Here is a 56,221-nt window from a genome sequence, read left to right on the forward strand (position 1 = left end):
AACCTGCCAGAGCGCTTCGGCCTCGAGTTCACCGACAAGGACGGCCAGAAGAAGCGCCCGATCATGATCCACCGTGCGCTGTTCGGGTCGATCGAGCGCTTCTTCGCGATCCTGCTCGAGCACTACGCGGGCGCATTCCCGGTGTGGCTCGCGCCGGTGCAGGTCGTGGGCATCCCCGTCGCCGAAGACTTCGCGCCCTACCTCGGCGCGATCATCGAGCAGTTGAAGGGCGCCGGCGTCCGCGCCGAACTCGACGTGAGCGACGACCGCATGCAGAAGAAGATCCGCACGCACACCACCCAGAAGGTGCCGTTCCAGCTCATCGCCGGCGAGAACGACCGCTCGGGTGAGACGGTCAGCTTCCGCTTCCGCGACGGCACTCAAGAGAACGGCGTCGCGATCCCCGAGGCGATCGAGCGCATCACGCGGGTCATCGAGGAGCGTCGCCAGGTCGTCACGCGCGACGATCTGTTCGCATGAGCGCGTACCAGCCCGACGAGTTCGACGGCGTGCCGACGGATGCCGCGGCCGACCTCGCCGGCGTTCCCGACGCGTTTCAACGCCTGTGGACGCCGCACCGGCTCGTGTACATCCAGAACGGGCAGCAGCCCGACGAACACAGCTGCCCGTTCTGCCGCGCCCCCGAGATGAGCGACGAGCAGTCGCTCATCGTCGCGCGCGGCACGCACGCCTACGTGCTGCTGAACCTCTTCCCGTACAACAGCGGGCACCTGCTGGTCTGCCCCTACCGCCACGTCGCGACGTACGACGATGCGACGCCCGAAGAGGTCGCCGAGATCGGCGAACTCACGCAGATCGCGATGCGGGTCGTGAAGCAGGTCTCGAAGTGCGACGGGTTCAACATCGGCATGAACCAGGGTCGCATCGCGGGCGCGGGCATCGCCGAGCACCTGCACCAGCACATCGTTCCGCGCTGGGCGCTCGATTCGAACTTCTTCCCGATCATCGCCGGCACGAAGGCGCTGCCGCGCCTGCTCGGCGAGGTGCGTCAGGAGATCGCCGAGGCCTGGCCTACTCGGTGATCGAGTAGGCCCGCCAGGGCCGTATCGAGATCCGGTGACGGGGTCTCGATACGCTCCTGCGTCGCTACTCGACCACCGGAGCTCAGCGCACCTGGCGCACGGTGAACTGCATGCGCGGGTTCGCGTAGGCCTCCTGCGCCTCGACGAGCTGCAGCTCGCGATCGCCCGACTCCTGTGTGAGCGAGAGCAGGTCGAAGACGCTCGAGGTCGTGCGCGCGAGCGCGTCGGCCGCGCTGCCGGTGCGGCGGTAGTGCGCCGTGAACAGCGCCGCCGTGACGTCGCCCGAGCCGTTCGCCTTCATCGGCAGCTTCGGGGTCTGCACGATCCAGGCGCCGGCGTCGTCGACGGCGAGCATCTCGATCGTGCCCGCTTCGCGGTCGGGGCGCTCGACACTCGTCACGAGCACCGTGCTCGGCCCGGTCGCGCGCACCAGGTCGACCGACGCGAGCGTCGACTCGAGCGTGTCGGGCTCGGTCTCGGTGAGGAAGCCGAGTTCGAACTGGTTGGGCGTGATGATGTCGGCCGCCGGCACCACGCGGTCGCGCAGCAGGATCGGGATGGCGGGGGCCACGAAACATCCGGATTTCGCATTGCCCATGACCGGGTCGCAGGCGTAGACGGCCGCTGGATTCACGGCCTTGACCCGCGCGACCGCGTCGAGGATGACGTCGGCGATGCCCTCGCCGCCCTGATAGCCCGAGAGCACGACGTCGATCTGCGGCAGCACTCCGCGCTCTTCGATGCCCGTGATGACGTCGCGAACATCGTCGGGGCTGATCAGCGGCCCGCGCCAGGCGCCGTAGCCGGTGTGGTTCGAGAAGTTGACGGTGTACACCGGCAGCACTTCGACGCCGATGCGCTGCAGGGGGAAGACGGCGGCGGAATTGCCGACGTGACCGTAGGCGACCGCGGACTGGATCGAGAGAATCTTCACCGATCGATCATCGCACCTCTGCCGCGCGCGCTCCGCCGAGCACCCGTGACGCCTCCCGCACGGCGCGCACGGACGCCCCGAGATCGGCGGCCAGCTTCTGCAGATCGGCGTCGGTGAGATCGTGCACGGTCAGGCGCAGGCGATCGGATGTCGCGCTGTCGCCCAACGCGAACTCGTCGCCGGGCCGCGCCAGCCAGCCGCGTCGCATGAGCTGCTCGGTCACGCCGCGGGCGGGCACGCCGAGCGGAACCCAGAGGTTCAGTCCGTCGCCCGGGCGGATCGTGATGCCCTCGGCCGCGAGCAGATCGGCGAAAGCCGCGTTTCGGGCCGCGTAGTGCGCGCCGGCGGCCCGAATACCCGCGGCCACATCGGCATCGGTCGCGAGCGCGTGCACGAGCCGCTGCAGCAGATGGCTCACCCACGTCGTGCCGGGGGTCAGTCGCATCGCGAGCCGGTCGGCGGTCTCGGGGTCGGAGGCGGTGACGGCGAGGCACATGTCGGGGCCGAGGAACTTCGAGACCGAGCGCACGAGCGCCCAGCGCCGGTGTTCGGGGCCGATGAGCGAGTGGTACGGCAGTTGCGAGAGCAGCGAGTAGTGGTCGTCTTCGATGACGAGCACGTACGGATGCTCGCGGAGCACCTCGCGGAGCTCCGCCGCGCGCCGCTCGGTGAGGCTCGCCCCCGTCGGGTTCTGGGCGCGCGGTGTGCAGATGACGGCGCGGACACCCTGTTCGAGCGCGGCCCGGAGCCCGGCGACCGTCATGCCCTCGTCGTCGATCGGCACGGGCACGGGGCGGTACCCCGCGACGCGCACGGTGTGGATGCTCGTGAGGAAGCACGGGTCTTCGAGCGCGACGGCGTCGTCGCGGGTCAGCGCCTGCGCGAGCAACCGCTCGACGGCGTCGGCGGCACCGCTCGTGACCGTGATGCGGATCGGGGTCTCTGCAGGCAGGTCGGCGCTCATCCAGTCGTGCGCCCACCGTGCGAGCCCTGGGTCGATGACCGGCTCGCCGTAGAGCACGGGGCGCCGGGCGATGCTCGCGAGGGCGGGCGAGGGGTCGGGGATGCGCGACGGGTCGGGGTTGCCCGTGCCGATGTCGCGGAGCGCGGTGTCGGCGGCGAACCCCTCTTGTGCGACGGTCGAGGCGCCGGCCACCCTTGTGCCGCCGCGGCCGAGCGTGATGACGACGCCGGCGTTCGTGAGTTGCCGATAAGCCGAGACGGCGGTGTTGCGATTGACGCCGAGATGCTCGGCGAGCGCCCGCACCGGAGGCAGTGCGTCACCGGGCCGAAGCGCGCCGCGCTCGATGAGCGTGCGCAGGCTGTCGGCGATCTCGGCCGCCGAGCGGCCCTCGATGCGACTCTCGATGCCGATGATGTCGATGATGTCGAACCGCCCTTCCTCGTATCTGCGTCCATGCTATCTTTTGGCCTAGGACAATAGTCCTGTTTGGTCTGTACTGATGCGCGACACGTGCGCGCTCGTCCGAGAGGAACCCCCTGTGACCGTATCCGAAACGGGTTCGAGCCGCGTCAAGCGCGGCCTCGCCGAGATGCTGAAGGGCGGCGTCATCATGGACGTCGTCACCCCCGAGCAGGCGCGCATCGCCGAGGACGCCGGCGCCGTCGCCGTCATGGCGCTCGAGCGCGTGCCCGCCGACATCCGTTCGCAGGGCGGCGTCGCCCGTATGAGCGACCCCGACCTCATCGACGCGATCATCGCCGAGGTCTCGATCCCCGTCATGGCGAAGGCCCGCATCGGCCACTTCGTCGAGGCGCAGGTGCTGCAGGCGCTCGATGTCGACTACATCGACGAGTCCGAGGTGCTCTCGCCCGCCGATTACGTGAACCACATCGACAAGTGGCAGTTCAACACGCCCTTCGTGTGCGGTGCCACGAACCTCGGTGAGGCCCTGCGCCGCATCAACGAGGGCGCGGCGATGATCCGCTCGAAGGGCGAGGCCGGCACGGGCGACGTCTCCGAGGCGACGAAGCACATCCGCAAGATCTCCTCCGAGATCAACACGCTCAAGTCGATGACGAAAGACGAACTCTACGTCGCCGCGAAAGAGCTGCAGGCGCCGTACGAGCTCGTGCTCGAGGTCGCAGAGACCGGCAAGCTGCCGGTCGTGCTCTTCGTGGCCGGTGGTGTGGCGACCCCCGCGGATGCCGCGATGATGATGCAGCTCGGCGCCGACGGCGTGTTCGTGGGCTCGGGCATCTTCAAGTCGGGCAATCCCGAGGCGCGTGCCGCCGCGGTCGTGAAGGCGACGACGTTCTACGACGACCCCTCGGTCGTCGCGCAGGTCTCGCGCGGGCTCGGCGAGGCAATGGTCGGCATCAACGTCGCCGACCTCGCTGCTCCGCACCGCCTCGCCGAGCGCGGCTGGTGACCGAGCAGCTGCGAAGCGGTTCTCTCCATGCGGGGCCGGCCTCGGCCGGCCCCCGCGTCGGGGTGCTCGCACTCCAGGGCGACTTCCGCGAGCACGCGCACGTGCTCGCGACGCTCGGCGCCGAGGTGTCGCTCGTGCGCCTCCCCGAGGAGCTCGAGGCGGTCGACGGCCTCGTGATCCCCGGCGGCGAGTCGAGCGTCATGGACAAGCTCGCCCGCACCTTCGGGCTGCAGGCGCCGCTGAAGGCCGCGATCGCGGCGGGCATGCCCGTCTACGGCACCTGCGCCGGGCTCATCATGCTCGCCGATACCGTGCTCGACGCGATCGCGGGGCAGCAGTCGCTCGGCGGCCTCGACGTCGTCGTGCGCCGCAACGCCTTCGGATCGCAGAACCAGTCGTTCGAGACCGATCTCGATGTGCCCGCACTCGGCGAGGTGCCGGTGCACGCGGTCTTCATCCGCGGTCCAGTGGTCGAGTCGGTGGGGCCGGATGCCTCGGTGCTGGCGTCACTCGCCGACGGGCGCGTGGTGGCCGTCGAACAGGGCAACCTGCTCGGCACGAGCTTCCACCCCGAGATCACGGGGGAGCATCGCTTCCACGAGTACTTCCTCGGCAAGGTGCGCGCACGGGTCTGACGCCCGCGATTCAGTGGGAGCACCGATACGGAAACGGCAGCGGCGACCTACATTCGCCGACATGACCAGACGACTGCCGAGCTCCGGCGGCGACGACCGCGTCGTCGACGAGACCGGATGCGACACCGGCGACATCCTCCTCATCCACCGCATCTTCCGCTGGGGCTACCGCGAGCTGCCCGATCTCGTGCGATCGGTGCCCGCGGGCGACCTCGACCGGGCCGCCGCCGTCGGCGACGCCGTCGCGCTCATCGACCAGGGGCTGCACATCCACCACGAGGGCGAAGACCTTCTGCTGTGGGATCGCCTCGAGCGTCGCGAGCCGGGCTGCGCCGTGCACGTCGACGTGATGAAGGCGCAGCACGCCCGGGTCGCCGAGCTGCTCGACATCGCCGACGCGCTGCTCGCCGACTGGCGCACGACCGCCGACCCGGCGGCGGGCGAGCGGCTCGCCGCCGCGCTCGACGATGTCGGCACGACGCTCGGTGTGCACCTCGGCCGCGAAGAGGCCGATATCGTGCCCATCGCGGCGCGCGTGCTGAGTCAGGCCGAGTGGGACGAGATCGGCGAGCACGGGCGTGCATCGTTGCCGAAGGAGGCGATGCCGTTGCAGCTCGGCCTCATGATCGATGCCGTGCCCGCCGGCGAACGCGACGCCTGGCTGCGAGGCAACCTGCCGGCGCCGATCCGGTTGCTCTGGGTCCTGCTCATGCGCCGCAAGTACACCGCGTGGCAGCGCTCGCTGTTCCCCGAGGGCATGCCGGCGCTCGTCTGACCCGCGCCGGCCCGTGTCGGCGGTGCGCGCTACGCTCGCGACGTGAGCGAATGGATCGCCCTGCTGCGCGGGGTCAACGTCGGCGGCATCACGGTGAAATCGGCCGAGCTGCGCGAACTCTTCGAAGGCCTCGGCTTCGGGGCGGTGCGCACCGTGCTCGCGAGCGGCAACGTCGCATTCGAGACGGTGGATGCCGCGGCTCCCGCTGCTCTGAAAGCGCAGATCGAGGCGGCGCTGGCCGACCGCTTCGGCTACGACGCCTGGATCGTGCTCGTGGCGCGCGAACAACTCGAGCGCATCGTCGCGGCCTTCCCGTTCGACGCCGAGCTCGACGGGTGGCACCCGTACGTGCTGTTCGGATCCGATGCCGCGAGTCTCGCCGAGCTCGTGGGGGCCGCGGGCGAACTCGACCCTGCCGACGACGTGATCCAGGCGGGAGACCAGGTCGTCTACTGGCACAACCGGCGCGAACGCGGTGTCGACAGCGCCTTCTCGAAGTTGACGGCGAAGGCGCGGTTCAAGCCCACGACGACGAATCGCAACCTCAGAACCCTCCGCAAGATCCTCGGCTGAGACACCGCGGTCGGGGCTCGTGTTCAGGGTCGACACCGAGCAGAGACGCGGGGCGACACGGGGGCGGTGCGCCGTGGCATCCGCTTCGCTGGCTTCTCATGACCACTCGACTTCCCAGTACCGGCGCGCCCGCTTCGATCGAAGCACCCGCCACGACCTGTCGCAGCGACGAGATCGTGCTCATCCACCGCATCTTCCGCCGGCTCTTCGGTGAGGCGCCCGACCTCGTGCGCGAGGTCGTGCCCGGCGACACGCGGCGCGTGGCGTTCCTCGCGCGCCACCTGCACGGCCTCACCGCACTGCTGCACACGCACCACCACGCCGACGACGACTTCTTCTGGGATCGCATGACCGAGCGGGCTCCGGCCTGCGGACTCCACGTCGCCCTGATGCGGAAGCAGCACGCGTCGCTCTCCGACCAGCTCGACGAGATCGACGTGTGCATCGACGAATGGGCGGCTTCAGGCGCCGACACCACCGACGGGCGGCGTCTCGCCGACGCCCTCGACGAGGTCGACCGCGCCCTCGCCGAACACCTCGCCGACGAAGAGCGCGAGGCGCTGCCGGTGCTCGACGCCGTGCTGACCGAAGCCGAGTGGGACGAGCTCTCGGCGCACGCGCAGAGCGAGAAGCCGCCGCTGCCCCTCTTTCTGCTGCTCGGGCTCATGATGGAGGCCGTTCCGGAGGGCGAGCGTGACGCATGGATGGCGCGGGAACTGCCTGCGCCGATGCGGGCGGCGTACCGCCTCTTCGGTCGGCGCGGCTACGAGCGGGCGCTGCGCCGGCTGCACCCGGCGTCGAGCGCGGGAGGCGAGCGCACGGACGGCGCGGGCCGCTGACCCCGGTTGCAAGCTGACTTAGAATGGTGGCGCGCGAGCCGTGACCCGGCCGCGCGAGGATTCGAATCAGGAGACGCATGTCCGGGCATTCCAAGTGGGCGACGACCAAGCACAAGAAGGCGATCATCGATTCGCGCCGTGCGAAGTCGTTCGCGAAGCTCATCAAGAACATCGAGGTCGCCGCGAAGATGGGCGGCGCCGATCTGTCGGGCAACCCGACGCTCGTCGACGCCGTGCAGAAGGCGAAGAAGACCTCCGTTCCCAACGACAACATCGACCGCGCCATCAAGCGCGGTGCGGGGCTCACCGGTGAGTCGATCGACTACGCGACGATCATGTACGAGGGCTACGGCCCCAACGGCGTGGCCCTGCTCGTCGAGTGCCTCACCGACAACAAGAACCGCGCAGCCGCCGAGGTGCGCACGCTCATGAGCCGCAACGGCGGCACCATGGCCGACCCCGGCAGCGTCGCGTACAACTTCGCACGCAAGGGCGTCATCGTCGTCGCCAAGACCGACGGCCTCAGCGAAGACGACGTGCTCGGCGCCGTGCTCGACGCGGGCGCCGAAGAGGTCACCGACGAGGGCGAGACCTTCGAGGTCATCACCGAGGCGTCCGACATGGTCGCCGCACGCACCGCGCTGCAGGAGGCCGGCATCGACTACGACTCGGCCGATGCCGCATTCGTGCCGTCGCTCAAGATCGAGATCGACGCCGACACCGCGCGCAAGGTGTTCCGCCTCATCGACGCGCTCGAAGACAGCGACGACGTGCAGAACATCTACAGCAACTTCGACCTCACCCCCGAGGTGCAGGCCGAGCTCGAAGCGGACTAGCCGATCGCCGTGCGAGTGCTCGGCATCGACCCCGGTCTCACACGCTGCGGCGTGGGCGTGGTCGATGTCGAGCCCAACCGCACGGCGCGCCTCGTCGACGTCGTCGTGCTGCGATCGCCGGCCGACCTCGACACCCCGCGCCGGCTCGTGCGCATCGCCGAGGGACTCGAGGCGATCATCGAGGAGCACCGGCCGCAGGCGGTCGCCCTCGAGCGCGTGTTCGCCCGCAGCGACGTCTCGACGATCATGGGCACCGCGCAGATCTCGGGCGTGGCGATGCTGATCGCCGCGCGCCGGTCGCTGCCCGTCGCGCTGCACACGCCGAGCGAGGTCAAGGCCGCCATCACGGGGTACGGCCGCGCCGACAAGAAGCAGGTGGGGGCGATGGTCGCGCGCATCCTGGGCCTCGACGAGGTGCCGAAACCGGCGGATGCCGCCGACGCCCTCGCCCTGGCGATCTGCCACGCCTGGCGCACCGGGGGCGTCGCGGGGGCCGCCGTCGCCGCCAGTGCGGGCGATGCCGCGAGCGCGGATTCGGCGCTCACCCCTGCGCAACGGGCATGGCTCGCCGCCGAGCGCTCCGCGTCGGTGTCGGGGGCCGCCCGTAGGCTGAAGGGGTGATCTCCTCTCTTCGCGGCCGTGTGCTCGCAGCCGCCGGCGGTTCGGTCGTCATCGACGTCGGCGGCGTGGGTTTCCACGTCAACACGACGCCGGCGCTGGCCCTCTCGATGCGCGAGGGGCACGAGGCATCCGTGCACACCACCCTCGTCGTGCGCGAAGACTCGCTGACCCTCTTCGGCTTCGCCACGCGTGACGAACTCGACGTCTTCGACCTGCTCATCGGCGTCACGGGCGTCGGGCCGAAGTCGGCCCTCGGCGTGCTGTCGGTGCTCTCGCCCGGCCAGATCGCCGAGGCGGTGCAGCGCGAAGACGACGCCGCCTTCCGCAAGGTGAGCGGCATCGGCCCGAAGACCGCGAAGCTCATCACGGTCTCGCTCGCCGGCAAGCTCATCGCGCCCGCCGTGTCGGCTCCGCAGTCGCCGGTCGTCGCCGGTGGTGCAGCCGACAGCGTACTCGCCGCCCTCACCGGGCTCGGCTGGTCGGAGCGCGTCGCGGCCGAAGCCGTCGATGAGACGATCGCCGAGGCATCCGACCTCGAGGCGGCATCGGTGCCGACCCTGCTGCGGCTGACCCTTGCGAGGCTCGGCCCGGCGAAGCAGACGGGGCGCGCCCGATGAGCGACGACCTCGACCTGACCGACCCCGTGCTCGCCTCAGAGGCCGAGCTCGCCTTCGAGGGGGCGCTGCGACCGAAGAGCCTCGGCGAGTTCGTCGGTCAGACCCGGGTGCGCGGGCAATTGCAGTTGCTGCTCACCGCGGCGACGCTGCAGCAGCGCACGCCCGACCACATCCTGCTCGCGGGCCCGCCGGGCCTCGGCAAGACGACGCTCGCCATGATCGTCGCCCACGAGAGCGGGCGGCCGCTGCGGATGTCGAGCGGCCCGGCGATTCAGCACGCGGGCGACCTCGCCGCGATCCTCAGTTCGCTCGTGCCGGGCGAGGTGCTGTTCATCGACGAGATCCACCGCATGGCACGGTCGGCCGAAGAGATGCTCTACCTCGCCATGGAGGACTTCCGCATCGACATCATGGTCGGCAAGGGCGCGGGGGCGACCTCGGTGCCGCTCGACCTCTCGCCGTTCACGCTCGTCGGGGCGACGACGCGTTCCGGGCTGCTGCCCAACCCCCTTCGCGACCGCTTCGGGTTCACCGCCCACCTCGAGTTCTACGACGAGGCCGAACTCGAACAGGTGCTCGCGCGGGCGGGCTCGATGTTGGGCCTCGACGTCGACCACGACGCCCTCGCCGAGATCGCCGGCCGCTGTCGGGGCACCCCCCGCATCGCCAACCGGCTGCTGCGCCGGGTGCGCGACTACGCGCTCGTGCACGGCGAACGCGCCGATCTCGGCTCGGTGCGCGCGGCCCTCGAGCTCTACGACGTCGACCCGCTCGGCCTCGACCGTCTCGACCGCGCCGTCATGCAGATGATCCTCACGCGCTTCGGCGGCGGCCCGGTCGGGCTCAACACGCTCGCCGTCTCGGTCGGCGAAGAAGCCGAGACGATCGAGGCGGTCGTCGAGCCGTTCCTCGTGCGCATCGGGCTCATCACCCGAACGCCGAGGGGCCGCATGGCGACTCCGACGGCGTGGCGCCACTTCGGCCTGGCCGCCGATGCACCCGATTCGGCAACGGCCCTTCCGATCGATGACCTATAATCCTTGAAGCTGACCCCTCAGCCCCGACACTTCGTGCGCGCGTCGCACTCCGGAAGGTACTTCACCCCTCATGACGTTCGATCCGTTCACCATCATCATGCTCGCCGTCCTGGCGGTGCTCATCTTCTTCATGTTCCGCAACTCCCGTAAGCGGAAGGCGGAGGCCGAGCAGCTTCAGTCGAAAGTGCAGCCGGGCGCCAAGGTGATGACCAACTTCGGCGTCTTCGGCACGATTCTCTCGATCGATGAAGAAGAGAACCAGGTGCTGCTCGAGACCTCGCCCGGCACCATCCTCACCGTGCACCGTCAGACGATCGCGCGCGTGGTCGAGCCCAATGCCGGGCCCGCCGAAGACGCTGCGCCGGTCGACGGCGAGCCCGAGTTCGGTGAGCGTCTCGACACCGCGCCCGACGCGACCGGCGATGCCGCCGACGAGAAGCCCGACACCAAGAAGTCGGACGACTAAGACTCACACCGACGCTGGGCCCGCGCGCTGACGCGCGGGCTCTCTGCAGAGAAAGCGGAACACGTGGCTGCACCATCGAAGCGGTCATCCCGGCCGACCTCCGTGCGCAAGGCATGGAGATCACTCACCTGGCTGGGTGTCATCATCGCGCTGTTGTTCGGCATCAACGCCGCCGGCGTCATCTGGGGCGGAGGGTCGTGGTCCCCGAAGCTCGGCCTCGACCTCGAGGGCGGCACGCAGATCATCCTCGCGCCGAAGGTCGAGACCGGCGCCAACGTCTCGCAAGAGCAGCTCGACCAGGCCGTGTCGATCATCCGCCAGCGTGTCGACGCCTCGGGCGTCGCCGAAGCCGAGATCAACACCGAGGGCGAGAACGTCGTCGTCCGCATCCCCGGTGAGCTCGACGACGAGACCCGGGCGCGCATCGAGCAGTCGGCCAAGCTCGAGCTCCGCGCCGTGCTGCTCGCCGATGCCGCCACCAACACCGCGATCGACCCGAGTGCGAGCGCCGCGCCGACCGAGGAGCCGGCCGAAGAGCTCGAGTCGACGCCGACCGCCGTGCCGACCGACGGCAGCGACCCGTCGTGGATCACTCCGGCGCTGCAAAAGCAGTTCGACGACTTCGACTGCTCGAAGATCGACGAGGCCGGCACGAACGTCGCGCCCGCCGACGAGCCGCTCGTCACGTGCGACCGCACCCGCACCGCGAAGTACCTGCTCGGCCCGGTCGAGGCGAGCGGCGAGAACATCGTCGACGCCACCAACGGCATGGTGCAGACCCAGACCGGAGCGTCGACCGGCCAGTGGGCCGTCAACATCGTGTTCGACGGCGAGGGCACCAAAGACTTCGCCGCGGTCAGCACCCGTCTGTACGGGCTGCAGGGTCAGACGCCCCGCGACCAGTTCGCCTTCGTGCTCGACGGCGAGGTGCTCACCGCACCGTCGATGAACGGCGCGATCACCGACGGCCGCCCGCAGATCACCGGCAGCTTCGACCAGGCCTCCTCGAAGGCGCTCGCCGACCAACTGAAGTTCGGCGCACTGCCGATCAGCTTCACGGTGCAGTCGTCCGAGACGATCTCGCCGACGCTCGGCAGCTCGCAGCTGCAGTCGGGCCTCATCGCGGGCCTCATCGGTCTGATCCTCGTGGTCATCTACACGCTCTTCCAGTACCGGGCGCTCGGCTCGGTCACGATCGCGTCGCTCGTGATCGTCGGTCTGATCACCTACCTGATGATCACGATCCTGTCGTGGCGCGAGGGCTATCGCCTCTCGCTCGCGGGCATCGCGGGCCTCATCGTGTCGATCGGTTTCACCGCCGACTCGTTCATCATCTACTTCGAACGTGTTCGAGACGAACTCCGCGACGGCAGACCGCTCGTCGGCGCCGTCGAGACCGGATGGAAGCGCGCGTTCCGCACGGTGCTCGCGTCGAAGGCCACCAACCTGCTCGCGGCGGTCGTGCTGTTCATCCTCGCCGTCGGCAGCGTCAAGGGCTTCGCCTACACGCTCGGTCTCACGACCATCATCGACGTCGTCGTGGTGATCCTGTTCACGCACCCGATGCTGCAGCTGCTCGCGCAGACCCGCTTCTTCTCGAGCGGCAACCCGTGGTCGGGGCTCGACCCCGACGCGCTCGGCGCCGTCTACCGCGGCCGTGCCGAGTTCCGCAAGCCGGTCGGGCAGCCGGCCAAGAAGACCGCGGGCGCCGCCAGAGAAGCGCAGCGCCGCCAGACCATCGCCGAACGGAAGGCCGCCGCATCGGTGGGCGCCTCCGATTCGTCCGACGAAGGGAAGGAGTCCTGATGGCGAACCGTCTCACGACCTTCGGTAACGACCTCTACACCGGCAAGCGCTCCTTCAACTTCGTCGGAGGGCGCAAGAAGTGGTACACGATCGCCGGCATCCTGCTGCTGCTGTCGGTCATCGTGCCGCTGCTCACGGGTGTCAACTTCAGCATCGAGTTCCGCGGCGGGTCGCAGTTCCAGATCGCACAGGTCGACAACGCCACCACTGAGCCCGCGGTCGAAGCCGTGCAGTCGGTCGTACCCGATGCCGAAGTTCACGTCACGATCGTCGGCGGCACCGGCGTGCGCGTGCAGACCGACCAGCTCACCCAGGCCGACTCGCACGAGGTCACCGGCGCACTCGCCGAGGCGTACGACGTGCCCGAGTCCGAGGTGACCTCTTCGTTCATCGGCCCCAGTTGGGGTGCAGATGTCACGAGGCAGGCGCTCGTCGGTCTCGTCGCGTTCCTCCTGCTCGCCGGCATCATCATGGCCCTCTACTTCCGCACCTGGAAGATGTCCCTCGCGGCGATCCTCGCCCTCATCGGCGACCTCGTCGTCACGACGGGCGTCTACGCCGCGGTCGGGTTCGAGATCAGCCCGGCGGCGACGATCGGTATCCTCACGATCCTCGCGTACTCGCTGTACGACACCGTCGTGGTGTTCGACAAGATCCGCGAGAACACCGCCGAAGACGGCCAGGAGTCCCGGCGCACCTTCGCCGAATCGGTCAACCTCGCGGTGAACCAGACCCTCGTGCGCTCGATCAACACGAGCGTCGTGGCCGCGCTGCCCGTCGCGGCGATCCTCTTCATCGGTGCGGGCGTGCTCGGCGCCGACACGCTGCGCGACATCTCGCTCGCACTGCTGATCGGCATCCTCGTCGGCACGTGGTCGACGGTGTTCGTCGCCGCGCCGCTGTACTCGCAGCTGCGCGAGGGCGAGCCCGACATCCGCCGTCACGACCAGAAGGTGCTGAAGGAGCGTGAGCGCGCGGCATCCGTTTCGACGGGCGCGGAGGCGTTGCCCTCCGCATGATGTTCGCGCGCGGCGTGGGCCGTGTGGCGCGTCGAAGCCTCCGGAGCGGCGATAATTGAGTTCCGGAGGTGATCGATGACCGAAACGGGTGCGAACTCGACGGCATCGCTGCGCCGTCTGGTTCCGCGCATCTTCTCGAAGGCGCAGCCGTCGGGCGCGGTCGACACGCTCATGCGAACGGTGCGGATGCACCACCCGAAGGCCGACCTGACGCTCATCGAACGCGCGTACACGGTTGCTGAGCGCGCCCACGAGGGACAGAAGCGCAAGAGCGGCGAGCCGTACATCACCCACCCGATCGCCGTCGCGCAGATCCTCGCCGACCTCGGCATCGGGTCGAAGACGGTCGCGGCGGCGCTGCTGCACGACACCGTCGAAGACACCGCATACACGCTCGATCAGGTGCGCGCAGATTTCGGCGATGAGATCGCGATGCTCGTCGACGGCGTCACGAAGCTCGACAAGGTCAAGTACGGCGACTCGACGCAGGCCGAGACCGTTCGCAAGATGATCGTCGCGATGTCGAAGGACATCCGGGTGCTGATCATCAAACTCGCCGACCGCTTGCACAATGCGCGCACGTGGGGCTTCGTGCCCGCGGCATCCGCTTCTCGCAAGGCGACCGAGACGCTCGAGATCTATGCGCCGCTCGCGCATCGCCTCGGCATCCAGACCATCAAGTGGGAGCTCGAGGACCTCTCGTTCGCCGTGCTCTACCCGAAGCTCTACGCCGAGATCGAGAGCCTCGTCAAGCAGCGCACGCCGCAGCGCGAAGAGTTCGTGCAGAACGTCATCGACCTCATCACCGACGACCTGAAGGCCGCGAAGATCCGCGGCAAGGTGGTGGGCCGCCCCAAGCAGTACTACTCGATCTATCAGAAGATGATCGTGCGCGGCCGCGACTTCGATGAGATCTACGACCTCGTCGGCATTCGGGTGCTCGTGAACTCGGTGCGCGACTGCTACGCGGTGCTCGGCGCGATCCATGCCCGGTGGACCCCGCTGCCCGGCCGCTTCAAGGACTACATCGCGACGCCGAAGTTCAACCTGTATCAGTCGCTGCACACGACCGTCATCGGGCCGAAGGGCCGCGCCGTCGAGATCCAGATCCGCACGCACGACATGCACCAGCGCGCCGAGTACGGTGTCGCCGCGCACTGGAAGTACAAGGAACGCATGGCGGGCGGACGCACCGCCGACAAGTCCGGTCAGAACGAGACCGACATGGCGTGGCTCGCCCACATCTCCGACTGGCAGGCCGAGACCGCCGACCCGGGGGAGTTCCTCGATTCGCTGCGGTTCGAGATCGGTGCCAAAGAGGTCTACGTCTTCACGCCGAAGGGTCGGGTGATCGGCCTGCCGGCGGGCGCGACTCCCGTCGACTTCGCGTATGCCGTGCACACCGAGGTCGGCCACCGCACGATGGGTGCGAAGGTGAACGGCCGACTCGTCCCCCTCGAGAGCGAACTCTCGAGCGGCGACGTCGTCGAGGTGTTCACATCGAAGAACCCCGACTCGGGGCCGAGCAAAGACTGGCTCGGTTTCGTCAAGAGCCCGCGTGCGCGCAACAAGATCCGGCAGTGGTTCACGAAAGAGCGGCGTGACGAGGCGATCGAACAGGGCCGCGACTCGATCGCCCGGGCGATGCGCAAGCAGAACCTGCCACTGCAGAAGCTCATGAGCCAGGAGTCGTTCGCCGAGGTCGCAGCACAGTTGCGCTACGACGACGTCTCCTCGTTGTACGCCGCGGTCGGCGAGGGCCATGTCTCCACCCAGTCGGTGCTCGAGAAGGTCGTCGCGCTCGTTCGCGATGTCGATGAGGGCGACGAACCCGAGCTTCCGATCCCGGTGCGGTCGCGGCCGCTTCCGAGGCATTCCGATTCGGGTGTGCTCGTGCGCGGAGCGCCCGACATCCTCGTCAAGCTGGCCCGCTGCTGCACCCCCGTGCCCGGCGACGAGATCGTCGGCTTCGTGACGCGTGGCGCGGGCGTCTCGGTGCATCAGGCGAGCTGCCACAACGTGCAGAGCCTCATGCAAGAGCCCGAGCGCATGATCGACGTCGAGTGGGCGCCGAGTTCGAAGAGCGTGTTCCTCGTGCAGATCCAGATCGAGGCGCTCGACCGGGCGGGGCTGCTCTCCGACGTCACGAGGGTGCTCTCCGAGCACCACGTCAACATCCTCTCGGCCAACGTCTCGACGTCGACCGACCGGCTCGCGCTCAGCCGCTTCGTCTTCGAGATGGGGGATACGACGCACCTCGATCGTGTGCTCAACGCCGTGCGCCGCATCGACGCCGTGTACGACGTCTACCGCGTCAGCGACGGCTGAGGTGCGGGCCCGCACCACGGCTGCCGGCCTGAACCTCGCTCGTCGGCAGCGAGGGCTCGCTCGACGCGGCTGAGACGATCGAGCGCCAAGGCGCGATGCGGCAGGCGCACCGCATCGGCGAATCGCACGCGCAGCTCGGCGGCGAGGCCCGGATGCATGGAGCAGAGCGCGGTCACGATGCGCTGCAGCCCGGCGTCGCGATCGGCTTCGCGATCGGCGGAGTCGCGATCGGCGCCATGCGGTGCTCCGTGCGCGGGCGGCTCCCGCAGCAGGTCGAATCCCGTGCGCCCGACCGAGGTGCAGCGGGCGCCGGGATACTCGACGATGTCGGCGTCATCGATCACCACTTCGCGCACGACGAGCTGCGGGGCCGAGAACGCCGCCACGCGTGCGGCGCGGGAGACGCAGAACTGCGCGAGCGGCGGCGGCGCGGGGATCGCGCCGTGCACCCACGCCGCCGAGTGACGCTCGATGACGAGTAAGCGAGGTGCCCGCATCGCGAGGGCCGTCGCTCGCAACGACGGCAGGTCGGGTTCGTCGACCGGGGCCCACGCCTCGTCGATCGACATGAGCTCACCGTCGATGCGAGCGGCGCAGAGCTCGGCGAGGGAGAGGTCTGCGGTGCCGAGCACACTCGGAAGTCGGGCCATGAGGCCATGCTGCGGCATCCGACCGGCTCGTGACGCGCGCGGCCATGATCTGTGGACAACTTCGATGCGCGTGGTCCTCTGGAGGACCACGCGCATCGCAGGTCTCAGGTCAGCCGCCGACGGCCTTCAGCCAGGCGCGGCGTGCGTCGAGTGCTTCGCGAGCGGATGCCGCGGCCTTCGCATCGCCTGAAGCCTCGGCCGCGACGAGCTCGGCTTCGAGCTTGTCGATCGCGTCGTGCAGCTGCCCGAGCATGCCCTCGGAGCGGGCCTTCTTCTCGGGGTCTTCGCGCTGCCAGCGCTCCTCCTCGAGCGACTTCACGTGGTTCTCGATCTTGCGCAGGCGGTCTTCGACGACGCGCACCTGATCGCGGGGCACCTTGCCGATCTCGTCCCATTTGCGCTGGATCTTGTTGAGCTCGGCGCGCGCCTGCTTCGGGTTCTGCTCGCTGAGCAGCGGTTCGGCCTCGGTGAGCAGCGCGAGCTTCTCGTCGAGGTTCGCGCGGTAGCCCTCGTCTTCTTGCGCGTCGATCTCGGCCTTCGCGCTGAAGAGCACGTCGCCCGCGGCCTTGAACTTCGCCCACAGCGAGTCGTCGAGCTTCTTGCCGGCACGGCCGGCGAGCTTCCACTCGTCGAGCAGGTTGCGGTAGTCGCCGACGGCGTCGGCCCCGCGCGGTGCGAGCGCCTCGGCCCGCTCGATGAGCGCCTGCTTGCGCGAGCGCACGTCGCGGTGCGCGGCGTCGAGTTCGGCGAAGAACGCCTTGCGGTGCGTCTCGATGGTCGAGCGTGCCGCACGGAACCGCTTCCACAGCTCGTTCGCCTCACTCTTGGGCAGGCGGGGCCCGTCTTGCTGGTGGCGCTGCCAGCGCGCGAAGAGCTCGTCGAGCTCGGCGGTCGCCTGCTTCCACTGCGTCTTGGCAGGGTCGCCTGCGGCGAGCTTCTCTGCCGCTTCGACGATCGCAGTGCGCTCGACGACGGCCTCGGCGACGGCGGCCTTCGTCTCGGCCTGCTGCTGCTCGGTCAGCTCTTTCGTCGTGCCCGACAGCGCTTCGACACGAGCGGCCAACGACTCGAGGTCGCCGACGGCGTTCGCGTTCGCGACGGAGGACTGCAGGGTGGCGACGGCCTTCGCGACATCGGCTGCCGGGGCGCCGCGGCGCACGCGCTGCTCGAGCAGGCCGACCTGGCCTGCGAGGTCGGCGTACTTGCGCTCGAAGTAGGCGAGGGCCTCTTCAGCAGAGCCGTCGGGGTACTGCCCGACCTCTCGCTCGCCGTCGCTCGTGCGTACGAAGACGGTGCCCGTCTCGTCGACGCGGCCCCACGGTTGCTGCTCTGATTCGGTCACGGCCTCACCCTGTCGTATGTCGGATGCCACCCGAAGGCGACGTTGACGGCATCAAGCCTATTGCACCGCGAACCGGCGGTGCGGGCGCCCACTCGCGCCGGTACTCACTCGACGGTGAATGCCGTGATCGTGGTCGGCACGGCCGGTGCGCCATCGCCCGCGCCGTCGCTCGTGCCGGCATCGATGACCCCGGCGCGCAGCGCGTCGAGACCGCTCGTCACCTTTCCGATCACGGTGTAGCCGCCGGTGTCGCCGGGCAGGGTCGTGTCTTCGTAGACGATGAAGAACTGGCTGCCCTGGCTGTACTGCGATGCGGCACGGGCCATCGCGATCGTGCCGGCGGGGTAGACGCCGTCGGCGGGGGCGTTCTCGACCGGGCCGTAGGTGTAGCCCGGGCCGCCGGTGCCGTCGCCGCTCGGGTCGCCGCACTGCAGCACCCAGATGCCCTCGGTCGTGAGGCGGTGGCAGCTCGTGCCCGTGTAGAAGCCCTGCTGGATCAGACTGATCTCGCTCGAGACGGCCTGCGGTGCGGCGGCGCCGTCGAGCTCGACGCCGAGGGGGATGTCATTGAGCGTGAGGGTGCCGGTCCACGTGCGGTCTTCGGCGATGTCGGCCGACGGCACGTCACCCTGGTTCTCGCCCTCGGCCGGGGTGGGGCTCGGCGTCGCGGCCGGAGTCTCGGTGGCAACGGGTTCTGCGCCCGGGCCTCCGCTGAAGTAGAAGATCTGCGCGCCCGTCGCGAGGGCGAGCACGACGACGAGGCCGAGCACGGCGATGACGTTGTCGCGACTGCGCCGGCGCCGCTTGCGGGCGTGCACTTCTTGGCGGGCCTGGTAGGTGCGCAGGCGTGCTCGTTCTTCACGCGCCTGTCGGTCGTTCGATGCCACGCATGCTCCTTCTCGGGACTCCTGCGTGCCGACTCTACGCAAGCGCGGGGTCGCAGACCAATCGCCGCACCGATTCGCGGCACCGATCGGCGGCGGCGATCCGCGTCGGCGACGCGGGGTCCGGCAGGCGGCGGTGGTGTCGGATGTCGCGGCTACGCTGGTGCGCATGGTGGATTCCGGCCCGGGGCTGCGTTCAGGCGCGACCCCGCTCGCGGTGCGCATGCGCCCGACGAGCCTCGACGAGGTGGCCGGTCAGCGGCACCTGTTGACGCCGGGTTCGCCGCTCGTCGCACTCGCGGGCGACCGCACCGGCGAGTCCGGCTCGGTCTCCGTCATCCTCTGGGGCCCGCCCGGCACCGGCAAGACGACGCTCGCCCAGGCCATCGCCCGTTCCTCGGGTCGCAAGTTCGTCGAGCTCTCCGCCGTGACCGCCGGTGTGCGCGACGTGCGCCAGGTCATGGACGAGGCGCGCGCGAGCCGCGACCTCTACGGGCTCTCGACCGTGCTCTTCCTCGACGAGATCCACCGCTTCACGAAGGCGCAGCAAGACGCGTTGCTGCCCGGCGTCGAGAACGGCTGGGTGATCCTCGTCGCCGCGACGACCGAGAACCCCTCGTTCTCGGTGATCTCGCCGCTGCTGTCGCGCTCGCTCCTGCTCACCCTCGAACTCCTCACCGACGACGACCTCGGCGTGCTCGTCGACCGGGCGGTCGCCGATCCGCGCGGTCTCGCGGGCCGGGTGTCGCTCGACCCTGCGGCGCGGGCGGCGATCATCCGGCTCGCCTCCGGCGACGCGCGGCGTGCGCTGACGGCGCTCGAGGCGGCGGCGGTGGCCGCCGCGCAATCGGTGCCGGCCGCAGAGGCGCCCGCACCGAGCGACGACGGCGACGAGACGGTGTCCGACGACGAGACGGCACCTGACGACGAAGCAGAACCAGCCGGTGAAGCGGATGCCGCGGCATCCGCTCTGCCGATGATCACGACCGACATCGTGGCGCGGGCCGTCGATCGCGCGCTGCTGCGCTACGACCGCAACGGCGACGAGCACTACGACGTGATCAGCGCGTTCATCAAGTCGGTGCGCGGCAGCGACGTCGACGCCTCGCTGCACTACCTCGCGCGCATGATCGAGGCCGGCGAAGACCCGCGGTTCATCGCGCGGCGCATCATCGTGCTCGCGTCGGAAGACATCGGCCTCGCCGACCCGAGCGCCCTCGGGGTGGCGGTCGCGGCGGCCGACGCCGTGGCGTTCATCGGCATGCCCGAGGGGCGCATCCCGCTCGCGCAGGCGGTCGTGCACCTCGCGACCGCGCCGAAGTCGAACGCGGCGTACGTCGGCATCGACCGTGCCATCGCCGACGTGCGCGGCGGCAAGGCCGGCCGGGTGCCCAAGCACTTGCGCGACGCGCACTACCCGGGCGCGAAACGACTCGGCCACGGCAAGGGCTACAAGTATCCGCACGACGACGACATCGGCGTGGTCGCGCAAGAGTACCTGCCCGACTCGCTGCGCGGGGCCGTCTACTACGAGCCGACCGAGCACGGCAACGAGCGCGAGGTCTCGGCCCGGCTCGCCAAGTTGCGCCGGATCGTGCGGGGCGAGCGCTGAACGCGAGGCACGGGCGTCGCGTGATAACATGTCCCTTGGCCTGAAGCCTGATTCTCGAGCGCGGCTGCGAGAGAATCACCGGCGAACGGGTGCGATCTGTAGCCGATCCACCCTTGGCGAATCCCTCTGACACAGATTCCCGGCGCACGATCGCGCCGCGATTTCACTTGAGATTCTTCCGAAAGGACATTCGTGTCGAACCAGTCACGCAGCAAGACCCGCCTCTCCCGTGCGCTCGGCGTCGCCCTCACCCCGAAGGCCGCCCGCTACATGGAGAAGCGCCCGTACGCTCCCGGTGAGCACGGCCGCACCAAGCGCAAGCAGGACAGCGACTACGCCGTTCGTCTGCGCGAGAAGCAGCGCCTGCGCGCCCAGTACGGTATCCGCGAGAAGCAGCTGCGCATCGCCTTCAACGAGGCTCGCCGCACCGAGGGCCTGACCGGTGAGAACCTGGTCGAGCTGCTCGAGATGCGTCTCGACGCCATCGTGCTGCGTGCCGGCTTCGCCCGCACCATCTCGCAGGCTCGCCAGTTCGTCGTGCACCGCCACATCCTCGTCGACGGCCAGCTCGTCGACCGCCCCTCGTTCCGTGTGAAGCCGGGCCAGCTCGTGCACGTCAAGGCACGCAGCGAGGGCACCGAGCCGTTCCAGGTCGCCGCTGCCGGCGGTCACGTCGACGTGCTGCCCAAGCTCCCCGCGTACCTCGAGGTCGAGCTCGACAAGCTCCAGGTGAAGCTCGCCCGTCGCCCGAAGCGCGCCGAGGTCCCCGTGACCTGTGACGTGCAGCTGGTCGTCGAGTACTACGCCGCTCGCTGACGCACAGCAGCTGAGACAGGGGTCGCGGGGTTTCCCGCGGCCCCTGTCGCGTACCCGGCGAGTGCCTCGGTGCGGCCACTAGACTGGATCCCGGCGTGCCGAGCGCACCGCAAGGCGACACATCGATCAGGGAGCAGGAGCACCTCGTGAAGAGCATTCTGTGGTTCACCGTCGGCGTCGCGGCCGGATTCGCGGTCGCCCACCAGGTCAACCAGACCAAGCAGGGTCGAGACTTCTTCTCTGCGGTGGATGCGAAGGCCCGCGCCTTCGGTCACGCGATCGCCGAGGGCTACCACGCCCGTGACGCCGAATTGCGCGCCGAGCAGGGCGAGACGCCCGCGTCGCTCTGACGACCAACGCGCCGATACTCCGACGCCCCATACGTTGTTTGGCCCGGATGCCCCGGGCACGACCGAGAACGGAACCATGCAGACTGCCGACATCCGCCAGCGTTGGCTGGACTTCTTCGCCGAGCGCGGACACACCGTCGTGCCCTCGGCGTCACTCGTCTCCGACGACCCCACGCTGCTGTTCACGGTCGCCGGCATGGTGCCGTTCGTGCCGTACCTGACGGGTCTCGTGCCCGCGCCGTACCCGCGCGCGACGAGCGTGCAGAAGTGCATCCGCACGAACGACATCGAAGAGGTCGGCAAGACCCCGCGGCACGGCACCTTCTTCCAGATGAGCGGCAACTTCTCGTTCGGCGACTACTTCAAGGAGGGCGCCATCTCGATGGCGTGGGAGCTGCTGACGACGCCCGAGGCCGACGGCGGGTACGGGTTCGACCCGAACGACCTGTGGGTGACGGTCTACGAAGAGGACGACGAGGCGCGCGAGATCTGGAAGCGCGTCGCGGGGATCCCAGACGAGCGGATCCAAGGCTTGGGCAAGGGCCCGAACTACTGGCACACCGGCCAGCCGGGCCCGGCCGGCCCGTGCTCCGAGATCTTCTTCGATCGCGGCCCCGAGTACGGCATCGACGGCGGCCCCGCCACCGACGACGACCGGTACGTCGAGATCTGGAACCTCGTGTTCATGCAGTACCTCATCGATGACGTGACGTCGAAGACCGACTTCCGCATCGTGCGAGAGCTGCCGAAGAAGAACATCGACACCGGCATGGGGCTCGAGCGCGTCGCCTTCATCAAGCAGGGCGTCGACAACATGTACGAGATCGACCAGGTGCGCCCGGTGCTCGACCGCGCAGCCGAGCTCTCGGGGCGCCGCTACGGCGCCGACCACGACGACGACGTGCGCATGCGCGTCATCGCCGACCACGTGCGCTCGGCGCTCATGCTCATGAGCGACGGGGTGAGCCCGTCGAACGAGGGGCGCGGCTACATCCTGCGCAGGCTCCTGCGCCGCAGCATCCGCGCCATGCGCCTGCTCGGCGTCGAGGGTCCGACGTTCCGCGAGCTCTTCGCCGCGTCGCGCGACGCGATGAAGGCCGCCTACCCCGAGGTCGCCCACGACTACGCGCACATCGAGCAGCTCGCGCTCGGCGAGGAGGAGACCTTCCTCCGCACGCTCACCGCGGGCACGTCGATCCTCGACCTCGCCGTCTCGAAGACGAAGCAGTCCGGCCGTGAGCAGCTCGCCGGCGACACCGCGTTCCTCCTGCACGACACCTACGGCTTCCCGATCGAGCTCACGCTCGAGATGGCCGACGAGGCGGGTCTCGCCGTCGACCGGGCCGCGTTCGACACGCTCATGACCGAGCAGCGCTCGCGCGCGAAGGCCGATGCGAAGTCGAAGAAGAAGGTGCTCGCCGATCTCTCGGTGTACGCGGAGTTCCGCGCGAAGGGCGAGACGATCTTCACGGGCTATACCGAGCTGTCGACGGCGTCGACCGTGCTCGGCCTGCTCGTCGACGGTCGCCCCGTGCCGTTCGCGACCGCGGGTCAGACCGCCGAGGTGATCCTCGCCGAGACGTCGCTCTACGCCGAGTCGGGCGGTCAGGCGCCCGATCAGGGTCGCATCGTCGGCGACGGCTTCGAGCTCGAGGTGCTCGACGTGCAGAAGCCCATCAAGGGCCTCATCAGCCACACCGTGAAGGTGACCTCGGGCGAGGTCGGCGTCGGCGCGCCGGCGACGACGCTCGTCGACGAGCAGTACCGTCGTGGCGCGACGCAGGCGCATTCCGGCACGCACCTCGTGCACGCGGCGCTGCGCCAAGTGCTCGGCCCCAACGCCCACCAGTCGGGCTCGTTCAACAAGGCGGGCTATCTGCGTCTCGACTACGGCTGGAACTCGGCCCTCTCGACAGAGACCCGCAGCGAGATCGAAGAGATCTCGAACGCCGCGATCCGAGACAACCTCGAGGTCGTCACGCGTGAGATGCCGCTCGACGAGGCGAAGTCGCTCGGCGCCATGGCCCTCTTCGGCGAGAAGTACGGCGACGTCGTGCGCGTCGTCGACATCGGCGGCCCCTGGTCGCGCGAGCTCTGCGCGGGCACGCATGTGTCGACGAGTGCCGAGGTCGGCATGATCAACATCGTGGGGGAGTCCTCGGTCGGCGCGTCCAACCGGCGCGTCGAGTCGCTCGTCGGTCTCGACGCCTTCCGTCGTTTCGCGTCGGAGCGGGCGCTCGTCTCCGAGCTGACGTCGACGTTGAAGACCCGGCCCGAGCAGCTCGTCGACCGTATCGGCGAGCTCGTCACGAGCCTGAAGGCCGCCGAGAAGCGCATCCAGCAGTTCGAGGCTCGAGCGCTCAACGACCGCGTGCCTGCGCTTGCGGCCAAGGCCGTGCGCACGGGAGACGTGCTGCTCGTCGCTGAATCGGTCGGTTCTCTCGGCGCCGGCGACGAGTTGCGCGCGCTCGCGCTCTCGGTGCGATCGCAGCTCGGCGACGCGGCATCCGTCGTCGCTCTGGCGGCCGAGGTCGGCGGCAAGCCGGTCGCGATCGTCGCCACCTCATCGGCGGCCCGCGACGCGGGCGCGAACGCGGGTGCCCTCGCCAAGACGATGGCCGGCGTGCTCGGCGGCGGCGGCGGCGGCAAGCCCGACCTCGCGCAGGGCGGCGGCAGCGACCTCGCGGCGATCCCGGCGGCGCTCGACGCGGTGCGCTCGGCGCTCCGCGGGTAGTCGCCGTGCGAACCGGGGCGAGGCTCGGGGTCGACGTCGGACGAGCCCGCATCGGCGTCGCACGCTGCGACCCAGGCGGCCTGATCGCGACGCCGATCGAGACGGTGGCGCGCGCCGACGACGACGACGCCGACGTCGCGCGCATCCTCGACCTCGCGCGCGAGTACGAGGTGATCGAGATCGTGGTGGGCAATCCGTTGTCGCTCTCGGGCGCCTCGACGCCGTCGACCGACGATGCGGTAGCGTTCGCTGAGCGACTGGCGGGCACGGGGATCCCGGTGCGCCTCGTCGATGAACGACTCTCGACCGTGAGCGCCCAACAGGCGCTTCGCGCGACCGGAAAGTCGACGCGCAAGCAACGTCCCATCGTGGATCAAGTTGCAGCCGTTATCATTTTGCAACACGCCATCGACGCCGAACGGGACTTCAAACGCCCGCCCGGGCGCACGATCGAGATCCCCGAAGGGCCATCCCCCCTGTGACCCACCTGTCACCTGACCGCGACGACGCCGAGCTGTCGGCCTCCGATTGGCACGCGATGCTGGCCGGCACCGCTCCGGTGCGGGCGCCCAGATCGGCGCCCGGCGCGGCACCCGGAACCGCGGATGCCGCGGCCCGGCTGCTGCCCGTCGCGCAGGCACCGAGCGACTCGCCGGCCGCGCCGCAGCCGGCACCCGAGGGGCGCCCGATGACCCGCCGGGAGGCGAGGGAGGCCGAGCAGCGCCAGGCCGCAGCGGCCGAAGCCGCAGCGGCCCACGCTGCGGCGGCGGAAGCGGCGGCTCAGGTCGCACCCGAGCCCGACGACAGTTCTGCACGACCGAACTCCACCGCGCAGCTGTTCGAATCGATCGTCGCCGAGCCGGCGCAACCGGTCGAGCCCGAGACCGCCCGGCCCTCGCGTGCCGAGCGTCGCGCGGTCAACACCGACCCGTACGAGCCCGAGAAGCCGAAGCGGCGCGGGGCGTGGGGATGCCTCGTCGCCGTGCTCATCGTGGTCGCGCTCGGTGCCGTGGCGTTCTTCTTCCTGCAGGGGCCGATCAACGCCGTCATCGAGCGGTTCGCACCGGCGGCCGACTTCGAGGGCACCGGCACGGGTGAACTCGTCTTCATGATCCACGACGGCGAGACCGGCTCCGACATCGCGACGAACCTCGTCGACGAGGGTGTCACGGCGTCGTACGACGCCTTCTACGACCTCCTGCTCGAGCAGAGTCCTGAGCCCGAGTTCCACCCCGGCGCGTATCAGTTGGCCGAGAAGATGAGCGCGCAGGCCGCGCTCGATGCCCTGCAAGACCCGGCGAACAAGCTCGAGAACACCTTCGTGATCCCCGAGGGCACGGCGCTGGCCGACGTGCTCGTCACGATCTCCGAGGGCACCGATGTGACCCTCGAGAGTCTGCAGGCCGCCGCGGCCGAACCGCCGGCGAGCTACGGGCTCCCGGCCGAGGCGACGACACTCGAGGGCTTCCTCTTCCCTGCCAAGTACACCGTCGAGCCGGGGCTCGATGCGCACGCCGTGCTGCAGACCCTCGTCGATCGGCAGTTCGAGGCCCTCGACGCGGCCGGCGTCGCGGCCGACCAGCGCTGGCGCACGATCGTGCTCGCCTCGATCGTGCAGCGCGAGGCGGGGTCGAACCTCGATGATTTCCCGAAGGTCGCCCGCGTGTTCCAGAACCGGCTCGACCAGGGCATCAACCTCGAGTCCGATGCCACGGTGGCCTACGGCACCGGCAACACCCATACGGTGTGGACGACCGACGCCGAGCGCGCCGACGCGTCGAACCTCTACAACACCTACGCGAACCCGGGGCTGCCGGTGGGCCCGATCGGCAACCCCGGCGATGTCGCGATCAACGCGGCCGTCCACCCCGCCGACGGCCCCTGGCTGTTCTTCGTGCCGGTGAACCTCGCGACCGGTGAGACGGTCTTCTCGTCGACCGTCGAAGAGCACGAGGCCGCGGTGGCGCGACTGCAGGAGTGGTGCGCGCTGGAAGAGAACGCCTCGTACTGTGAGTGAGACGCGACGACTCGCCGTGCTCGGCTCGCCGATCTCGCACTCGAAGAGCCCGGCGCTGCACCGCGCGGCCTACGACCGGCTCGGCCTGCCATGGCGGTACTCGGCCGTCGAGATGGACGGCCGACGGCTCGGCGAATTCATCGGCGGGTTGGATGCCTCGTGGCGCGGGCTCTCCCTCACGATGCCGCTCAAGCACGAGGTGCTGCCGCTGCTCGACGGGGTCGACGAGGTCGCCGCGATCACGGGCGCTGCGAACACCGTGCTGTTCGATGACGACGGTGCTCGGCGCGGCTTCAACACCGATGTCGGCGGCATCGTACGCACGCTTCGCGAGGCCGGCGTGCTCGAGGTGCCGCGCGGCGTGCTCGTCGGCGGCGGGGCGACAGCCGCCTCGGCGCTCGTCGCGATGTCGCAACTCGGTGCGCGCGCCGTGCGGGTGCTCGTGCGGCGGCCGGGCGCCGCCGCCGTGCTCGTCGAACTCGGGTCGCGGCTCGGGGTGCAGGTCGACGAGGGCGGGCCGGCCGAGCTCGCCACGATCGATCGTGTCGACCTCGTGGTGAGCACCGTTCCCGGTGGCACCGACCTCGGCGTCGAGGCATCCGCTGGTCTGGTCGCGACGGCGGCGCTGCTCGACGTGGCCTACGATCCGTGGCCGACACCGCTCGCGGCCGGCTGGATCGCGGGCGGCGGCACGGTCGTGCACGGGCTCGGGATGCTACTGCACCAGGCGCTGCTGCAGGTGCGCGTGTTCGTGAACGGCGACCCGCAGGCGCCGCTCGACGACGAGGACGCCGTGCTCGGCGTCATGCGCGCAGCCGTCGCCTGAGCCTGTGGAAGGATGGGAGCATGCTCCGTTGGCTCACTGCCGGAGAGTCGCACGGCCCTGAGCTCGTCGCGATCCTCGAGGGTCTTCCCGCCGGTATCCCCGTTTCGCTCGACGATATTCGCGCCGACCTCGCGCGCCGCAAACTCGGCTACGGCCGGGGTGCGCGCATGAAGTTCGAGCAAGACGAACTCGCGATCTCGGGCGGTGTGCGCCACGGCTTGAGCCTCGGCAGCCCGGTCGCGCTGCGCATCGGCAACACCGAGTGGCCGAAGTGGCAAGAGGTGATGAGCCCCGAGCCCATCGACCCCGCGAAGCTCGGCCGCGGGCGCGGCGCCGCGCTCACCCGGCCGCGGCCCGGGCACGCCGACCTCGTCGGCATGCAGAAGTACGGTTTCGACGAGGCCCGCCCCGTGCTCGAGCGCGCGAGCGCTCGTGAGACGGCTGCCCGCGTCGCGCTCGGCGCGATCGCACGTTCGTTCCTCGCCGAGCTCGGCATCCGGCTCGTCGCCCACACGCTCGCCATCGGCACCGTCCGCGTGCCCGATGGTCGCCCGCTGCCGACGCCCGACGACGTCGAGCTGCTCGACGCCGACCCGCTGCGCTGCTTCGACCCCGCGACATCCGCTGCCATGGTCGCCGAAGTCGACCTCGCGCACAAAGAGGGCGACACGCTCGGCGGCGTCGTCGAGGTGCTCGCCTACGGCGTGCCGCCCGGCCTCGGTTCGCACGTGCACTGGGATCGCCGTCTCGACTCCCAGCTCGCCGCGGCGCTCATGGGCATCCAGGCGATCAAGGGCGTCGAGGTCGGCGACGGCTTCGAGACGACCCGGCGCCGAGGCTCGGCCGCGCACGACGAACTGCACATCGAGGGCGACCTCATCGCGCGCACGAGCGACCGCGCGGGCGGCACCGAGGGCGGCATGTCCACGGGCACCGTGCTGCGCGTGCGCGCCGGTATGAAGCCCATCGCGACCGTGCCGCACGCCCTGCCGACGGTCGATGTGGCCACCGGCGAGGCTGCGGCGGCGCACCACCAGCGATCCGACGTCGTCGCCGTGCCCGCCGCGGGCGTCGTGGCCGAGGCGATGGTGGCCCTCACCCTCGCGAACGCCGTGCTCGAGAAGTTCGGCGGCGACTCGGTCGGCGAGACCAAGCGCAACCTCGAGTCCTACCTCGCGGCGATCCCCGACACGCTCCGCACGGCAGGAGCGTCGGTGGGCGTCGCGGAGGCTGCGGCGGATCGTGTCTGACAGCCCGCCCGTCGTGCCCGACACCCCGCGACTGGCCCTGCCGATCGTGCTCGTCGGCCCGATGGGCGCGGGCAAGTCGCGGGTCGGGCAGCGACTCGCGGCCGCCGTCGGCGCGCCGTTCGTCGACACCGACCTGCGCATCGTCGAACGCTACGGCCCGATCGATCAGATCTTCGACCGCGAGGGCGAAGAGTACTTCCGCATCGTCGAGCGCGAGATCGTCGACGAGGCCCTGCGCGAAGAGGCCGTGATCTCGCTCGGCGGCGGCGCCGTGCTGCACGACGACACGCGCGACGACCTCGCGGGCCTGCCGGTCGTCTGGCTGCAGGTGTCGGCGTCGGCCGTCGCCTCGCGACTGGCGGGCGGCAACCGTCCGCTGCTCGAGGGCGGCGGGCTCGAACGATGGAGTGCCATCCTCGAGGCGCGCACGCCCCTCTACGAGTCGGTCGCCGACTTCAGCATCGACACCTCGCGCCGCTCGGTCGTGCGGATCGTCGACGACATCACCGGGCACTTCGGAGGAACACGATGACGGCAGACGAGACCCGCACGAGCATCCGCGTCGGCGGCGAATCGGGCTACGACGTCATCGTGGGTCGCGGGGTGCTCGCCGAGCTCGGCGATGCGATCGGCTCCGAGGCGACCAAGGTGCTCATCGTGCACCCCGCGACGCTCGGCGCCCGGGCCGCCGAACTGCGCGAGGCGCTCGAGGGCCGCTACCAGGTGCTGCTCGCCGAGGTGCCCGACGCCGAGGCCGGCAAGCGCATCGAGGTCGCCGCGTTCTGCTGGCAGGTGCTCGGGCAGGCCGACTTCGCGCGCAGCGATGCGATCGTCGGCTTCGGCGGGGGAGCCGTCACCGACCTCGCGGGCTTCGTCGCCGCGACCTGGCTTCGCGGCGTGAAGGTCGTGCAGGTGCCGACGACGGTGCTCGGCATGGTCGACGCGGCCGTCGGCGGCAAGACCGGCATCAACACCAACGAGGGCAAGAACCTCGTGGGCGCGTTCCACGCGCCCGCCGCCGTGATCTGCGACCTCGACGTGTTCGAGACGCTGCCGAAGAACGAGATCCTCGCGGGCTTCGCCGAGATCGTGAAGGCGGGCTTCATCCGCTACCCCGAGATCCTCGACATCATCGAGGCCGACCCCGAGGTCGCGACCGACCCGTCGACCCCGCAGTTCCGTCGTGTGATCGAGCTCGCAATCCAGATGAAGGCCGACGTCGTCTCAGAGGACTTCACCGAGCAGGGGCTCCGCGAGATCCTGAACTACGGCCACACGCTCGGCCACGCGGTCGAGCACGCCGAGCGCTACCAGTGGCGCCACGGCGCCGCGGTCGCAGTCGGCATGGCGTTCGCGGCCGAGCTCGGCCGGCTCTCGGGCCGCCTCTCCGACGAGGTCGCCGACCGGCACAAGCGCGTGCTCGACCTGCTGAGCCTGCCGACGTCCTACCCCGCGGGCAGGTGGAACACGCTGCTCGCGACGATGCAGCGCGACAAGAAGGCGCGGGCCGGGCAGCTCCGCTTCATCGTGCTCGACGACCTCGCGAAGCCCACGGTCATGCTCGCGCCCGACCCGTCGCTGCTCTTCGCGGCCTACCAGGAGATCGCCTCGTGACCGAGCGCCGCCTGCTGCTCGTCAACGGACCGAACCTCAACCTGCTCGGCACGCGCGAACCCGAGATCTACGGCTCGCAGACGCTCGACGACGTCGAGCGCTTGGTGACGGATGCCGCGTCCGCACGCGGCTTCGAGGTGCGCGCCGTGCAGTCGAACCACGAGGGCGTGCTGCTTGATGCGATCCATGCTGCGCGCCTCGACTGCGCCGGCATCGTCATCAATCCCGGCGGGCTGACGCACACCTCGGTCGTGCTCCGCGACGCCCTCGCGGGCGTCGGCCTGCCCGTCGCCGAGGTGCACATCTCAGACGTCGCGCAGCGCGAGTCGTTCCGCCACCACTCCTACGTCGCGGACGTCGCGGTCGTGCACGTCGTCGGCGAGGGCGTCGCGGGCTACGAGACCGCGGTGCGGCTGCTCCTCGACGTCGTCACGGGCCGCGCCGACGGCTGACTCGGCCCGCTGCACCTCAGGCGCCGCGGGCGAACGCGAGGCTCTCCTCGACGATCGACACGACGACCTCGACTTCGGCCCCGTCGGGGAAGAGCGAAGTCTCGGCCGCGCGCGCCGCCTCGAGACCCTCGAGGAACACGGCTCGCGACGACTTCGGCGAGACCTGGCTGTGCCCCTCCACCACCCCGTCGAGAGCGAACACGCTCGCCACGAGGCGACCCCACAGTTCGGGCGTCGCCCGTTGGTCGAGCTGGCGTTGCGGGCCGACGGTCGAGACGGTCGGGCGTGTGCCGGGGCGCGGGTGGTCGATCACGACGACAGGCTAGGGCATCGCGGCCGGCGCGAGCACGCGGCATCCACTCGCATTGGCACAGTCTCGACCGAGCGACTAAACTCGACCGACTGAACTTCTGCGGCCGATTCGGGCCGAGCCTCTTCGCGACTGAACGGAACACACACGCATGGCAAGCACCGCTGACATCAAGAACGGCGTCGTCCTCTCCATCGACGGTCAGCTCTGGAGCGTCATCGAGTTCCAGCACGTCAAGCCCGGCAAGGGCGGTGCGTTCGTGCGCACCAAGCTGAAGAACGTCGTGTCGGGCAAGACCGTCGACCGCACCTACAACGCGGGCGCGAAGATCGAGATCGAGAACGTCGACCGCCGCGACTTCACCTACCTGTACCGCGACGGCGACGGCTTCGTCTTCATGGACCAGACCGACTACGACCAGCTCACGGTGCCCGGCACCGTCGTCGGCGACGCGGCCAACTTCATGCTCGAGAACCAGTCGGTGACGGTCGCGCTGAACAACGGCAACCCGCTCTACGTCGAGCTGCCCGCCTCGGTCGTGCTCGAGATCACCTACACCGAGCCGGGCCTGCAGGGCGACCGCTCGACCGGCGGCACGAAGCCCGCGACCGTCGAGACCGGCTACGAGATCCAGGTGCCGCTCTTCCTCGAGACCGGCACGAAGGTCAAGGTCGACACCCGCACGGGCGACTACCTCGGCCGCGTGAACGACTAGTGAGCGCTCGTACCAAGGCGCGCAAGCGCGCGCTCGACCTGCTGTACTCGGCCGACATGCGTCAGGTTCCCGTCGAGCAGATGCTCGTCGTCGAGGCCGAGAAGGCGGTGAGCGAACCCGAGCGCGCGGCATCCTGGCTCTACGCCCGCGAGATCGTCGACGGCATCGTCGACCACCGTGCCGAGATCGACGAGCTCATCGAGACGCACTCACATGGCTGGACCCTCGAGCGCATGCCCGCGGTCGACCGCGCCATTCTGCGCATCGGCGTGTGGGAGATCATCCACAACGACGCCGTGCCCGACCCGGTCGCGATCTCAGAGGCCGTCGAGGCCGCCACGGTGCTCTCGACCGACGACTCGGCCGGGTTCGTCAACGGCCTGCTCGCGGCCATCTCGCACTCGAAGGCCTGACGCCGGCGTTCCGCGCCTGCCGCGACCGCTCACCGGCGGGTGAGCAACGCCATCGTGTGCTCGACCACCTCGCGTGGTCCGTCGTGGGCCGACAGCGATCTCGCAAGACGCTGCGCATTCGCCCGGTACGATCCGTCGGCGGTGATCCGCCGCCAGGCGGCGAGGATCGCGCGTGGACGCGGACGCCCGGTGCGAAGGTTCACACCGGCACCGGACCACGCCACGCGAGCGGCGATCTCGGGCTTGTCGAGGTCGCCGCCCGCGACGATGAGCGGAATGCCGTGAGCGAGCGCGGCGAGCACCCCGCCCCAGCCGCCGTTCGTGATCATGGCGTCGAGACGCGGCAGCAACGCGTCGTACGGCACGAACCCCGCCACGCGGGCGTTCGGCGGCGCGGGGAACGGCAGCTCCGCGACATCCGCTCGCCCGGTCGACGCGATGAGCAGCACCGGCTGCCGCCCGAGGGCCGCGAACGACGGCTCGATGAGGTCGTGGGGATCGACGTTCAGCGTGCCCTGGGTGACGTGCAGGACCGGGTCGGTGCACGACTCGACGTCGTGCCACCACGACGGGAGCGCGGCATCGCTCGCGCGCGGCCGGGTGAGCTCGCCGACGAACACGACCTGCGTCGCGAGGTCCGAGCGCGGATACTCGAGCTCGGCGACGCCCGAAGCGCAGACGAGTCGGGGCGACATGAAGGCCTGTTCCAATGCGAGGTCGTCGGGCGGCAGGCCGGCCCGCGTGCGCTCCTCGGCGTACGCACGCTGGATCCCGCGGGCCGCCATGCGTGTCACTCCCCGAAGTGCGCGGTCGCGGAGCCGTCCTGCGATCCCCTTGCCCGGCTGGAGCCCGAGTATCGGCGGAGGCAGGTCACGGCTCGGGATGGTCAAGGGCACGATGCTGACCGTCACCCACGGTGTGGCGGTCAGCTCGGACGCGAAATGCGCACCGATGCTCAGCCCGTCGGCGACGATGACGTCCCAGGGTCGCTCGGCGTAGGCGCGCGTGAGATCGGCCGCCTGGTCGGCGCCGGTTCGCACGAAGAGCTGCTCGACGTTCGCGAGCATCTGCCGTGGGCCCTTCCTGCCCCGCAGCGCGGGAAAGGTGGCGGGCAGGTCGTGCTCGTCGAAGTCGGGTGCCTCCTGCCAGCGGATGACGGCTGCCCCGAGCTCCTCGAAGCGAGCCGCGTGCGCTGCGCCCGTGTAGACGCGAACACCGTGCCCGGCCGCCAGGAAGGCCTCGGCGACGGCCGCCAGCGGCGCCACATGGCCGTGGAACGGCATCACCGCGATCATGACATCGAACATGGACCATTGCAGCACGTGAGGACCGGGCTCCGTGACCCGCACTCGGGGGGTTCGGCGGGCATGACCCTGAGAGCGCGTTCGGTGGAGCCACCGAACGCGGTTCAGCGGCACTCCCGACGACGGCGGCGGCCGGCGGCGATGTGATGAGTGTGCCGCCGATTCCGCCGGCATCTCCCACATTGCTCTCGGAAGGAGCACCATGTCCAGCACCACCTTCGGCGGCGGCCGCGTCTCGACTGCCGCCGGCCATGACTCGATCCTCGATCGCGCGAACGCGGCGCAGGCTGTCGCCCAGCGATTCTTCGCCCGTGCCGGCGAGCCGACTCTTCGCGTCGCGGTCGGCCTCGTCTTCCTCGTCTTCGGCGTCGTGAAGTTCTTCCCGGGTGCGAGCCCCGTCGAGGACCTCGTCGACCGTACGTGGCACGCATTGACCTTCGGCATCGTCGACGGTTACGCGGCCCTCGTGCTCACCGCGACGCTCGAGGTCTTCGTCGGCGTCGCGCTCGTGACGGGCGTGCTGCTCCGCATCGGTCTGCTGGCCCTCGCCGTGACCTTCGTCGGCGTGTTCTCACCGCTCGTCTTCTTCGGCGGCGAACTCTTCACCGCGGGCGGGCCGACGCTGACGGCGCAGTACATCCTGAAGGACGTCGTGCTCGTGGCCGCCGCCATGGTCATCGCGGCGAAGGCGTTCCGTCGTCCGATCGGGTGACCGCGTGCGTTCGGCCGAGCGCGCCGACGACCCCCTCCGTGCGCGGCAGGGGGTCGTTCGCGTCTGCCGCGGCATCCGCTCGGGGCGTCGTCGGGCGTGTTGAGGTACGACAAAAGGGTCACCGGCGCGCCCGCGAGCACGAGAGCGCCGAGTGCGCATGGGGGAACGCTATCGAGCGACGGCATCCCTTCGGCAGCCCCCGCTCGCGGGACACGGTACGCTTGATGGAGTTGACAACCTTTAAGGCCGTCCTGTGAGGCGGAGAAGGGAGTCGTTTGATGGCACGTGCCGTGCTCAGTCAAGCCGACATCTCGCGGGCGCTGACCCGCATCTCGCACGAGATCCTCGAGTCCAATCGTGGCAGCTCCGATCTCGTCATCCTCGGCATCCCGACCAGGGGCGTGATCCTCGCCCGTCGCATCGCCGAGACCATCGCACGCATCGAACCGGATGCGCCGCCGCCGCAGGCTGGAGCGCTCGACGTCACGATGTACCGCGACGACCTGACCCGCACCCGCACACGCACCCCGCAGCCGACCGAGCTGCCGGCCGGCGGCATCGACGGCAGGACCGTGGTGCTCGTCGACGACGTGCTGTACTCGGGGCGCACGATCCGAGCCGCGTTCGACGCGCTGAGCGATCTCGGCCGCGCCCGCGCCGTGCGGCTCGCGGTGCTCGTCGACCGAGGCCATCGAGAGTTCCCCATCCGGGCCGATTTCGTGGGCAAGAACCTGCCGAGTTCGACTCGCGAGCGCATCAACGTGCGCCTCGCAGAGATCGACGGCGACGATGGGGTCGCGATCGACGACAACGCCGCGTCCGAAGGGGGCGAGGCGTGATGCGCCACCTCCTGAGCACCCGCGAGCTCGCCCGCGAACAGGCGATCGAACTCCTCGACATCGCCGAGGACATGGCTGCCGTGCAGGACCGCGAGGTCAAGAAGCTGCCGACGCTGCGCGGCAAGACCGTCGTGAACCTCTTCTTCGAGGATTCGACGCGCACGCGCATCTCGTTCGAGGCCGCCGCCAAGCGACTCTCGGCCGACGTCATCAACTTCAGCGCCAAGGGCTCGAGCGTCTCGAAGGGCGAGAGCCTGAAGGACACGGCGCAGACCCTGCAGGCGATGGGCGCCGACGGCGTGGTGATCCGCCACCACGCCTCGGGTGCGCCGTACACGCTCGCGACGAGCGGATGGATCGACGCCGGCGTCGTCAATGCCGGTGACGGCACGCACGAGCACCCCACGCAGGCGCTGCTCGACGCCTTCACGATGCGCCGGCGCCTGCACGGCGCGGCATCCCGCGGGCGCGCGCTCGACGGCGTGCACGTCGTCATCGTCGGCGACGTGCTGCACTCCCGCGTCGCACGCTCGAACGTCTGGCTGCTCGCGACGCTCGGCGCGGAGGTCGAACTCGTCGCCCCGCCGACGCTCGTTCCGGTCGACACGAGCTCGTGGCCGGCACGCGTGGGCTACGACCTCGACGCGGCGCTCCGCGGCACTCCCGATGTCGTCATGATGCTGCGCATCCAGGCCGAGCGCATGCACGCGGCGTTCTTCCCGAACAGCCGCGAATACGCGCGCACCTGGGGTCTGGACGATGCCAGGTTCGACGCGCTGCCCCCCAGTACGATGGTGATGCACCCCGGCCCGATGAATCGCGGGCTCGAGATCGCCGCCCGCGCAGCCGACTCCCCGCAGTCGACCGTGCGCGAGCAGGTTGCGAACGGAGTTTCAGTGAGAATGGCCGCCCTCTATCTGCTGCTGTCCGGCGAACGGGGGGCCGCTTGATGACCGAGCGTTTCCTGATCAGCGGCGCCGCCCTCCCGAGCGGCGAACGCGCCGACATCCTGCTCGACGGCGGCATCATCGCCGCGGTCGGCAGCATCGCGGATGCCGCGGGCGCGACGGTCGTCGACGCCGACGGGCTCATCGCCCTCCCCGGGCTCGTCGACCTGCACACGCACCTCCGCGAGCCCGGCTACGAGCAGAGCGAGACCGTGCTGACCGGCACGCAGGCGGCAGCCGCCGGCGGCTTCACCGCCGTGTTCGCGATGGCCAACACCTTCCCCGTTGCGGACACGGCGGGCGTCGTCGAGCAGGAGGCGAGCCTCGGCCGTGCTGCGGGCTACGCGACCGTGCAGCCCATCGGCGCCGTGACCGTCGGGCTCAAGGGCGAACAGCTCGCTGAGCTCGGCGCGATGGCCCGGTCACGGGCGAACGTGCGCGTCTTCTCCGACGACGGCTTCTGCGTCTCCGACCCGCTGCTCATGCGCCGCGCGCTCGAGTACGTCAAGGCCTTCGACGGCGTCATCGCCCAGCATGCGCAGGAACCCCGGCTCACCGAGGGCGCGCAGATGAACGAGGGCGCCCTCTCGGGTGAACTCGGCCTCACCGGCTGGCCCGCCGTCGCTGAAGAGTCGATCATCGCTCGCGACGTGCTGCTCGCCGAGCACGTGGGCTCGCGCCTGCACGTGTGCCATGTGTCGACTGCCGGCTCCGTCGAGGTGATCCGATGGGCCAAGGCCCGCGGCATCGACGTGACCGCCGAGGTGACGCCGCACCACCTGCTGCTGACCGAAGACCTCATCGCGGGCTACGACCCGCGGTTCAAGGTGAACCCGCCGCTGCGCCGTGCCGAAGACGTCGAGGCGCTTCGCGCCGCCCTCGCCGACGGCACGATCGACATCGTCGCCACCGACCACGCCCCGCACCCCGTCGAGGCGAAGGAGAGCGAGTGGCAGGCCGCCGCCAACGGCATGGTCGGACTCGAGTCGGCCCTCGCCGTCGTGCACGCCGCCGTCGTCGAGACCGGCTTCCTGAACTGGGCGGATGTCGCGCGCGTGATGTCGTCGACACCGGCGCGCATCGGCCGGCTCCACGGTCACGGCGAGTCGATCGCGGTCGGAGCCGCTCCCGAACTGTCGCTGTACGACCCGGCCGCGGCATCCGAGTTCGACCTCGACCGCCTCGCCGGGCGCAGCACGAACTCGCCCTACCTCGGTCGACGCCTTCCGGGGCGCGTCGTCGCGACCTTCCACGGCGGCTACCCGACCTTCCTCGACGGCGCGGTGCGCCCGCACGACGAGGTCGCCCGGCACGCGGCATCCGCTCAGGGGGTCGTCAATGGATAAGGTCATCGGCACCATCGTCGCCGTCGCGATCGTCGCGCTCGTCGGCTGGCTGATGTACCGCTCCTGGAAGCGGCGGACCGTGCGGGACGAGTCGCTCGGGTCCTACCCGGTGCCCGCCGAGCACGGCGCGCCGATCGTCGACGCCGAGGTGCTCTACGTCGCGACCACCCCGTTCGGCGAGCCGCTCGAGCGGCTCGCGGTGCACGGACTCGCGTTCCGCGGCTCCGGCCACGTCGAAGTGCTTCCCGAGGGGGTGATCCTCCGCATCGCGGGGGAGTCGCTCACCTTCATCCCGGCCGACCGCCTGGTCGGAGCGCAGCTCGCGAGCTACGCGATCGACCGCGGCGTCGAGCCCGAGGGCCTCATCGCCCTCACCTGGATCGCCCGGGAGCTGGGTACGGCCGAACGCGCCGAACCCCGCGTCGACAGCTACGTGCGCGCCCGGTATCCGGGCGACCCCGCCAGGATCATCCAGGCGGTCAACGACATCGCCGCCGCGCCAGCCGCACCGCGGTCGCAACACGACATCGCCGCCGCGCCTTCAGCGCAGCGGCCAGAGCAGGAGAGTGAGGCCTCGAATGACTGAGACCCCCGCCGGCACGAGCGAATCCGCCGTGCTCGTCCTCGAAGACGGACGCCGCTACGAAGGGCGTGCGTACGGCGCGCGCGGCCGCACCCTCGGCGAGGCCGTCTTCGCCACCGGCATGACCGGCTACCAGGAGACCCTGACCGACCCGTCGTACGCCGGTCAGATCGTCATGATGACCGCACCGCACATCGGCAACACGGGCATGAATGACGAAGACATGGAGTCCGCCCGCATCTGGGTGGCCGGCTTCATCGTGCGCGACCCCTCGCGCGTCGTCTCGAACTTCCGCTCGCAGCGGAGCCTCGACGACGACCTCGTCGCCTCGGGCGTCGTCGGCATCAGCGGCATCGACACCCGGGCGCTGACCCGCCACCTGCGTTCGGCCGGTGCCATGCGGGCCGGCATCTTCTCGGGCGAAGACGTGATGCTCACCCCCGGCGAGCAGCTCGACCTCGTGCAGAGCGGCGCCTCGATGGCCGGCGCCAACCTGTCGGGCGCCGTTTCGACGACCGAGCCCTACACGCTGCCGGCCGAGGGCGAACGCGTCGGCTCCGTCGCAGTGCTCGATCTCGGCGTGAAGACCTCGACGCTGCAGTACCTCGCCGAGCGCGGGTTCGACGTGCACGTCGTGCCGCAGTCGATCACGGCCGAAGAGGTGCTCGCTCTCGAGCCCGATGCACTCTTCTTCTCGAACGGACCGGGCGACCCCGCGGCATCCGACCGCCATGTCGAACTGCTGCGCACCGCCCTTCGCGCTGGCCTGCCCTACTTCGGCATCTGCTTCGGCAACCAGCTGCTCGGCCGCGCGCTCGGCTTCGGCACCTACAAGCTGCCCTTCGGCCACCGCGGCATCAACCAGCCCGTGCTCGACACGGCCACCGGCCGGGTCGAGATCACGGCGCACAACCACGGCTTCGCCGTGGACGCGCCGATCGACCGGGTGAGCGAGTCGACCGAGGGCTTCGGGCGCGTCGAGGTCAGCCACTACGGCCTCAACGACAACGTGGTCGAGGGGCTCAACTGCCTCGACATCCCCGCGTTCAGCGTGCAATACCACCCCGAGTCGGCGGCCGGTCCGCACGATGCGAACTACCTGTTCGATCGATTCCGCGACATGGTGATCGCGAACTCGTCGGCGAGCACCGCGACCGATCCTTCGACAAGCTCTGGAACCGGAGACAAGAACTGATGCCCAAGCGCGACGACATCAACAGCGTCCTCGTCATCGGATCCGGTCCGATCGTCATCGGACAGGCCGCTGAGTTCGACTACTCGGGAACCCAGGCGTGCCGCGTGCTTCGCGAAGAGGGCGTACGGGTCATCCTCGTGAACCCGAACCCCGCGACGATCATGACCGACCCCGACTTCGCCGACGCGACGTACATCGAGCCCATCACGCCCGAGATCATCGAGTCGATCATCATCAAGGAGAAGCCCGACGCGGTGCTCCCGACGCTCGGCGGCCAGACGGCGCTGAACGCGGCCATCGCTCTGCACGACGCGGGCATCCTCGAGAAGCACGGCGTCGAGCTCATCGGTGCGAAGGTCGACGCCATCCGCAAGGGCGAAGACCGTCAGCTCTTCAAGGACCTCGTGATCGAGGCCGGCGCCGGCGTCGCCCGCTCGCACGTCGCGAAGTCGCTCGAGCAGGCGAAGGAGTTCGCCCTCGACCTCGGCTACCCGCTCGTCGTGCGCCCGTCGTTCACGATGGGCGGCCTGGGCTCGGGCTTCGCGTACACCGAGGAGGACCTCGTGCGCATCGTCACGCAGGGCCTGCACGACTCGCCCACGACCGAGGTGCTCCTCGAGGAGTCGATCCTCGGCTGGAAGGAGTACGAGCTCGAGCTCATGCGCGACACGGCCGACAACACCGTCGTCGTCTGCTCGATCGAGAACGTCGACCCGGTCGGCGTGCATACCGGTGACTCGATCACCGTTGCGCCCGCCCTCACGCTGACCGATCGCGAGTTCCAGCACCTGCGCGACATCGGCATCGACATCATCCGCGCCGTGGGCGTCGACACCGGCGGCTGCAACATCCAGTTCGCGATCGACCCGGCCGACGGCCGCGTCATCGTCATCGAGATGAACCCGCGCGTCTCCCGCTCGAGTGCGCTCGCGTCGAAGGCGACGGGCTTCCCGATCGCGAAGATCGCCGCCAAGCTCGCGATCGGCTACCGCCTCGACGAGATTCCGAACGACATCACCCGGGTGACCCCGGCGTCGTTCGAGCCGACGCTCGACTACGTCGTCGTCAAGGTGCCCCGCTTCGCATTCGAGAAGTTCCCGGCCGCCGATGCCACGCTCACGACCACCATGAAGTCGGTCGGCGAGGCGATGGCCATCGGCCGCAACTATGCGACCGCGCTGCAGAAGGCGCTCCGCTCGCTCGAGAAGCGCGGCTCGTCGTTCCACTGGGGTGAAGAGTCGCGTTCGATCGACGAGCTGCTCGCCGTGGCATCCGTGCCGACCGATGGCCGTATCGTCGTCGTGCAGCAGGCACTGCGCAAGGGCGCGACGATCGAGCAGCTGTTCGAAGCGACCAAGATCGACCCGTGGTTCCTCGACCAGATCGTGCTCATCAACGAGGTCGCCGACACCATCGCGGCGGCCGAGAACCTCGACACCGAGCTGCTGCTGCTCGCGAAGGACCACGGGTTCTCCGACGCGCAGATCGGTCAGCTGCGCGGCTTCGGCGAGGCCGACGCCCGCGAGGTGCGCCACATCCTCGGCATCCGCCCGGTCTACAAGACGGTCGACACGTGCGCGGGCGAGTTCCCGGCGCTCACTCCGTACCACTACTCGAGCTACGACCTCGAGACCGAGGTCGAGCCGAGCGATCGCAAGAAGGTCGTCATCCTCGGCTCGGGCCCGAACCGGATCGGGCAGGGCGTCGAGTTCGACTACTCGTGCGTCCACGCCTCGTTCGCCCTCTCGGCGGCGGGCTTCGAGACGATCATGATCAACTGCAACCCCGAGACGGTCTCGACCGACTACGACACGAGCGACCGGCTCTACTTCGAACCGCTCACGCTCGAAGACGTGCTCGAGGTCATCCACGCCGAGTCGCAGTCGGGCGAGCTCGTCGGCGTCGTCGTGCAGCTCGGCGGCCAGACCGCGCTCGGGCTCGCGAGGGGTCTCGAGGCCGCGGGCATCCCGATCCTCGGCACGACCCCCGATGCGATCGACCTCGCCGAGGAGCGCGGGCTCTTCTCCGGCATCCTCGACGCGGCCGGCCTGCTGGCGCCGAAGAACGGCACCGCGATCGACCTCGCCGGCGCCGTGCACGTGGCCGAGGGCATCGGCTACCCGGTGCTGGTGCGTCCGAGCTACGTGCTCGGCGGCCGGGGCATGGAGATCGTCTACGACTCGCCGTCGCTGGCCGACTACTTCGCACGCATCGAGGGGCAGGGCATCGTCGGCCCGACGCATCCGCTGCTCGTCGACCGGTTCCTCGACGACGCGATCGAGATCGACGTCGACGCGCTGTACGACGGCACCGACCTCTACATCGGCGGCGTCATGGAGCACATCGAGGAGGCCGGCATCCACTCCGGCGACTCGAGCTGCACCCTGCCGCCGGTGACACTCGGCCGCGCCGAGGTCGATCGCGTGCGCGTGGCCACTCGTGCCATCGCCGAGGGCATCGGCGTGCGGGGCCTCTTGAACGTGCAGTTCGCGATCGGCGCCGGCGTGCTCTACGTGCTCGAGGCGAACCCCCGCGCGAGCCGCACCGTGCCCTTCGTCTCGAAGGCGCTCGGCATCCCGCTCGCCAAGGCCGCTTCGCGCATCATGGTCGGCGCGACCGTCGCCGAGCTCATCGAAGAGGGCATGCTGCCCGCCTCCGATGGCTCGCGCGTGCCGTTCGACGCGCCCGTCGCCGTGAAAGAGGCGGTGCTTCCCTTCAACCGCTTCCGCACGGCGGAGGGCACCATGGTCGACTCGGTGCTCGGCCCCGAGATGCGCTCGACCGGCGAGGTCATGGGCATCGACAAGGACTTCCCGACGGCGTTCGCGAAGAGCCAGATGGCGGCCTACGGCGGAATGCCCGATTCGGGCACGGTCTTCGTCTCGGTCTCCGACCGCGACAAGCGTGCGATCATCCTCCCGGTGTTGCGCCTGCAGCAGCTCGGCTACGACATCGCCGCGACCGAGGGCACCGCCGAGGTGCTTCGCCGCAACGGCATCCGTGCGCAGGAGGTGCTGAAGTTCAGCGAGAAGTCGAGCCCCGATGCGGCATCCGTCGTCGAACTCATCCACCGCGGCGAGGTCGACATCGTCGTGAACACCCCGAGCGGACGTTCGTCGCGCGCCGACGGGTACGAGATCCGTGCGGCCGCCGTCGCCGCCGATATCCCGCTCTTCACGACCATCGCCGAGCTCTCGGCGGCCGTCGCGTCGCTCGACGTGCAGCGCGACGGCTTCGACGTGACGAGCCTGCAGGAGTACGCACTCCGGCGGGAGGCGAACGCATGACCGACATCACTCCCTTCGGCGATCGGCTCGAGTCGGTCTTCGCGGCCTACGGCAGGTTCTGCGTCGGCATCGACCCGCACGCGCCCTTGCTCGACCAGTGGGGCCTGCCCGACTCGGCCGAGGGCGTGCGCGAGTTCGGCCTGCGCACCGTCGACGCCGCCGCGGGCCGCGTCGGCATCGTGAAGCCGCAGGTCGCGTTCTTCGAACGCCACGGCGCGGCGGGCTACGCGGCACTCGAGCGCGTGCTCGCCGAGGCCCGCGATGCTGCACTGCTCGTGATCGCCGACGTCAAGCGCGGCGACGTCGGCACGAGCGTCGAGGCATACGGGCAGGCGTGGCTGCGGCCGGGGTCGACCCTCGAGGTCGACGCCATGACGATCAGCGCCTACCAGGGTCTCGGCTCGATCGAGGGCGTGCTGACCGCCGCGGAGTCGGCGGGCAAGGGCGCCTTCGTGCTGGCCGCGACCTCGAACCCCGAGGCTGCCGCGATCCAGCGCGCTGTGCTGCAGCAGTCGAGCCGCGAGGGTTCCACGGTCGCGCAGGCGATCACGTCGGGCGTGATCGCCTGGAATCACGGGCGAGCGGATGCCTCGAGCCGGACTCTCGGCTCGGTGGGCGTCGTGCTCGGGGCCACCGTCGACCCCCGCTCGTACGGCATCGATCTCGAGGCCGACCCGCCGAAACCCGGCCTGCCGGTGCTGGCGCCGGGCTTCGGTCACCAGGGCGCAGAGGTCGCCGATCTTCGGGCGATCTACGGGTCGCTCGCGGCGGGCGTCATCGTGAGCGAGTCGCGGTCGATCCTCGGTGCGGGGCCCGACGGCCTCGCCGAGGCGATCACCCGCCGGGTCGACGAGGTCGGAGCGGCACGTGTCTGAGACGTCGAACGTGCCCGCCGCCGCGCGTCCCACTCCGCCCGAGGTCGACCGGGTGGCCGCCTCCCGCGCCGCCGTCGCAGCGCGTCGCGCGAGGGCGACCGTCAAGTCCGCCGTCGCGGCCGGCTCCCGCAGCCCGCTCGACGTGCTGCGCGAGGCCTTCGAATCGCCCGAGGGCGTCGAGGGGCGACTGCGCGTCACGGAGTTCCTGACCTCGATCCCCGCGATCGGTCAGACCAAGACGGCCCGCATCATGGAGGAGCTCGAGATCTCGCCGTCGAAGCGGCTCGGCGGCCTCGGCCGGTTGCAGCGGCGTCGGCTCCGCGAGTTCCTCGCCGATTGGGTGGCCGCCCACGGCGGCACGGGCGACCGACTCGTCGTGCTCGCCGGCCCGACCGCGGTGGGCAAGGGCACCGTCGCCGAGTACATCCGCCGCAATCATCCCGATGTGCGGCTCTCGGTCTCGGCGACGACGCGCGCGCCGCGGCCCGGCGAGGTCGAGGGCGAGAGCTACTTCTTCGTCGACGACGCCGAGTTCGACCGCATGATCGAGGCGGGGGAGCTGCTCGAGTGGGCGACCGTGCACAACGCGTCGCGCTACGGCACGCCCCGCTCGGCGGTCGAAGAGGCGATCGCCGCCGGCAACAGCGTGCTGCTCGAGATCGACATCCAGGGCGCCCGCTCGGTGCGCCGCGCCGCGCCCGAGGCGACGCTCGTGTTCCTGCTGCCGCCCAGCTGGGACGAACTCGTGCGACGGCTCGTCGGTCGGGGCACCGAGAGCCCCGCAGAACAACAGCGTCGACTCGAGACGGCGAAGGTCGAATTGGCCGCCGTCGAGGAGTTCGACCACCAGGTCGTCAACCACGACGTCGCCGAAGCCGCGCAAGAGGTCGTAGACTTGATGAGATCTCGCAAGGGCCGGCGCTGAGCCGTACCGGTTTCAGTGCGCCCTCGCCACGACTTTCCACGCGCCGCAGATGCGCATCCTCGATCTAAGGAGTCACTCCATGGCTGAGAAGCTGTCCGGCATCATCGATCCGCCCATCGACGACCTGCTCTCGAAGGTCGACTCGAAGTACCAGCTCGTGATCTTCGCGTCCAAGCGCGCGCGCCAGATCAACGATTACTACGCGGACCTGCACGAAGGCAGCCTCTTCGACAACGTCGGCCCGCTCGTCGACTCCTCGATCGACGACAAGCCGCTCTCGGTGGCACTGCACGAGATCAACGAAGACAAGCTCCGGCTCCGCCCGATCGCCGAGTGATCCGGAGGGCCGGATGACTCGGCTCAACATCGTCGTCGGCATCACCGGCGGCATCGCCGCCTACAAGGCGGTCGGCGTCGTGCGCGCCCTCGTGCTCGCGGGGCACGACGTGCACGTCGTGCCCACCGAGGGGGCGTTGCGCTTCGTCGGGCGGCCCACCCTCGAGGCGATCTCGCGCAACCCGGTGCACACCGATCTCTACGAGGGCGTCGCCGAGGTGCGTCACGTCGCGATCGGGCAGGCGGCCGATCTCATCGTGATCGCCCCGGCCACCGCGAACTCGATCGCGAAACTGGCCACCGGCCTCGCCGACGACCTGCTCGGCAACACCGTGCTCGCGAGCGAGGCGCCCGTCGTCATCGCCCCGGCCATGCACACCGAGATGTGGCGGCACCCCGCCACCCAGGCCAACATCGCGACGCTGCGCTCCCGCGGCGTCACGATCGTCGGGCCCGCCGTCGGCCAGCTCACGGGTGCCGACAGCGGCCCCGGCCGCATGGAGGAGCCCGACGAGATCGTGCGTGCGGCGCTCGAGCGCGTGCTCGGCGGGGTCGCCCCGCCCGAGGCATCCGCTCATCGCGATCTCGACGGTCTGCATGTCGTCGTCACCGCCGGCGGCACGCGCGAACCGCTCGACCCCGTGCGCTTCCTGGGCAACCGCTCGAGCGGCAAGCAGGGCATCGCGATCGCCGAAGCGGCGCGCGAGCGCGGCGCGCGGGTGACCCTCATCGCGGCGAACCTCGAGGTCGCCGAGCCCGAGGGCTGCGACATCCGCCGCGTGTCGACGGCGCTCGAGCTGCAGGCCGCGGTGACCGAGGCCGCGCAGGGCGCGGACGTCGTCGTGATGGCCGCCGCCGTCGCCGACTACCGGCCGGCGAGGGTGAGCGAGGCGAAGATCAAGAAAGACCAGAGCGACGACGGCCTGACGATCGAGCTCGTGCGCAACCCCGATATCCTCGCGGGGCTCGGCCGCACTCCGCACTCCGGCACGCTGCTCGTGGGCTTCGCGGCCGAGACCGAGGCCGATGACGAACGGCTCATCGCGCTCGGCCGGGCCAAGCGCGAGGCGAAGGGCGCCGACCTGCTCGTCGTCAACCGCGTGGGCTGGAGCGAGGGCTTCGCAAGCGACGAGAACCGCATCGTCGTCATCGGGCCCGAGGGCGATGTCGTCACACGAGCACACGGAACGAAACTGTCGGTGGCGCATGAGATCCTCGACGTCGTCGGCTCGCAGCAGACGACTGCGGCGCGTGCCGCGACGACCACGAAGGAATCCGAATCCGCATGAGCGCCCTCCGCCGCTTCACCTCAGAGTCCGTCACCGAGGGTCACCCCGACAAGCTCTGCGACCAGATCTCCGATTCCATCCTCGACGCGCTGCTGCGCGAAGACCCCCAGAGCCGCGTCGCGGTCGAGACCCTCGTGACGACCGGGCTCGTGCACGTCGCGGGCGAGGTCACGACGAGCGGCTACGTCGAGATCCCGGCGATCGTGCGCGAGCGGGTCACCTCGATCGGCTACGACTCCTCCGACGCGTGGTTCGACGGGCGCTCGTGCGGCGTCTCGGTGTCGATCGGCGGCCAATCGCCCGACATCGCCCAGGGCGTCGACCACGCCTTCGAGGCGCGCGAGCGATCGAGCGCCGACGCGCTCGACAGGCAGGGCGCCGGCGACCAGGGCATCATGTTCGGCTACGCCACGCGCGAGACGCCCGAGCTCATGCCCGTGCCGATCTGGCTCGCGCATCGCCTCGCCGAGCGGCTCGCGGCCGTGCGCAAGAACGGCGAACTCGACTACCTGCGCCCCGACGGCAAGACCCAGGTCACGATCGGCTACGACGGCCAGGTGCCGAAGACCGTCGAGACCGTCGTGCTCTCGACCCAGCACACGCGCGCCGTGTCGACCGAGCAACTGCGTGCAGAGGTCGAAGAGCTCGTGATCGGCCCGGTGCTCGACACCGTCGAACTGGCCCGACCCGATCTCGACGTGCTCATCAACCCCACCGGTCGTTTCGAGATCGGCGGCCCGCAGGGCGATGCCGGCCTCACCGGGCGCAAGATCATCATCGACACCTACGGCGGCGCGAGCCGGCACGGCGGCGGCGCGTTCAGCGGCAAGGATCCGTCGAAGGTCGACCGCTCGGCGGCGTACGCCATGCGCTGGGTCGCGAAGAACGCCGTCGCGGCGGGCCTCGCCGCACGACTCGAGCTCCAGGTGGCCTACGCCATCGGCAAGGCGGCGCCCGTCGGGCTCTACGTCGAGACCTTCGGCACCGGTGCGCTGCCCGACGAGCAGATCACGGCCGCGATCCGCGAGGTGTTCGACCTGCGGCCGGCGGCGATCATCCGCGACCTCGACCTGCTGCGACCGATCTACGCGCAGACCGCGAGCTACGGCCACTTCGGTCGCGAACTGCCCGACTTCACGTGGGAGCGCCTCGACCGCGTCGACGACCTCCGCTCCGTCGCCGGGCTCTGACGTGGCAGGCGGCTCCGTCGCCCGCGTGCTCGTCGATTCACCATTGCCGCAACTCGACCAGCTCTTCGACTACGCCGTGCCCGAACGGCTGCGCGAGGCCGCGGTCGCCGGGGTGAGGGTGCGCGTGCCGCTGCGTTCGGGCGGACGCATCGCGAACGGATGGCTCGTCGAGGTCGTCTCGACGAGTGAGTACGAGGGCCGGCTCAGCGAACTCGACGACGTCGTCTCCGAGGTGCCGCTGCTGATGCCCGAGGTGTGGGCGTTGGCTCGCGCCGCGGCCGATCGGGCGGCCGGCAACGCCGGTGACATCCTGCGGGTGGCCATCCCGAGCCGCTATGTGCGCGCCGAGAAGGCGTGGCGGGCGGCCGAGCCCGACCCCGGCGAGCTGCCGGGGCCTGCGGCGCCGATCCCCGGGTATGAGCGGGGCCGCATCGAGACGGGCATCGATGCGGGCGAGCGCCTGGCGCTGGCCGCAGATCCCCGCCCGGTGCTGCTCTCATCCGGTGAGTGGGTCGGCGCGTGGGCGGCGACCCTCGCGGCCGCGGCGGCGCACACCCTCGCGGCCGACCGATCGAGTCTCATCATCGTGCCCGACTACCGCGATCAAGAGCAGTTGCAGGCGGCCCTCGCCGATCGCGTCGACCCGAGGCGGGTGCTGCGCACCGATGCCCGGCAGACGGGCGGCGAACGGTTCCGTGCGTTCCTCGACGCCACCGGCACCGACGCGCGGGTCGTCATCGGCAACCGGTCGACGGTCTACGCACCTGCAGCCCGCCTCGGCCTCATCGCGATGTGGGACGACGGCGACCCGCTGCAGAACGAACAGCTCGCACCCGGCGTGCATCCTCGCGACGCAGCGCTCATCAGGCAGGAGCAGTCGGGCGCGGCACTGCTCTTCGCGGGCCACAGCCGCAGCGTCGAGGTCGAACGACTCGTCGAGATCGGCTGGGTGCACGAGGTGCCGGCGCTCAAGCACGTGCGGCCCCGCGTCATCCCGACCGAGCAGCAGGTGTCACCCGAACCGGGCTCTGCGCGCATCCCGTCGGGCGCGTGGCGTGCCGCGCAAGAGGCGATCCGCGAGGGACCGGTGCTCGTGCAGGTCGCGCGCCCCGGCCACACGCCGATGCTCACGTGCGATCGCTGCCGCGAACCTGCGCGGTGCACGGCGTGCGGCGGGGCGCTCGTCGTGCCGCGCAGCGGCGGCGAGCCGCGCTGCGTGCTCTGCGGCACGAGTGCGAGCTCGTGGACGTGTCCGGTCTGCGACGGCACGAAGTTGCGCGCCGCGACGGTGGGGGCGAGCCGCACCGCCGAAGAACTCGGCCGTGCGTTCCCGAAGGCGCGGGTGATCCTCTCCGACGGCGAGCGGCCGGTGCTGCGGGTGGGCGCCGGGCCGGCGCTCGTCATCGCGACCCGCGGCGCCGAACCGGTCGCCGACGGCGGCTACCGGGCCGTGCTCCTCCTCGACGGCGAGCGGATGCTGCTGCGCGAATCCCTGCGCGTCGCCGAAGACTGTCTGCGCTGGTGGGCCAATGCCGCGGCGCTCGCCGCCCCCGGTGCGCCGATCTCGCTCGTGGGGGTGTCGGGGGCGCTCGCGCAGGCGTTGACGTCGTGGCGGCTCGCCGAGTGGGCGCGCGGCGAGCTCGCGACCCGCCGGGCTCTGCGGTTTCCGCCCGCAGTGCGGGTGGCGAGCGTGACGGCGGCGCCGGCCCTCGTCGCGCGTGCGCTGACGGCAGCTCGCGGCGCGGCGCCGGGCGTGGACGCGCTCGGCCCCGTCTCGATCGATGATGGTCTCGAGCGCGGCATCGTGCGATTCGACTACGCCGCGGGCGCCGCGGTCGCGAGAGCGCTTCGTGCTGAGATGATCACCGTCGCGACCGAGCGGCGGCGCCCCGTGGCGGGGCAGCCGCCGAAGCGACCCGCGGTGCTGCGGGTGCGATTCGACGACCCCGAGGTGCCGTAGCAGCACTGCCGTCGGCGACAATGGAGTGTGCAGAAGCTCCGCATCGTCTTCGCCGGCACTCCTGCCGTCGCCATTCCGTCGCTCGAACGACTCGCGGCGGGCGATCACGACCTCGTCGGCGTCGTCACCCGCCAGCCGGCTCCGCTCGGGCGCAAGCGCGTGCTGACCCCGTCGCCCGTCGCGCGGACTGCGAGCCGGCTCGACGTGCCGATCATCGAGGCGAATCGGCTCGATGCCGACGCGACCGCCCGCGTCGCCGCGCTCGAGCCCGATCTCGGCGTCATCGTCGCCTACGGCGGCCTCGTGCGCGAGCCGATGTTGTCGACACCGCGGCACGGGTGGATCAACCTGCACTTCTCGCTGCTGCCCGCGTGGCGGGGTGCCGCGCCGGTGCAGCACGCGCTCATCGCGGGGGACACCGTGACCGGTGCATCCGTGTTCCAGCTCGTGCCCGAGCTCGACGCAGGCGCGGTGTACGCCGAGCTGCGGCATCCGCTGCATGGGAATGAGACCGCAGGCGAACTGCTCGACGATCTCGCCGACTCGGGTGCCGAGCTGCTCGCGGCGGTCGTCGACGGCATCGCCGACGGCAGTGCGCGGGCCGTGCCGCAAGCGGGGCGGTCGAGCCTCGCGCCGAAGCTCTCGATCGACGACGCCCGGCTCGACTGGTCGCTGCCGGCCGGCGAGGTTCGCAATCGGTTCCGCGGCGTGACGCCCGAGCCCGGCGCATGGACGACGATCGACGATCAGCGGGTCAAGGTGCTCGAGCTCGTGGCGCCCGCCGGCAGCGACGTCAGTGCCGGCGGCGACGTCAGTGCCGGCGGCGATGGCGGGACCGATGTGCCGGCGCTCGCTCCCGGTGAGGTCGAGCTCGCCGCACGACGCGTGCTCGTCGGCACCGGCACCACTCCGCTCGAGCTGCGGCGGGTGCAACCGGCCGGCAAGCCGGCGATGGATGCCGGCGACTGGTGGCGCGGCGCGGGCCGCACCTCGGCGGTGGCACGATGAGCGGCGGTCGTGACGGTCGAGGCGGCGGCGGTCGGCGCCGAAGCGGCGCGGGAGGCCCTGGGCGTCAGGCGCCGACGCGCATCACTCCCGCGCGCATCGCCCCCGCCCGCATCGTCGTCGTCGAGGTGCTCGAGGCGGTGCGCGCCGACGAGGCCTACGCGAACCTCCTGCTGCCCACGCGCATCCGCCGCGCCGGCCTCGACCGGGCCGATGCCGCCTTCGCGACCGAGCTGACCTACGGCACGCTGCGCATGCAGGGCTTCTACGACCACGTGATCGAACTCGCAGCGAATCGGCCCGCGTCGGCGATCGATCCGGCGGTGCTCGACGTGCTGCGGGTCGGTGCGCACCAGCTGCTCGCGACGAGGGTCGCCACGCACGCCGCCGTCAACGAGCAGGTCGAACTCGCGCGGCGCGTCGCACCCAAGGCGGCCGGGTTCGCGAACGCCGTGCTGCGCACGATCTCTCGCACCTCGCCCGAAGAGTGGCGCGAGCGCGTCGCCGCGGGCGCGGGCGCGGGCGGCGACGATGCCCGGCTCGCGGCCGTCACGAGCCATCCCGAGTGGATCGTGCGGTCGTTGCGCACCGCTCTCGACCACGAGGGCCGTGGCGAAGAGCTCGAGGCACTGCTCGACGCCGACAACGCCTCGCCGCGTGTGAATCTCGCCGTGCTGCCGGGGCTCGACGTCGATACCGACGCCATCGAGGGGTTCGAGCCCGATCGATTCTCGCCGATCGGTGCGGTCGCCGACGACCCGATCGCCGCCGCCGAGCGCTCGGCCGGCCGCATCAGAGTGCAAGACGAGGGCTCGCAGCTCGCCGCACTCGCGCTCAGCCGCGCCGCGCCAGTTCGCCCGGGGGAGCGCTGGCTCGACCTGTGCGCGGGCCCCGGCGGCAAGACGGCGGTGCTCGCGGCCGAGGCGCTCGCGGGCGGCGCACTGCTCGCGGCGAACGAGACCGTGCCGGCCCGCGCCGAACTCGTGCGCAACGCGGTCACGGGCGTTCCGTTCGACGTCGAGGTGCACGTCGGCGACGGCCGGCACCTCGACCTCGTGACGCTCGGCGCCCCCGACGGGTTCGACCGCATCCTGCTCGACGCCCCGTGCACGGGGCTCGGTGCGCTGCGTCGCCGCCCGGAGGCGCGGTGGCGCAAGGCGCCGTCGGATGTCGCCGAGCTCACGAAACTGCAGGGGCAACTGTTCGACAGTGCGTTCGCCGCACTCGCGCCCGGTGGGATCCTCGCCTATGTCACGTGCTCGCCGCACACCGCCGAGACGCACGGCACCCTCGCCGGGGCGCTCCGCCGGGCCGGCGATTCGGCCGAGCAGCTCGACACGCGTTCCGTGATCGAGTCGGTGTCGCGGCATCCGCTCGACCTCGCCGGCGCTCGTGAGACCGTGCAGCTGTGGCCGCATCGGCACGGCACCGACGCGATGTTCATCGCGCTCGTGCGCAAGCGGGCGTGAGCGAACGGCTCGCCGACGCTCGATAGGGTGGCTGCATGACGACGCGGATCAACCCGAGCATCCTCGCTGCCGACTTCGCGAACCTCGAGCACGAGCTCGGGCGGATCGCGGCCGCCGACCTCGTGCACGTCGACGTGATGGACAATCACTTCGTGCCGAACCTGACATTCGGACCGCAGATGGTGGGGCGCCTGCAAGAGGTCAGCCCGATTCCGCTCGACGTGCACCTCATGATCTCCGATGTCGATCGCTGGGCGCCGGGCTATGCCGAACTCGGCGCGTTCTCGGTCACCTTCCATGCCGAGGCGACCGACCAACCGGTCGCACTCGCGCGACGGCTGCGCGAGATCGGCGCACGCGCCGGCATCGCCCTGAAGCCCGGCACCGACGTCGAACCGTACCTCGAGCTGCTGCCCGAGTTCGACCAGGTGCTCGTCATGACCGTCGAGCCCGGCTTCGGCGGCCAGTCGTTCATGCCCGAGACGATGCCCAAGCTCGAGCGGCTCTCACGCGCAGTCCGCGAGGGCGGACTCGACGTCTGGCTCCAGGTCGACGGCGGCATCTCGCTCGACACGATCGGCACCGCGGCCGAGGCGGGGGCCGACACCTTCGTCGCGGGCTCGGCCGTCTTCGGCGCCGACGTGCCCGCCGAACGCATCGCGGCCCTTCGCGACGCCGTGGCCGCCCACCGGCACTGACCCGGTGCTTCGTGACGCCGCGATCGCGCACCGGCATGGCCCGGCTCCCGGCACCGGTAGTCTTGACGGGTGAAGACCTTCGACGAGCTGTTCATCGAGCTCGCTGACAGAGCCGCCACCCGCCCCGAGGGCTCGGGCACCGTGCGAGAGCTCGACGCCGGCGTGCACGCCATCGGCAAGAAGATCGTCGAAGAGGCGGCCGAGGTGTGGATGGCCGCCGAGTACCAGAGCGACGACGAGACGGCTGAAGAGATCTCCCAGCTGATCTACCACCTGCAGGTGCTCATGCTGGCGAAGGGGCTCTCGCCCGCCGACGTGTACCGACATCTCTGATCCCGCCCATGGCCGATCAGAACCGTCGACACGAAAGTAGTGAAATGCTCAGAATCGCCGTGCCCAACAAGGGCTCGCTCGCCGAAATCGCCGCGCAGATGCTGTGGGAGGCCGGGTACACCGGTCGCCGCGACCCGCGCGACCTGCACACCGCCGACCCGCGCAACGGGGTCGAGTTCTTCTACCTTCGGCCGCGCGACATCGCGACCTACGTGGGGTCGGGCGCGCTCGACGTCGGCATCACGGGTCGCGACCTCCTGCTCGATTCGGGGTCGGATGCCTCGGAGATCGCGCCGCTCGGATTCGGCGACTCGACCTTCCGCTTCGCCGGTCCGGCGGGCGCCTTCACCGAACTGGCCGACCTCGAGGGCGTTCGGGTGGCCACGAGCTATCCGGGTCTCGTGGGCGACTTCCTCGCCGGTCACGGCGTGACCGCCGATCTCGTCAAGCTCGACGGCGCGGTCGAGTCCGCCGTGCGTCTCGGCGTCGCCGATGCCGTCGCCGACGTCGTCTCGACGGGCTCGACGCTGCGTCAGGCCGGCCTCGAGATCTTCGGGCCGGTGATCCTCGACTCCGAGGCCGTGCTCATCGGCTCGCGCGCCGACAAGCCGGGCGCCGCGACGCTGCTCAGGCGCCTGCAGGGCGTGCTCGTCGCCCGCCAGTACGTGCTGCTCGACTACGACGTGCCCGTCGAGCACCTCGAGCGCGCGACGGCCGCGGCGCCCGGATTCGAATCGCCCACGGTCTCGCCGCTGCACGACCCCGAATGGGTCGCTGTTCGGGTCATGATCCGGCGCGTCGACATGAACCAGGTGATGGACGAGCTGTACGAACTCGGTGCGCGGGCGATCCTCGTCAGCGCCATCCACGCTGCGCGGTTGTGAGGCGCCCATGTCTCTCGCCGTCCGTGTGATCCCGTGCCTCGACGTGGCAGCAGGCCGCGTCGTGAAGGGCGTCAACTTCCAGAACCTGCGTGACGCGGGCGACCCCGTCGAGCTCGCGGCCCGCTACGCCGAGCAGGGCGCCGACGAACTCACCTTCCTCGACGTCACCGCGACGGTCGACGATCGCTCGACGACGTACGACATGGTGCAGCGGGTCGCCGAACAGGTGTTCATCCCGCTGACCGTGGGCGGCGGAATCCGCTCGACCGACGATGTCGCGCGCCTGCAGGGCCACGGCGCCGACAAGGTCGGCGTCAACAGCGCTGCGATCGCCCGCCCGGCGCTCATCGGCGAGATCGCGGACCGCTTCGGTGCGCAGGTGCTCGTGCTCTCGCTCGACGTCAAGCGTTCCGACCGCACGCCGTCGGGCTTCGTCGTGACGACCCACGGCGGCCGCACCGAGACCGAGCTCGACGCGCTCGACTGGGCCCGCCGCGGCATCGAACTCGGCGCCGGCGAGCTGCTCGTCAACTCGATCGACGCCGACGGCACGAAGGCGGGCTTCGACCTCGAGCTCACGGCGCTCATGCACGAGCTCTCGACCGTGCCCGTCATCGCCTCGGGCGGCGCCGGCGCGGTGGCCGACTTCCCGCCCGCGATCGCGGCAGGCGCCGATGCGGTGCTCGCGGCATCGGTGTTCCACAACGGCGAGCTGACCATCGGCGAAGTGAAGGCCGCGCTCGCGGCCGACGGGAGGATCGTGCGATGACCACCGAATCCACGCCCACCGAATCCACGGTCGACGCGGCGCTCGAGCGCGCGGTGTTCAACGCCGACGGGCTGCTGCCCGCCGTCATCCAGCAGTGGGACACCGGCGAGATGCTGATGCTCGGCTGGATGGATCGCGAGGCGCTGCGGCGCACCCTCACCGAGGGGCGGGTGACCTTCTGGTCGCGGTCGCGTCAGGAGTACTGGCGCAAGGGCGACACCTCGGGTCACGCGCAGTACGTGCGCTCGGCGGCGCTCGACTGCGACGCCGACACCCTGCTCGTGCGGGTCGAGCAGATAGGGGCGGCCTGCCACACCGGCACCCGCACCTGCTTCGACGGCGACCCGATCGCCGTGACCCCCGGATTCCCGCCCGCCGACTGACCTGAGGAGCACACGTTGGCCGACGCCACGACCACGTTCGACGAGTTCACCGCCTTGCTCGCGGGCCGCCGGGTCGTGCCCGTCGTGCGCGAGCTCTTCGCCGACGGCGAGACCCCGGTGGGCATCTACCGCAAGCTCGCGGCCGGTCGGCCGGGCACGTTCCTGCTGGAGTCCGCCGAGCAGGGCGGCATCTGGTCGCGGTACTCGTTCGTCGGCGTCTCGTCGTACGGCGTGCTCACCGAGGCATCCGACCGCGTCGAATGGCAGGACTACGGCCTGAGCGCCGAGCGCGCGCTCGGCGAGGCCGCCGAGCTCGCGCCGCTCGCCGCGCTCGAAGCGCTCTACCAGCGCTGGCGCACCGAAGACGTGCCCGGCGCCCCGCCCCTCACCGGCGGCCTCGTCGGCTTCATCGGCTGGGAGGCGATCCGTCAGATCGAGCGGTTGCCGAACCGGCCGCCGTCGGAGTTCCCGATGCCGGTCCAGGCGTTCGCATTCGTCTCCGAGCTCGTCGTGATCGACCACCGTACGGGCACCGTGCAGCTCATCGCCTCCGTACTGAACGATCAGGGCGACGCACCCGAGCAGCTGTGGCAGGGGGCGCAGGCGCGCCTCGACCGCATGCAGCAGGGGCTCGCCCAGCCGACCGAGGCGTGGCTCGCCGAGATCGACCTCGGGCGCGCCGCCGACCCCGTGCATCGCACCGAGAAGGCCGACTTCCTCGCATCGGTCGACCGGTCGAAGGAGTACATCCGCGAGGGCGACATCTTCCAGGTCGTCATCTCGCAGCGCTTCGAGCAAGAGGCGACGGCGCATCCGATCGACGTCTACCGGGTGCTTCGCAGCCTCAACCCGAGCCCGTACATGTACCTCCTGCACCTCGAAGACACCGCGGAGGAGCCGTACTGGATCGTCGGCTCCTCGCCCGAGGCGCTCGTGAAGGTGCAGCACGGCCGCGTGTTCACGCATCCGATCGCCGGATCGAAGCCGCGCGGTGCGACACCCGAGGCCGACGCCGATCTCGAGGCCGAGCTCATCGCCGATCCGAAGGAACAGGCCGAGCACCTCATGCTCGTCGACCTCGCCCGAAACGACCTCGCGAAGGTCTGCACCGCCGGCACGGTCGAGGTGACCGAGTTCATGCGGGTCGAGCGCTTCAGCCACATCATGCACCTCGTCTCCTCGGTCGAGGGTGACCTCGTCGCAGGCGCGAACGCGATCGAGGTGTTCCGCGCGACGTTCCCCGCGGGCACCTTGTCGGGCGCGCCGAAGCCGCGAGCGCTCGAGATCATCGACGAGCTCGAGCCCGCTCAGCGCGGCCTCTACGGCGGCGTCGTCGGGTACTTCGGCTTCGGCGGCGACGCCGACCTCGCGATCGCGATTCGCACCGCGACGATCTCTGGCGGCGTCGCCCGGGTGCAGGCCGGCGGCGGACTCGTCGCCGACTCCGACCCCGAATCGGAGTACCAGGAGTCCCGCAACAAGGCGGCGGCACCGCTGCGCGCGGTCGCCGTCGCGAACGCCATGCGCCGGGTCGAGTCGTGAACCGGGCGCGCATGAAGCTCCCGGTCGTCGTCGCGACGGTCGTGGGCGCCGGGCTCGTGCTGCTCTCGTGGAGCCAGCCCTGGTTCGAGCTCGTGATCGAGGCGAGCACCACGGGCGGCACGGGGGCTCCGATCGATGTGGCTGGCGGCATCGCTTCACCGGCGCTTGCGGCGCTCGGGCTCGCGGGCCTCGCCATCGCGCCGGCACTCGCGATCGCCGGCCCCGGCATCCGCATCGTGCTGGGCGTGCTCGAGGTGCTGCTCGGCGGCTGCGTGCTGCTCGCGGCGAGCCTGTCGCTCGCCGACCCGGTCGCGTCGGTGTCGCCTGCGGTGACGGATGCCACGGGGGTCGCCGGTGTCGCACCGACAGCCGAAAACGTGGCATCCGTCACCCCGGCCGTCTGGCCCGTCCTCGCGTTAGTGGGAGGCGCGCTGGGAGTTAAC

Annotated in this window: 57 protein-coding genes (1 of these 57 running past the window's edge); 50 read left to right on the forward strand and 7 right to left on the reverse strand. The window is 70.4% G+C overall.

Going from position 1 to position 56,221, the window contains the following annotated elements; genetic code table 11:
• Together thrS and ACWGST_RS01315 are read left to right on the forward strand one after the other, a co-directional pair.
• Window positions 1-480, forward strand: the 3' portion of a protein-coding gene (gene thrS / locus ACWGST_RS01310) for a threonine--tRNA ligase (RefSeq protein ID WP_452044897.1). It extends 1,467 nt beyond the left edge of the window; 480 of the gene's 1,947 nt are visible here — the last part of the coding sequence; its start codon lies beyond the left edge, outside the window; it ends in the stop codon at window positions 478-480.
• On the forward strand, window positions 477-1,043 hold the full coding sequence (locus tag ACWGST_RS01315; RefSeq protein WP_452044825.1) for an HIT family protein: 567 nt from the start codon (window positions 477-479) through the stop codon (window positions 1,041-1,043). Before thrS ends, ACWGST_RS01315 begins: the two co-directional genes overlap by 4 nt.
• Before the next feature lie 82 nt (window positions 1,044-1,125).
• Here ACWGST_RS01315 and pdxY read toward each other — a convergent pair whose 3' ends face one another.
• Together pdxY and ACWGST_RS01325 are read right to left on the reverse strand one after the other, a co-directional pair.
• Window positions 1,126-1,977 (reverse strand): pyridoxal kinase PdxY, encoded by an 852-nt coding sequence (pdxY, locus tag ACWGST_RS01320; protein ID WP_452044826.1) that lies wholly within the window; start codon window positions 1,975-1,977, stop codon window positions 1,126-1,128.
• 7 nt (window positions 1,978-1,984) lie between these two features.
• Window positions 1,985-3,346: an aminotransferase class I/II-fold pyridoxal phosphate-dependent enzyme gene (locus ACWGST_RS01325; RefSeq protein ID WP_452044898.1), complete on the reverse strand. Its 1,362-nt coding sequence runs from the start codon at window positions 3,344-3,346 to the stop codon at window positions 1,985-1,987.
• 94 nt (window positions 3,347-3,440) lie between these two features.
• On the opposite strand from ACWGST_RS01325, the gene pdxS reads away from it, so the two are divergent.
• The 13 genes from pdxS to ACWGST_RS01390 all read left to right on the forward strand — a co-directional run bounded on the left by pdxS (window position 3,441) and on the right by ACWGST_RS01390 (window position 15,922).
• The gene (pdxS, locus tag ACWGST_RS01330; protein ID WP_452044827.1) at window positions 3,441-4,370 is read left to right on the forward strand and encodes a pyridoxal 5'-phosphate synthase lyase subunit PdxS; all 930 of its coding nucleotides are present in this window, start codon (window positions 3,441-3,443) and stop codon (window positions 4,368-4,370) included.
• The gene (gene pdxT, locus ACWGST_RS01335) at window positions 4,367-5,005 is read left to right on the forward strand and encodes a pyridoxal 5'-phosphate synthase glutaminase subunit PdxT (protein WP_452044828.1); all 639 of its coding nucleotides are present in this window, start codon (window positions 4,367-4,369) and stop codon (window positions 5,003-5,005) included. The genes pdxS and pdxT overlap by 4 nt, the downstream gene beginning before the upstream one ends.
• A 61-nt stretch (window positions 5,006-5,066) precedes the next feature.
• Complete coding sequence (locus ACWGST_RS01340; protein WP_452044829.1) at window positions 5,067-5,780, forward strand: hemerythrin domain-containing protein; 714 nt, start codon at window positions 5,067-5,069, stop codon at window positions 5,778-5,780.
• Window positions 5,781-5,822: 42 nt separating this feature from the next.
• The gene (locus ACWGST_RS01345) at window positions 5,823-6,353 is read left to right on the forward strand and encodes a DUF1697 domain-containing protein (RefSeq protein WP_452044830.1); all 531 of its coding nucleotides are present in this window, start codon (window positions 5,823-5,825) and stop codon (window positions 6,351-6,353) included.
• A gap of 98 nt (window positions 6,354-6,451) precedes the next feature.
• Entirely contained in the window at window positions 6,452-7,192 is a 741-nt protein-coding gene (locus tag ACWGST_RS01350; protein ID WP_452044831.1) for a hemerythrin domain-containing protein, read from the forward strand.
• Window positions 7,193-7,269: 77 nt separating this feature from the next.
• On the forward strand, window positions 7,270-8,028 hold the full coding sequence (locus tag ACWGST_RS01355; RefSeq protein WP_452044832.1) for a YebC/PmpR family DNA-binding transcriptional regulator: 759 nt from the start codon (window positions 7,270-7,272) through the stop codon (window positions 8,026-8,028).
• 9 nt (window positions 8,029-8,037) lie between these two features.
• A complete protein-coding gene (gene ruvC, locus ACWGST_RS01360; RefSeq protein WP_452044833.1) occupies window positions 8,038-8,649 on the forward strand; it encodes a crossover junction endodeoxyribonuclease RuvC in 612 nt (203 codons plus the stop codon).
• Window positions 8,646-9,266: a Holliday junction branch migration protein RuvA gene (ruvA, locus tag ACWGST_RS01365; protein WP_452044834.1), complete on the forward strand. Its 621-nt coding sequence runs from the start codon at window positions 8,646-8,648 to the stop codon at window positions 9,264-9,266. The genes ruvC and ruvA overlap by 4 nt, the downstream gene beginning before the upstream one ends.
• Window positions 9,263-10,303 (forward strand): Holliday junction branch migration DNA helicase RuvB, encoded by a 1,041-nt coding sequence (gene ruvB, locus ACWGST_RS01370; RefSeq protein ID WP_452044835.1) that lies wholly within the window; start codon window positions 9,263-9,265, stop codon window positions 10,301-10,303. Before ruvA ends, ruvB begins: the two co-directional genes overlap by 4 nt.
• 70 nt (window positions 10,304-10,373) lie before the next feature.
• Entirely contained in the window at window positions 10,374-10,769 is a 396-nt protein-coding gene (yajC, locus tag ACWGST_RS01375; protein WP_452044836.1) for a preprotein translocase subunit YajC, read from the forward strand.
• Window positions 10,770-10,832: 63 nt separating this feature from the next.
• Window positions 10,833-12,575 (forward strand): protein translocase subunit SecD, encoded by a 1,743-nt coding sequence (gene secD / locus ACWGST_RS01380; protein ID WP_452044837.1) that lies wholly within the window; start codon window positions 10,833-10,835, stop codon window positions 12,573-12,575.
• A complete protein-coding gene (gene secF, locus ACWGST_RS01385; protein ID WP_452044838.1) occupies window positions 12,575-13,594 on the forward strand; it encodes a protein translocase subunit SecF in 1,020 nt (339 codons plus the stop codon). Before secD ends, secF begins: the two co-directional genes overlap by 1 nt.
• Window positions 13,595-13,669: 75 nt before the next feature.
• Entirely contained in the window at window positions 13,670-15,922 is a 2,253-nt protein-coding gene (locus tag ACWGST_RS01390) for a RelA/SpoT family protein (RefSeq protein WP_452044839.1), read from the forward strand.
• Here the strand turns inward: ACWGST_RS01390 and ACWGST_RS01395 are convergent.
• From ACWGST_RS01395 to ACWGST_RS01405, 3 genes are all read right to left on the reverse strand, one after another.
• A complete protein-coding gene (locus ACWGST_RS01395) occupies window positions 15,901-16,572 on the reverse strand; it encodes a hypothetical protein (protein WP_452044840.1) in 672 nt (223 codons plus the stop codon). The genes ACWGST_RS01390 and ACWGST_RS01395 overlap by 22 nt on opposite strands.
• A gap of 109 nt (window positions 16,573-16,681) precedes the next feature.
• The gene (locus ACWGST_RS01400) at window positions 16,682-17,914 is read right to left on the reverse strand and encodes a DUF349 domain-containing protein (protein WP_452044841.1); all 1,233 of its coding nucleotides are present in this window, start codon (window positions 17,912-17,914) and stop codon (window positions 16,682-16,684) included.
• Between the two features lie 104 nt (window positions 17,915-18,018).
• Window positions 18,019-18,801, reverse strand: a complete 783-nt coding sequence (locus ACWGST_RS01405; RefSeq protein ID WP_452044842.1) for a peptidylprolyl isomerase — start codon at window positions 18,799-18,801, stop codon at window positions 18,019-18,021.
• A gap of 166 nt (window positions 18,802-18,967) precedes the next feature.
• Between ACWGST_RS01405 and ACWGST_RS01410 the strand changes: the two genes are divergently transcribed.
• The 11 genes from ACWGST_RS01410 (at window position 18,968) to aroQ (ending at window position 30,469) form a co-directional block, all read left to right on the forward strand.
• Window positions 18,968-20,410 carry a replication-associated recombination protein A gene (locus ACWGST_RS01410; RefSeq protein ID WP_452044843.1) on the forward strand — a complete coding sequence of 481 codons (1,443 nt, stop codon included), beginning with the start codon at window positions 18,968-18,970 and terminating at the stop codon, window positions 20,408-20,410.
• A gap of 192 nt (window positions 20,411-20,602) precedes the next feature.
• Window positions 20,603-21,226: a 30S ribosomal protein S4 gene (gene rpsD / locus ACWGST_RS01415; protein WP_452044844.1), complete on the forward strand. Its 624-nt coding sequence runs from the start codon at window positions 20,603-20,605 to the stop codon at window positions 21,224-21,226.
• A gap of 146 nt (window positions 21,227-21,372) precedes the next feature.
• A complete protein-coding gene (locus tag ACWGST_RS01420; protein ID WP_452044845.1) occupies window positions 21,373-21,576 on the forward strand; it encodes a hypothetical protein in 204 nt (67 codons plus the stop codon).
• Window positions 21,577-21,652: 76 nt separating this feature from the next.
• Window positions 21,653-24,310, forward strand: a complete 2,658-nt coding sequence (gene alaS / locus ACWGST_RS01425; RefSeq protein ID WP_452044846.1) for an alanine--tRNA ligase — start codon at window positions 21,653-21,655, stop codon at window positions 24,308-24,310.
• A 5-nt stretch (window positions 24,311-24,315) separates the two neighbouring features.
• On the forward strand, window positions 24,316-24,792 hold the full coding sequence (gene ruvX / locus ACWGST_RS01430) for a Holliday junction resolvase RuvX (RefSeq protein WP_452044847.1): 477 nt from the start codon (window positions 24,316-24,318) through the stop codon (window positions 24,790-24,792).
• Window positions 24,789-26,327 carry an endolytic transglycosylase MltG gene (mltG, locus tag ACWGST_RS01435; protein WP_452044848.1) on the forward strand — a complete coding sequence of 513 codons (1,539 nt, stop codon included), beginning with the start codon at window positions 24,789-24,791 and terminating at the stop codon, window positions 26,325-26,327. The genes ruvX and mltG overlap by 4 nt, the downstream gene beginning before the upstream one ends.
• Window positions 26,320-27,153, forward strand: coding sequence for a shikimate dehydrogenase (locus tag ACWGST_RS01440; protein ID WP_452044849.1), 834 nt, complete (start codon window positions 26,320-26,322; stop codon window positions 27,151-27,153). Before mltG ends, ACWGST_RS01440 begins: the two co-directional genes overlap by 8 nt.
• 20 nt (window positions 27,154-27,173) lie before the next feature.
• Window positions 27,174-28,403: a chorismate synthase gene (aroC, locus tag ACWGST_RS01445; protein WP_452044850.1), complete on the forward strand. Its 1,230-nt coding sequence runs from the start codon at window positions 27,174-27,176 to the stop codon at window positions 28,401-28,403.
• Window positions 28,396-28,935: a shikimate kinase gene (locus tag ACWGST_RS01450; RefSeq protein WP_452044851.1), complete on the forward strand. Its 540-nt coding sequence runs from the start codon at window positions 28,396-28,398 to the stop codon at window positions 28,933-28,935. The genes aroC and ACWGST_RS01450 overlap by 8 nt, the downstream gene beginning before the upstream one ends.
• Window positions 28,932-30,017: a 3-dehydroquinate synthase gene (gene aroB, locus ACWGST_RS01455; RefSeq protein ID WP_452044852.1), complete on the forward strand. Its 1,086-nt coding sequence runs from the start codon at window positions 28,932-28,934 to the stop codon at window positions 30,015-30,017. Before ACWGST_RS01450 ends, aroB begins: the two co-directional genes overlap by 4 nt.
• Window positions 30,014-30,469, forward strand: coding sequence for a type II 3-dehydroquinate dehydratase (aroQ, locus tag ACWGST_RS01460; RefSeq protein WP_452044853.1), 456 nt, complete (start codon window positions 30,014-30,016; stop codon window positions 30,467-30,469). Before aroB ends, aroQ begins: the two co-directional genes overlap by 4 nt.
• A gap of 16 nt (window positions 30,470-30,485) precedes the next feature.
• On the opposite strand, the gene ACWGST_RS01465 is transcribed toward aroQ, so the two are convergent.
• Window positions 30,486-30,782 carry a hypothetical protein gene (locus tag ACWGST_RS01465; RefSeq protein WP_452044854.1) on the reverse strand — a complete coding sequence of 99 codons (297 nt, stop codon included), beginning with the start codon at window positions 30,780-30,782 and terminating at the stop codon, window positions 30,486-30,488.
• Between the two features lie 148 nt (window positions 30,783-30,930).
• On the opposite strand from ACWGST_RS01465, the gene efp reads away from it, so the two are divergent.
• Both efp and nusB read left to right on the forward strand, forming a co-directional pair.
• Complete coding sequence (efp, locus tag ACWGST_RS01470) at window positions 30,931-31,494, forward strand: elongation factor P (RefSeq protein WP_452044855.1); 564 nt, start codon at window positions 30,931-30,933, stop codon at window positions 31,492-31,494.
• Window positions 31,494-31,907, forward strand: a complete 414-nt coding sequence (gene nusB, locus ACWGST_RS01475; RefSeq protein ID WP_452044856.1) for a transcription antitermination factor NusB — start codon at window positions 31,494-31,496, stop codon at window positions 31,905-31,907. The genes efp and nusB overlap by 1 nt, the downstream gene beginning before the upstream one ends.
• Window positions 31,908-31,936: 29 nt before the next feature.
• Here the strand turns inward: nusB and ACWGST_RS01480 are convergent, their stop codons facing one another.
• Window positions 31,937-33,214: a glycosyltransferase gene (locus ACWGST_RS01480; RefSeq protein ID WP_452044857.1), complete on the reverse strand. Its 1,278-nt coding sequence runs from the start codon at window positions 33,212-33,214 to the stop codon at window positions 31,937-31,939.
• Between the two features lie 199 nt (window positions 33,215-33,413).
• Between ACWGST_RS01480 and ACWGST_RS01485 the strand changes: the two genes are divergently transcribed.
• The 22 genes from ACWGST_RS01485 to ACWGST_RS01590 form a co-directional block, all read left to right on the forward strand.
• Window positions 33,414-33,923 (forward strand): DoxX family protein, encoded by a 510-nt coding sequence (locus ACWGST_RS01485; RefSeq protein ID WP_452044858.1) that lies wholly within the window; start codon window positions 33,414-33,416, stop codon window positions 33,921-33,923.
• A gap of 275 nt (window positions 33,924-34,198) precedes the next feature.
• Window positions 34,199-34,762, forward strand: coding sequence for a bifunctional pyr operon transcriptional regulator/uracil phosphoribosyltransferase PyrR (pyrR, locus tag ACWGST_RS01490; protein WP_452044859.1), 564 nt, complete (start codon window positions 34,199-34,201; stop codon window positions 34,760-34,762).
• Window positions 34,762-35,712, forward strand: a complete 951-nt coding sequence (locus ACWGST_RS01495) for an aspartate carbamoyltransferase catalytic subunit (RefSeq protein ID WP_452044899.1) — start codon at window positions 34,762-34,764, stop codon at window positions 35,710-35,712. The genes pyrR and ACWGST_RS01495 overlap by 1 nt, the downstream gene beginning before the upstream one ends.
• Window positions 35,712-37,055, forward strand: coding sequence for a dihydroorotase (locus ACWGST_RS01500; RefSeq protein WP_452044860.1), 1,344 nt, complete (start codon window positions 35,712-35,714; stop codon window positions 37,053-37,055). The genes ACWGST_RS01495 and ACWGST_RS01500 overlap by 1 nt, the downstream gene beginning before the upstream one ends.
• On the forward strand, window positions 37,048-37,641 hold the full coding sequence (locus tag ACWGST_RS01505) for a PH-like domain-containing protein (RefSeq protein WP_452044861.1): 594 nt from the start codon (window positions 37,048-37,050) through the stop codon (window positions 37,639-37,641). Before ACWGST_RS01500 ends, ACWGST_RS01505 begins: the two co-directional genes overlap by 8 nt.
• Window positions 37,634-38,833: a glutamine-hydrolyzing carbamoyl-phosphate synthase small subunit gene (gene carA / locus ACWGST_RS01510; protein WP_452044862.1), complete on the forward strand. Its 1,200-nt coding sequence runs from the start codon at window positions 37,634-37,636 to the stop codon at window positions 38,831-38,833. Before ACWGST_RS01505 ends, carA begins: the two co-directional genes overlap by 8 nt.
• Window positions 38,833-42,120, forward strand: coding sequence for a carbamoyl-phosphate synthase large subunit (gene carB / locus ACWGST_RS01515; protein WP_452044863.1), 3,288 nt, complete (start codon window positions 38,833-38,835; stop codon window positions 42,118-42,120). The genes carA and carB overlap by 1 nt, the downstream gene beginning before the upstream one ends.
• Window positions 42,117-42,995: an orotidine-5'-phosphate decarboxylase gene (gene pyrF / locus ACWGST_RS01520; RefSeq protein ID WP_452044864.1), complete on the forward strand. Its 879-nt coding sequence runs from the start codon at window positions 42,117-42,119 to the stop codon at window positions 42,993-42,995. The genes carB and pyrF overlap by 4 nt, the downstream gene beginning before the upstream one ends.
• Window positions 42,988-43,920, forward strand: coding sequence for a guanylate kinase (gmk, locus tag ACWGST_RS01525; protein ID WP_452044865.1), 933 nt, complete (start codon window positions 42,988-42,990; stop codon window positions 43,918-43,920). Before pyrF ends, gmk begins: the two co-directional genes overlap by 8 nt.
• A gap of 79 nt (window positions 43,921-43,999) precedes the next feature.
• A complete protein-coding gene (gene rpoZ / locus ACWGST_RS01530) occupies window positions 44,000-44,257 on the forward strand; it encodes a DNA-directed RNA polymerase subunit omega (RefSeq protein WP_022891987.1) in 258 nt (85 codons plus the stop codon).
• A 13-nt stretch (window positions 44,258-44,270) separates the two neighbouring features.
• Entirely contained in the window at window positions 44,271-45,545 is a 1,275-nt protein-coding gene (gene coaBC, locus ACWGST_RS01535; protein WP_452044866.1) for a bifunctional phosphopantothenoylcysteine decarboxylase/phosphopantothenate--cysteine ligase CoaBC, read from the forward strand.
• Window positions 45,542-46,735: a methionine adenosyltransferase gene (gene metK, locus ACWGST_RS01540; protein WP_452044867.1), complete on the forward strand. Its 1,194-nt coding sequence runs from the start codon at window positions 45,542-45,544 to the stop codon at window positions 46,733-46,735. The genes coaBC and metK overlap by 4 nt, the downstream gene beginning before the upstream one ends.
• A gap of 1 nt (window position 46,736) precedes the next feature.
• On the forward strand, window positions 46,737-48,695 hold the full coding sequence (locus ACWGST_RS01545; RefSeq protein ID WP_452044868.1) for a primosomal protein N' family DNA-binding protein: 1,959 nt from the start codon (window positions 46,737-46,739) through the stop codon (window positions 48,693-48,695).
• 27 nt (window positions 48,696-48,722) lie between these two features.
• Window positions 48,723-49,703, forward strand: a complete 981-nt coding sequence (fmt, locus tag ACWGST_RS01550; protein ID WP_452044869.1) for a methionyl-tRNA formyltransferase — start codon at window positions 48,723-48,725, stop codon at window positions 49,701-49,703.
• Complete coding sequence (locus tag ACWGST_RS01555) at window positions 49,700-51,169, forward strand: RsmB/NOP family class I SAM-dependent RNA methyltransferase (RefSeq protein WP_452044870.1); 1,470 nt, start codon at window positions 49,700-49,702, stop codon at window positions 51,167-51,169. Before fmt ends, ACWGST_RS01555 begins: the two co-directional genes overlap by 4 nt.
• A gap of 35 nt (window positions 51,170-51,204) precedes the next feature.
• Window positions 51,205-51,867, forward strand: coding sequence for a ribulose-phosphate 3-epimerase (rpe, locus tag ACWGST_RS01560; protein WP_452044871.1), 663 nt, complete (start codon window positions 51,205-51,207; stop codon window positions 51,865-51,867).
• 69 nt (window positions 51,868-51,936) lie between these two features.
• Window positions 51,937-52,200 carry a phosphoribosyl-ATP diphosphatase gene (locus ACWGST_RS01565; protein WP_452044872.1) on the forward strand — a complete coding sequence of 88 codons (264 nt, stop codon included), beginning with the start codon at window positions 51,937-51,939 and terminating at the stop codon, window positions 52,198-52,200.
• A 44-nt stretch (window positions 52,201-52,244) separates the two neighbouring features.
• Window positions 52,245-53,084 carry an ATP phosphoribosyltransferase gene (gene hisG / locus ACWGST_RS01570; protein WP_452044873.1) on the forward strand — a complete coding sequence of 280 codons (840 nt, stop codon included), beginning with the start codon at window positions 52,245-52,247 and terminating at the stop codon, window positions 53,082-53,084.
• A 7-nt stretch (window positions 53,085-53,091) separates the two neighbouring features.
• Complete coding sequence (gene hisF / locus ACWGST_RS01575; protein ID WP_452044874.1) at window positions 53,092-53,853, forward strand: imidazole glycerol phosphate synthase subunit HisF; 762 nt, start codon at window positions 53,092-53,094, stop codon at window positions 53,851-53,853.
• Window positions 53,850-54,236 carry a phosphoribosyl-AMP cyclohydrolase gene (hisI, locus tag ACWGST_RS01580; protein WP_452044875.1) on the forward strand — a complete coding sequence of 129 codons (387 nt, stop codon included), beginning with the start codon at window positions 53,850-53,852 and terminating at the stop codon, window positions 54,234-54,236. The genes hisF and hisI overlap by 4 nt, the downstream gene beginning before the upstream one ends.
• Before the next feature lie 15 nt (window positions 54,237-54,251).
• Window positions 54,252-55,778, forward strand: a complete 1,527-nt coding sequence (locus tag ACWGST_RS01585) for an anthranilate synthase component I (RefSeq protein ID WP_452044876.1) — start codon at window positions 54,252-54,254, stop codon at window positions 55,776-55,778.
• An 11-nt stretch (window positions 55,779-55,789) separates the two neighbouring features.
• Window positions 55,790-56,221: Trp biosynthesis-associated membrane protein (locus tag ACWGST_RS01590; protein ID WP_452044877.1), on the forward strand; the 432-nt coding region annotated here is incomplete at its 3' end.

The organism is Agromyces sp. NPDC055520 (assembly GCF_053619715.1).

What these genes read in the sequence shown, in the direction of transcription:
- ruvB (WP_452044835.1), top strand. Translation starts at nt 9,263, where the DNA reads ATGAGCGACGACCTCGACCTGACCGACCCCGTGCTCGCCTCAGAGGCC.
- metK (WP_452044867.1), top strand. Translation starts at nt 45,542, where the DNA reads ATGAGCGCCCTCCGCCGCTTCACCTCAGAGTCCGTCACCGAGGGTCAC.
- efp (WP_452044855.1), top strand. Translation starts at nt 30,931, where the DNA reads ATGGCAAGCACCGCTGACATCAAGAACGGCGTCGTCCTCTCCATCGAC.
- ACWGST_RS01340 (WP_452044829.1), top strand. Translation starts at nt 5,067, where the DNA reads ATGACCAGACGACTGCCGAGCTCCGGCGGCGACGACCGCGTCGTCGAC.
- hisG (WP_452044873.1), top strand. Translation starts at nt 52,245, where the DNA reads ATGCTCAGAATCGCCGTGCCCAACAAGGGCTCGCTCGCCGAAATCGCC.
- ACWGST_RS01480 (WP_452044857.1), bottom strand. Translation starts at nt 33,214, where the DNA reads ATGTTCGATGTCATGATCGCGGTGATGCCGTTCCACGGCCATGTGGCG.
- secF (WP_452044838.1), top strand. Translation starts at nt 12,575, where the DNA reads ATGGCGAACCGTCTCACGACCTTCGGTAACGACCTCTACACCGGCAAG.
- carB (WP_452044863.1), top strand. Translation starts at nt 38,833, where the DNA reads ATGCCCAAGCGCGACGACATCAACAGCGTCCTCGTCATCGGATCCGGT.
- ACWGST_RS01315 (WP_452044825.1), top strand. Translation starts at nt 477, where the DNA reads ATGAGCGCGTACCAGCCCGACGAGTTCGACGGCGTGCCGACGGATGCC.
- ACWGST_RS01410 (WP_452044843.1), top strand. Translation starts at nt 18,968, where the DNA reads ATGGTGGATTCCGGCCCGGGGCTGCGTTCAGGCGCGACCCCGCTCGCG.
- ACWGST_RS01350 (WP_452044831.1), top strand. Translation starts at nt 6,452, where the DNA reads ATGACCACTCGACTTCCCAGTACCGGCGCGCCCGCTTCGATCGAAGCA.
- pyrF (WP_452044864.1), top strand. Translation starts at nt 42,117, where the DNA reads ATGACCGACATCACTCCCTTCGGCGATCGGCTCGAGTCGGTCTTCGCG.
- ACWGST_RS01395 (WP_452044840.1), bottom strand. Translation starts at nt 16,572, where the DNA reads ATGGCCCGACTTCCGAGTGTGCTCGGCACCGCAGACCTCTCCCTCGCC.
- aroB (WP_452044852.1), top strand. Translation starts at nt 28,932, where the DNA reads ATGACGGCAGACGAGACCCGCACGAGCATCCGCGTCGGCGGCGAATCG.
- hisI (WP_452044875.1), top strand. Translation starts at nt 53,850, where the DNA reads ATGACCACCGAATCCACGCCCACCGAATCCACGGTCGACGCGGCGCTC.
- ACWGST_RS01500 (WP_452044860.1), top strand. Translation starts at nt 35,712, where the DNA reads ATGACCGAGCGTTTCCTGATCAGCGGCGCCGCCCTCCCGAGCGGCGAA.
- ACWGST_RS01505 (WP_452044861.1), top strand. Translation starts at nt 37,048, where the DNA reads ATGGATAAGGTCATCGGCACCATCGTCGCCGTCGCGATCGTCGCGCTC.
- carA (WP_452044862.1), top strand. Translation starts at nt 37,634, where the DNA reads ATGACTGAGACCCCCGCCGGCACGAGCGAATCCGCCGTGCTCGTCCTC.
- ACWGST_RS01355 (WP_452044832.1), top strand. Translation starts at nt 7,270, where the DNA reads ATGTCCGGGCATTCCAAGTGGGCGACGACCAAGCACAAGAAGGCGATC.
- ACWGST_RS01485 (WP_452044858.1), top strand. Translation starts at nt 33,414, where the DNA reads ATGTCCAGCACCACCTTCGGCGGCGGCCGCGTCTCGACTGCCGCCGGC.
- alaS (WP_452044846.1), top strand. Translation starts at nt 21,653, where the DNA reads ATGCAGACTGCCGACATCCGCCAGCGTTGGCTGGACTTCTTCGCCGAG.
- aroC (WP_452044850.1), top strand. Translation starts at nt 27,174, where the DNA reads ATGCTCCGTTGGCTCACTGCCGGAGAGTCGCACGGCCCTGAGCTCGTC.
- hisF (WP_452044874.1), top strand. Translation starts at nt 53,092, where the DNA reads ATGTCTCTCGCCGTCCGTGTGATCCCGTGCCTCGACGTGGCAGCAGGC.
- ACWGST_RS01495 (WP_452044899.1), top strand. Translation starts at nt 34,762, where the DNA reads ATGCGCCACCTCCTGAGCACCCGCGAGCTCGCCCGCGAACAGGCGATC.
- rpe (WP_452044871.1), top strand. Translation starts at nt 51,205, where the DNA reads ATGACGACGCGGATCAACCCGAGCATCCTCGCTGCCGACTTCGCGAAC.
- rpoZ (WP_022891987.1), top strand. Translation starts at nt 44,000, where the DNA reads ATGGCTGAGAAGCTGTCCGGCATCATCGATCCGCCCATCGACGACCTG.
- pdxS (WP_452044827.1), top strand. Translation starts at nt 3,441, where the DNA reads ATGCGCGACACGTGCGCGCTCGTCCGAGAGGAACCCCCTGTGACCGTA.
- ACWGST_RS01390 (WP_452044839.1), top strand. Translation starts at nt 13,670, where the DNA reads ATGACCGAAACGGGTGCGAACTCGACGGCATCGCTGCGCCGTCTGGTT.
- ACWGST_RS01555 (WP_452044870.1), top strand. Translation starts at nt 49,700, where the DNA reads ATGAGCGGCGGTCGTGACGGTCGAGGCGGCGGCGGTCGGCGCCGAAGC.
- yajC (WP_452044836.1), top strand. Translation starts at nt 10,374, where the DNA reads ATGACGTTCGATCCGTTCACCATCATCATGCTCGCCGTCCTGGCGGTG.
- coaBC (WP_452044866.1), top strand. Translation starts at nt 44,271, where the DNA reads ATGACTCGGCTCAACATCGTCGTCGGCATCACCGGCGGCATCGCCGCC.